We start from the raw sequence: 57671 nt of genomic DNA, 5'->3' as shown, positions 1-57671 counted from the left end.
CCCTACCGAGACCCGCCGGGCGCGGCGAGCGCGCGCGGACAGGCGATCATGGCCGGTCTGTCCGGCCGCTCGGTCGACGCCCTGCTGATAGCGGGCGACCGCGACCTCATCGACCACCTCCCGCTGCTGGTGGACGTGCTTCCCCGTCGTGCTCTGCGCCTGGGAGAACGCGGCCCCGAGCTGTTCCCCGTCGTCACCATCGACTACGAGGGCGCCGGTCACCTCGCGGGACGGCACCCGCGCGGCCTCGGCCACGAGCGGGTCGCCGCCGTCGCCAGCCCCGCGCACACCGTCCGGATCGCGGGCTTCCGCCGCGCCTTCGCCGCCGGCCTCGCCGTACCCGACACCGCCGTCCTCCTCGCCCCGGAACCGACCCCCGAGGGCGGCTTCGCCGCCGCGACCGCCGCCCTCACCGCCGACCCGCGCGTGACCGGCGTCTTCGCCACCCACGACGTTCTCGCACTCGGCGCGCTGGAGGCCGCCGGAGCCCTCGGCCGCTCCGCCCCGGACGACCTCTCGGTCGTCGGCCCCGACGGCAACGCCGAGGTCCGGCTCTCCCGACCGGCCCTCACCACGGTCGCCATCCCCGAACGCCAGATGGCCCGACAGGCCGTCGAACTCCTCCTGCGCGCCATCCCCCCCCCGCACCGGCCCGCGGACCGCCACCCTCCACCTCCTGCGCCCCGACCTGATCGTGCGCCACGGAACCGGACCCGCCCGGAAGCGTTCCGACAGCTGACGCCCGGTCACGACGGGGCCGGGGGAGGCGGGTACGGCGGCGGCAGCGCGAGCCGCCTGACGTACCCGCCGCGCCCACGGCTCAGGAGTCGTCGCCGCCTCGGCCCCGGTGCTGAGCGCCGTCGTCCGCGCCGTGCCCGCTCCCATGACCGTCGCCCGACCGGTCACCGCCGTGGTCGTCACTGCCGTGGTCGTCGGCTCCGGGGGAGCGGGTCGGGCTCGGGGTGCCCGCGCCGTGGTCGTCACCTCCGGGCGAACGGGTCGGGCGGGGAGTCGCCGCGCCCCGGCCGCCGCCACGGTGACCGTCCAGGCTGACGGTGCCGGAGGTCGCGTTCACCCTCAACTCGCGCGGCAGGCCGTCCTTTCCGAGCACCCTGACCTCCCAGAAATCCGCGCCGGAACGCTCGACGGAGACGACCGTCCCCGGATACAGCGTGAGCGCGGCGGTCACGGCCTCGGCCGCCGTGAGGCCGGTGCTGCTGGGAGTCGGGGCGCCGGTGCGCGGGACGCCCGTCGGGGCACCGGTCGACGGCGTACGGCGGTCGCCTCCGTGGTCGTCGCCCGCGTCGTGCGGGGACGTGGCGCTCGGGACTGCCGTCGCACGGCCGCCGTGGTCGTCACCCGCGGCGATGGCGGTGTAGCCGCCACCGGCGAGCAGGGCCGCCGCCGCGGCGACGGCGGCGACGGTGATGTCGCGCTTCATGAGGAGCCTCCCCGGCCGGGCTGTACCCGGCCTGTGTCGTTGCTGTGTCCGTGCCAACACGATGGCCGGAGCAAGCTGAAGGCAGCCTGAAGCGACCTGAAGATCGCTTCAGGTTCGATTTGGGAGGGTGGGCCCATGCGCTTGCTGATCGTGGAGGACGAGAAGAGACTCGCCGTCTCCCTGGCCAAGGGACTGACGGCCGAGGGCTTCGCCGTGGACGTCGTCCACGACGGGCTCTCGGGACTGCACCTGGCCGGAGACCGCGCCTACGACCTCGTCGTCCTCGACATCATGCTGCCCGGCATGAACGGCTACCGCGTGTGCGCCGCGCTGCGCGCCGCGGGCAACGACGTACCGATCCTGATGCTCACGGCCAAGGACGGCGAGTACGACGAGGCCGAGGGCCTGGACACCGGCGCGGACGACTATCTGACCAAGCCGTTCTCCTACGTCGTGCTCGTCGCACGGGTGAAGGCACTGCTGCGCCGCCGGGCCTCTCCCGGTGCCTCGCCGGTCCTGCGGGTCGGCGGCCTCGCCGTCGACACCTCCGCCCGGCGGGTGTTCCGCGGCGAGGACGAAGTGGCGCTCACCGCCAAGGAGTTCGCGGTCCTCGAACAACTCGCCGTCCGGGCGGGCCAGGTGGTCGGCAAGCCGGAGATCCTGGAGCACGTCTGGGACTTCGCCTACGACGGCGACCCCAACATCATCGAGGTCTACATCAGCGCGCTGCGCCGCAAGCTGGGCGCGGCCACCATCCAGACGGTACGCGGCGCGGGTTACCGCCTGGTCACGTCATGAGGCGCCGCCCGCTCGGCTCCGTGCAGGCCAAGACGGTGCTGGGCGCGACCGCCGTCGTGACCGTGGCGATGGTGGCCGCCGGGATCGCGGTCCTCCTCTCGCTCGGCGCCAACCTCACCGAGCAGGCCCAGAGCCAGGCCAACGACACCGCACGCCGCGTCGCCGTGACCGTCGCGACCCGCAAGGCGGACGCCGCGCTCTACTCCGGACTCGCCCTCCCCGATGACGCGCCCGTCCAAGTGACCACCACCGACGGGCGGTTGCTCGCCGCGAGCAGGACCCTGGAGAAGATCAGCGGCACGGGCGTGCCGGACGTCAGGCCGCGTGGGTCTGCGCCCGAGCCGACACCCACCGTCAGTCCGACCTCGGCACCGACGCCGCCACCGACCGTGTCGCCGAGCGGGACCGCCGACGACCACGGCGGCGCAGGCGGCGGCCGTGGCCGGGGCAAGGGCGGGCGCGACGGCGACGCGCAGGAGACGACCCCCAGCGGCCGGGGGAGCGACGACCACGCCACGCCCACCGGCACCGCCGACCCCGTCGTCGGCGAGATCAGCGGCACCGTCCAAGAGGGCTCGGGACACGCCACGTTGGACGGCCGCGGCGCCGCCTACCGCTTCGCGACGGTCAAGGCCACCGACCTCGCGGGGCAGACGGTCCTGGTCCACGCGGGCGCCTCGCTCGCGGCGCGCGAGAGCGCCGTGCGCACCACCACCGTGGTCATGCTGGCGGGACTGCCCGTCCTGCTGGCGGTCGTCGGCGGCGTGACCTGGCTGGTCACCCGCCGCGCACTGGCCCCGGTCGCGGGCATCCGCCGCGAGATGGCCGCCATCACGGCCTCGGAGGACCTCTCCCGGCGCGTGCCGGAGCCCGCGGCGCACGACGAGGTGGCCCGGCTGGCCCGTACCACCAACGAAACGCTCACCGCCCTCGAAGCGTCCGTCGAGCGGCAGCGCCGCTTCGTCGCCGACGCCTCGCACGAACTGCGCAGCCCGATCGCCTCCCTGCGCACGCAGCTCGAAGTGGGCTCCGCGCACCCGCAGTTGCTCGACGTCCCCGGCGCCGTCAAGGACACCGTGCGACTCCAGCAACTCGCGGCCGACCTGCTCCTGCTCGCCCGCCTCGACGCGGGGGAGACCCCGACACAACGGCCGGTCGATCTGGCCGCGTTGGTGCGCGAGGAGGCCGAGGGGCGGGCCGCCGACCGTACGCCGGTCGCCGTCGACATCGGTCAGGACGCCGCCTTGAGAGCGGAAGTCAACGGGTCACGGGGCCAGTTGGCCCGGCTCGTGCGCAATCTGCTCGACAACGCCCAACGGCACGCCCGCACCGAGGTCACCGTGTCCGTACGCCGCGGGGACGGCCGGATCGTGCTCGCGGTCGCCGACGACGGCGCAGGCGTACCGGAGGCCGAGCGCGAGCGGATATTCGAGCGGTTCGTACGGCTCGACGAGGCCCGCAGCCGGGACGACGGCGGGGCCGGACTCGGCCTGGCCATCGCCCGTGACGTGGCGCACCGGCACGGCGGCACGCTCACTGTCGGCGCCGCGCCGAGCGGCGGCGCCCGTTTCGAACTCCGGCTGCCGGCCGCCGATGTGTGACCCCGTCAGTTCCGGGTCAGTTCCACGGCATGCGCGAGCGGTGATCCCAGTACGCGGCCGGTGTCTGCGCCAACTCGGTGACGAGACGGCCGAGTTGCGCGTCGTCGAGACGGACGTCGGTCGCGCGCAGATTCGAGGCCAGTTGGTCCTCGGTCGCCGCTCCCGACAGCACCACGTCGACCCACGGCTGACGCAGCGCGGCGGCCAGCGCCAGAGCGTCGTAGGAGGCTCCCGTCGCCTCGGCGACCGGAGCCAGCACCGCGTCCAGCCGCGGGTCGCGTTCTGCGAGACGCCCGTTGGCGAGACCTTCCTTGATGATGACGGTACGACCCGCCTCGTGCGCCTCCGCCAAGGCGGGGCCCGCCGACGGCTCCAGGACATTCCAGGTGGACTGGACGCTGCCGAACACCGGACGCCCGTCGACGCCGACATCGAGAGCGGCGCGGATCGCGTCACCCTGCCGGGGCCCGCTGGTCGAGATGCCCACGGCCACCCCCTGATCGGCGAGCGCGACCAGCCGCCGGTGCAGGACGGGATCGGTGAGAGCCGGGCTGTCCGGTGTCACCGAATGCACCTGGTAGAGGTCGAGCCGGTCGCCGAACAGGCCGCGCGTCTCGGCGAGTTGACGGTCGTAGACCCCGACGCTGTGGTCCTTGACCTCATGGGTCTCCGCGTCGACCCGCCAGTCCGCCGTATAGGTGTAACCCCACTTGCTGCCGACCATGACCCCAGGCCGGTCACCGCCCGCGTCCAGCCACTCGGCCAGGAACTCCTCGGCCCGGCCGTACGAGCGCGCCGCGTCGAAGTAGCGCACGCCGTGCGCGTACGCGAAGTCCAGCACCTCGTGCGTACGGCGTCGCATCGCCGCCACGTCCCGGCCCGGCGGCAGATCCCGCTCCCGGCCGAGATTGATGTATCCGGGCCGCCCGAGAGCGGCCAGGCCGAGGCCGATCCGGTGGGGTACGTCGGCGAGCGACGGCGGCGGCTGCGTGACCATGCGACGGCTCCTGACCGTGGGGCGACTGCGACTGCGACTGCGACGACGAGGACGGCTGCGGCCGTGCGGCGCGGGCGTACACCCGCGACATCCCGCCCACCCGCATGATCACCGTACGTCGCCCGCCGCCGCGCCCGTCACCCGCCGCACCGACCGGGCCCGTACCGACCGAGCCCGCACCGACCGGGCCCGTACCGGCCCGCACCGTCCTTGACCGGCCCGGACCGTACCGCCCCGGCGTACCGCCCTACGGCTTCGCCCCGTCCGACCAGCGGTAACACAGCTCCGGGCGGCCGACCTGCCCGTACTGCGGGCTGCGGACCGCGAGCCCGGTGTCGACCAGGTGCTCCAGATAGCGGCGGGCCGTGATGCGCGAGACCCCCGCCGCCTGGGCCGCCGAAGCCGCCGACAAGCCGCCGTCCGCCGCCGCCCGCAAGGCCGAGGTCACCGCTTCGAGGGTCGGACCGCTCAGCCCCTTCGGCAGCACGGTGGCCTGCGGACTGCGCAGCGCCCCCAGCACCCGGTCCACCTCGTCCTGCCCGGACGCCTCACCGCCCGCCGCGTCACTGCGGTAGCGCTCCCAGCGCTCCAGCCGGTCCCGCAGCGAGGGGAAGGTGAACGGCTTGAGCAGGTACTGCACGACCCCGAGCGAGACGGCCTGCCGCACGACCGCGAGATCCCGCGCCGAGGTCACCGCCACCACATCGGCGCTCTGCCCCGCGCTGCGCATCCGTCGTACCAGGTCGAGACCGTGGCCGTCGGGCAGATGGAGGTCGAGCAGCACCAGGTCCACCGGCTGCCGGTCCAGCAGGCGCAGCGCGGCGCCGCCGGTGTGGACGACGGCCGCCACCGCGAAGCCGGGCAGCCGCTCGACGTACATCCGGTGCGCGTCGGCCGCCACGGGATCGTCCTCGACGACCAGGACCCTGATCACGCGCGTGCCTCCTGCCCCAGCGGCAGCCGTACGGTGAACTCCGCGCCGCCGCCCTCGGCGCGGTCGAGGCCGACCCTGCCGCCCGCGCGCCGCGCGGCCTGCTCGACCAGGGCGAGGCCGAGACCGTGGCCCTCGCTCTTGGTGGTCCAGCCGCGCCGGAACACCTCGCGGATGGTGGCGGGGTCGACGCCGCGCCCGGAGTCGGTGACCTTCAGCAGCAGCTCGTCCTCCTCCACCTTGGCCCGTACGGTGACCGACGGCCGGCCGCCGCCGCGGGCGGCGCCCTCGATGGCCGCGTCGATCGCGTTGTCTATCAGGTTTCCCAGCACGGTGACCAGGTCGCGGGCGGTGAGCGCGGGCGGCAGGACGCCGTCGTCGATCCGGCTGTCCTCGGTGACGGTCAGCTCCACTCCGCGCTCGTGGCTCTCGGCGGCCTTGCCGAGCAGCAGCGCCGCGAGCACCGGTTCGCCGACCGCCGCCACCACCCGGTCGGTGAGCGCCTGGGCGAGTTCCAGCTCGGAGGTGGCGAAGTCCACCGCCTCCTGCGCGCGGCCCAGTTCGATCAGCGACACGACGGTGTGCAGCCGGTTGGACGACTCGTGGGCCTGGGAGCGCAGCGCCTCGGCGAAGCCGCGCACCGAGTCCAACTCCCCGGTCAGCGCCTGGAGATCGGTGTGGTCGCGCAGGGTGACCACGGTGCCGCGGCGCTCGCCGCCGCGTACCGGCGAGGTGTTCACGACCACGACCCGCTCGGACGTCAGGTGCACCTCGTCGACCCGCGGCTCGGCGGCCAGCAACGCGCCGGTCAGCGACACCGGCAGGCCGAGCGTGTCCACGTACCGGCCGACGACCTCCTGCTCGCCGAGGCTCAGCAGCTCGCGCGCCGCGTCGTTGCACAGCGCGACCCTGCGGTCGGCGTCGAGCAGGACCAGGCCCTCGCGCAGCGCGTGCAGCGTCGCCTGGTGATAGTCGTACATCCGGCTCAGCTCCGTCGCGGCCATCCCGTGGGTGTGCGTGCGCAGCCGTCGGTTGGCCGCATACGTGCCGAGGCCGCCGACGACGAGCGCGGCCAGCGCCACCGCGACCAGGGCGGTGAGCTGCTTGCGGACCTGCTGGCTGATGGTGTCGACCTTGATGCCGACGCTCACCAGCGCGACGATCCGGTCGCCGGAGCGGACCGGCGTCACGACGCGTACCGAGGCGCCGAGCGAACCGGTGTACGTCTCGGTGAACGTCTGCCCGCGCAGGGCGGGGCCGATGTGGCCGAGGAAGTGCTTTCCGATCAGCGACCTGTCGGGATGGGTCCAGCGGATGCCGTGGGTGTCCATGATCGTCACGAAGTCCACGCCCGCGTCCGCGGTGACGCGGTCGGCGTACGGCTGGAGGGCCGCGGTGGGATCGGCGGAGCGCGCCGCCCGCACGACGGTGTCGGAGTCCGCGACGGCGGTGGCCGCGGCGGAGACCCGGTCACGGGCCGCGTCCTCGGCCCGGCTGCCCGCGTTGACGTACGCCAGCACGGCGCAGCCGCCGACCACCAGGGCCACGATCACCACCTGCACGGCGAAGAGCTGACCGGCCAGGCTGCGCGGCCGGGTCCGAGTGCGGCGGAAGCGGCTCAGTCCGGGCACGGTGAACCGCGCGGCCGGGCTCGCCGCGCCGGACTGGTGCGTCGGTCCGGCCGCCGTGCTCGACGTGGGGGGTATGGCGGGCATGCACAACAGTGTGCACGCCAACCCGCGAACTCAATGAACGCAAACGTGACCTGGCTCACGCCCCGAGCGCATAGTCACCGGGACCTGTCCGATCGCGGGCGCTTGGGACGGCGCCCGCGGACCGAGGGAGACGAAGGTGTCAGCCCAGGCCCCCAGCGACGTCACGAGCCGTCGAGACCATACCCACTACCTCTACACCGCCGTCATCCTGGCGACGATCGCGGGCGCCGTGCTGGGCCTCCTCGCGCCCGGTGTGGCCGTCGAGCTGAAGCCGATCGGCACCGGCTTCGTCAATCTCATCAAGATGATGATCTCGCCCATCATCTTCTGCACACTCGTGCTCGGCATCGGATCCGTCCGCAACGCCGCCAAGGTCGGCAAGGTCGGCGGCCTCGCGCTCGGCTACTTCGTCACCATGTCGTTCGCCGCGCTCGCCGTCGGCCTGCTGGTCGGCAACATCCTGCACCCCGGCAGCGGGCTGCACCTGACCGAGGCGCTGAAGAACGCGGGCCAGGCCCAGGCCACCGACGCCCCCACCGAAGGCGTGGACTTCGTCCTCGGCATCATCCCGACCACCCTGGTCTCCGCCTTCACGCAAGGCCAGGTGCTGCAAACGCTGCTGGTGGCGCTGCTCGTCGGCTTCGCCCTCCAGGCCATGGGGCCGGTCGGGGCGCCCGTGCTGCGCGGCGTCGGGCACATCCAGAAACTGGTCTTCCGCGTCCTGTCGATGATCATGTGGGCGGCCCCCGTCGGCGCGTTCGGCGCGATCGCCGCCGTCGTCGGCTCCGCGGGTGTGGACGCGCTCAAGGCGCTGGCCACGATCATGATCGGCTTCTACGTGACCTGCCTGATCTTCGTCGTGGCCGTCCTCGGCGCGGTGCTGTGGCTGTTCGCCAAGGTCAACCTCTTCCACCTGCTGCGCTACCTCGCCAGGGAATTCCTGCTGATCGTCTCCACGTCGTCGTCGGAGTCGGCGCTGCCGCGGCTGATCGCCAAGATGGAACACCTCGGGGTGAGCCGGCCCGTCGTCGGCATCACGGTCCCGACCGGCTACTCCTTCAACCTCGACGGCACGATGATGTATCTGACGATGGCGTCGCTGTTCATCGCCGACGCGATGGACCAGCCGCTCTCCCTCGGCCAGCAGATCTCGCTGCTGCTGTTCATGATGATCGCCTCCAAGGGCGCCGCCGGGGTCTCGGGCTCCGGCATGGCCGTGCTCGCCAGCGGACTCCAGTCACACCGTCCCGCGCTGGTCGACGGCATCGGTCTGATCGTCGGCATCGACCGCTTCATGAGCGAGGCCCGCGCCGTGACCAACTTCGCGGGCAACGCCGTCGCCACCGTCCTGATCGGCACCTGGACGAAGGAGTTCGACCGCGACCGCGCGCGGCGGGTCTTCGCGGGAGAGCTGCCCTTCGACGAGTCGACCCTGTCCGACGAGGACGACGCCTACGCGCCGTCGGCCACGCCCGGCCAGCCCGTTCCCGGCCGGCCCGCGCCTGATCAGTCCGCGCCCGATCGGTCCGCGCCCGAGGGAGCCCTGGTCAAGAAGGAGACCGCCGCCCTCTGACCTCCCGCGCCCTCCCGAACGGCCCCGTCGGAACTCCCCCTTCCGGCGGGGCCCGCGTGTGTGCCCGCCGCCCCGGAACGCCCGCCACCGGATCAACTCCCTGACGCGTGGCCGGAAGTGATCCACCTTCAGTTCGGACCGTCCACTCTTTTTGTCATCCCTATAACAACTTTTAGCAATCTCTGTGAAAGCTCTAGACCGACCCTTGGTGCGGTCCTAACGTTCCGTCACAACTTCTGATGCCGTCAGAGGAAGTGTGGGCCTGTGAGCATCCAGTACCGCGTACTGAGCCGACTGCGTGACCTCGGGCCGCTGTCCCGGGCGCAGCTCTCCGACGAGCTGGAGATGCCGCGCCCACGGCTGGTGGCCGAACTCGACCGGATGATCGCGAGCGGCACGATCCTGGAGGCGGGACCCGCGGCCTCGCGCGGCGGTCGCCGCTCCACCCTCGTCCAACTCGACCCGGAACTGCGCTTCGCCGCGGTCGACCTGGGCGCGAGCTCCATCGACATCGAGATCACCGACGGCCGCCTGGCGGCGGTCGCCTCGTACTCCGAGAGCGCCGACATCCGCCAGGGACCCGGACCCGTGCTCGACCGGGTCAGCGAACTCCTGCGCAAACTGGGCGCGCAGAGCCGCAGCGCCCGGCTCGACACCATCGGCATCGGCCTGCCGGGACCGGTCAGCTTCCGGGACGGCGTCTCCGTCTCCCCGCCGATCATGCCCGGCTGGGACCGCTTCCCGGTGCGTTCCACTCTGACCAGCGAGCACGGCTGCCCGGTCGTCGTCGACAACGACGTGAATCTGATGGCGCTCGGCGAACACCACAGCGGCGTCGCCCGCTCCGTCGACAACCTCCTGTTCGTGAAGATCGGCAGCGGCATCGGCTGCGGTGTCCAGGTGCACGGCCAGATCTACCGGGGCTCGGAAGGCTCGGCGGGCGACATCGGACACATCCAGGTCGAGGCGGCGGGCCTGCCCTGCTCCTGCGGCAACACCGGCTGTCTCGAAGCGCACTTCGGCGGTGTCGCCCTCGCCAGGGACGCCACCGCCGCCGCCCGCGCCGGACGCTCCGAGGCGCTGGCCGAACGGCTCGCCGCCCACGGAGCGGTGACCGCCGCGGACGTCGCCCAGTGCGCGGCGGGCGGCGACCTCGTCTGCCTCAACCTCGTCCGGGACGGCGGCCACCGCGTCGGACAGGTCCTCACCCACCTCGTCAGCCTCATGAACCCGTCGATGATCGTCATCGGCGGCGGCCTGGCCGGACTCGGCCACCTCCTGCTCGCCGAGATCCGCAGCGTGGTCTACAAACGTTCGCCGCCGCTGGCCACCGGCAATCTGGCGATCGTCCTGTCGGAACTCGGCCCGCGGGCCGGGGTCGTCGGCGCCGCGCTGCTGGCCAGCGAACTCCACTACGGGAGACAGCTATGACCGCCAACCCTCCCAGCCCACCCGCCCGTTCCCCCGCGTCCACGGGCCGCCACCTCGTCCGGGAGCCGATCCTCCGCCTGGACCGGGTCGTCAAGACCTTCCCCGGCGTCCGGGCCCTGGACGGCGTCGAGTTGGCGGTCCGGCCGGGGGAGGTGCACTGCCTGCTGGGCCAGAACGGCGCGGGCAAGTCCACCTTGATCAAAGTGCTCTCCGGAGTGCACCGGCCCGACTCCGGCCGTATCGAGTGGCGGGGCAGACCGGTCACCTTCGCCGACCCCCAGGCGGCCATGCGCGCCGGGATCGCCACCATCTACCAGGAACTCGACCTCGTCCCGCACATGACCGTCGCGGAGAACGTGCTGCTCGGCCACGAACCGCGCACCGCGGGATTCGTCCGCAGTCCCGGCATGCGCGAGCAGGCCCGCGCCGTGCTCGGCCGCCTCGGCCACGCCGAGATCCCCGTCAACCGCACCATCGACAAACTGCCCGCCGCCGCACGGCAGATCGTCAGCATGGGCCGCGCCCTGTCCCGCGAGGCCAGGCTGCTGGTCATGGACGAACCGAGCGCGGTCCTCGCCCACGACGAGGTCGCCAACCTCTTCCGGATCATCCGCGAACTGCGCGGCCAGGGCATCGCCGTCATCTACATCTCGCACCGGCTCGACGAGATCCGCGAGATCTGCGACCGCGTCACCGTGCTCAAGGACGGCCGCACCACGGCCGCCGACCTGCCCGCCTCGACCCCCACCAAGGAACTCGTCGGCCTGATGACGGGCCGCTCCCTGGAGTACGTCTTCCCGCGCCGCCCCACCTTCTCCAAGCGGTCGGCCGCCGCAACCGCCGCCCGTCAGGAGCCGGAGACCGAACTGCTGCGGGTGGAACACCTCAGCCGTCAGGGCGAGTTCAGCGACGTCTCGCTCACCGTCGCGCCCGGCGAGATCGTCGGCATCGCGGGACTCGTCGGCTCCGGCCGCTCGGAACTGCTGGAGACGGTCTTCGGCGCGCGCCGCCCGGACCACGGCCATGTCCTCGTACGGGGGCGGCGGTTGCGGCCCGGCAGCGTCCCCGCCGCCGTGCGCGCAGGGCTCGGCCTGGCGCCGGAGGAGCGCAAGAGCCAGGCGCTGCTGCTGGACGAGGCCGTCCAACGCAACATCGGCCTGGCCTCGTTGACCCGGCACACCACCGCGGGGTTCGTACGCGGCGGCGCCGAACGCACCGCCGCGCGCGGCATCGCCGACCGGCTCGACCTGCGCCCGCGCGACGTCGGACGCAAGGCCGGCACCCTGTCCGGCGGCAATCAGCAGAAGGTCGTCGTCGGCCGCTGGCTGCTCGGCGGCACCAGCCTGCTGCTGCTCGACGAACCCACCCGAGGCGTCGACGTCGGAGCCCGCGCCGAGCTGTACCGGGTGATCAGGGACCTGGCCGACGAAGGCGTGGGGGTGCTGCTGGTCTCCAGCGAGGTCCCCGAGGTGCTGGGCCTGGCCGACCGGGTCCTGGTGATGCGCGAGGGCCGGATCGTACGGGAGGCCCCGGCGCGCGAGCTGGACGAACACCTGGTCCTCGACCTGGTCATGGCGGGGGCACTGCTGGAAGGGACGGACCAGTGACGACCGACCTCACCTCGCCGCCGCCGGCGGCGAAGACCGAACCGACGAATTGGTGGAGACGGGACGCGGCCGAGCCCGTACGGCGCAATCTCGGACTCACCGCGGTCCTGGCCGCACTCGTGGTGATCGGCCTGATCAGCGCCAACGACCGCTTCCTGACCAGCGGCAACATCCTCAATGTGCTCACCCAGGCGTCGGCGATCGGCGTGATCGCCATCGGGATGACCTTCGTCATCATCGGCGGCGGCATCGACCTGTCCGTCGGGGCGCTCACCGCGCTGGCCGCCGTGTGGTGCACGACGGTCGCCACCCAGGACTTCGGCGTGCCCGGCATGGTCTTCACCGCCGTGATCGTCGGCGCCGTCGCCGGTACGGTCAACGGCCTGCTGATCGCGTACGGCCGCCTCGTCCCCTTCATCGCCACCCTCGCCATGATGGTCAGCGCCCGCGGTCTGGCCGCCAAGATCTCCGACAAGAAGACCCAGGAGGTCGACGTCGGGGCCGTCAACCGCTTCGCGGAGAACAAGTTTCTCGGCATCCCGCTGCTGGTCTGGCTGTTCGCGGCCGTCGCCGCCGTCGGCTGGGTGCTGCTCAACCGCACCGCCTTCGGTCGCCGCACCGTCGCCGTCGGCGGCAACGCGGAGGCGGCCCGCCTGGCGGGCATCAACGTCCGCCGCCAGACGGTCTACCTGTACGCGCTGTCCGGCGTGTGCTGCGGCATCGCCGCGATCATGGTCGTCGCCCAGGCCAACGCGGGCTCCTCGGGCCAGGGCGACCTGTACGAACTCGACGCCATCGCCGCCGTCATCATCGGCGGGACCGTACTGACCGGCGGCCGGGGCACCGTCGTCGGCTCGCTGCTCGGCGTGGTGGTCTTCACCACCATCACCAATCTGTTCATCCTCAACAATCTGCCGGCCGAAGTGCAGAACATCGTCAAGGGCGCCATCATCGCGGGCGCCGTCCTGGTCCAGCAGTTCCAGCCGAGCAAGCTGCTGCTGCGCCGCCGCCCCTGACCGCCACCGGCGCTCTCCTCCTTCCGGTCTCTCCCAGCCGCCCGCCGTACGCCACGCGCACGGCACCACCCACCCTCGCGGAGGACGAAATGTCCGAACAGTCAAGAAGCTCCTGTGTCTCCCGCAGAAACATCCTCTTCAGCGGCGCGGCCGTCGGTGCCACCGCCCTGGTCGCCTCCTGCACCTCCAACAGTGAGGACAAGCCGTCCGCGCAGACCTCCGCCCCGGCCGCGCCCGTGGACAGCGGCGCGCCCGGCAAGGCCATCACCATCGGCTTCTCCGCCCCCGCCGCCGACCACGGCTGGCTCGCGGCCATCACCACCAACGCGCAGCGCCGCGCCAAGCAGTTCTCCGAGGTCACCTTCAAGGCCGTGGAGGCGGGCGAGGACGCCACCGCCCAGCGCGCCGCGATGGAGACGCTGATCCAGTCCAAGCCCGACGTCATCGTGGTGCTGCCCTTCGACGGCGCCCAGCTCACGGCCACCGGACGCAAGGCCATGCAGGCCGGTATCCCGGTGGTCAACCTCGACCGGCAGTTCTCCGACGAACAGGCGTTCCGGGTCCTGATCAAAGGCGACAACTACGGCATGGGCGTGGCCGCGGGTCACTTCATCGGCAGCCGCCTCAAGGCGGACGGGAAGACCAACGCGACGATCGCCGAGATCGCCGGGATCGACAATCTGCCGCTGACCCAGGACCGCAGCCGCGGCTTCAAGGAGGCCCTGGCCACGTACGGCATGAGCGTCAAGCACCGCGTCTCGGCGCAGTTCACCATCGACTCGGGCCACCAGGTCACCTCCGACCTGCTCCAGGCGGCGCCGAGGCTGGACGCGGTGTGGAACCACGACGACGACCAGGGCGTCGGCGTGCTCGCCGCGGTCAAGCAGGCCGGGCGGGACGAGTTCTTCATGGTCGGCGGGGCGGGCTCGCGCAAGGTCATGGAGCAGATCCGCGACGACAACACGGTGCTCAAGGCCACCGTCACCTACAGCCCGACGATGGCGGGCTCGGCCGTCTCGCTCGCCCGGCTGCTGGCCAACAACCGCGGCATGGCCGACCTGACGGAGCTGGGCGTGCCCAAGGAACTGCGGCTCGCCTCGGAGACCATCACCCAGTCCAACGTGGCGGACTACCTGCCGCTGGGCTTCTGACCCCGGCGGCTCCCCTCTCCTTTCACCGCGCGCTTGCGCGCGCCGAACCCCGATGAGCAGGGAGACCACATGACCACTCAGCGGCTACGCGTCGGCATGGTCGGGCACGCCTTCATGGGCGCCGCGCACTCACAAGCCTGGCGTACCGTCGACCATGTCTTCGACCTGCCCGCCCGCGTCCATATGGCGGCGCTGTGCGGTCGCGACCCCAAGCGGGCCGCGACCGCCGCCGAGCGGCTCGGCTGGGCCGAAAGCACCGCCGACTGGCGGGAGTTGATCGCCCGCGACGACATCGACCTGATCGACATCTGCACACCGGGCGACAGCCACGCCGAGATCGCCGTCGCCGCGCTCGCGGCGGGCAAGCACGTCCTGTGCGAGAAGCCGCTCGCCAACTCGGTGGCCGAGGCCCGCGCGATGTGCCGGGCCGCCGACCGGGCGCGGGAGTCGGGCGTCCGCGCCATGTGCGGCTTCACCTACCGGCGGGTCCCGGCGCTCGCGCTGCTGCGCCGCCTCGTCGCCGACGGACGGCTCGGCCGGATCCGGCACGTACGCGCCGTGTATCTCCAGGACTGGATCGTGGACCCGCGGTTCCCGCTGGTGTGGCGGCTGCGGCGCGAGCACGCCGGATCGGGCGCGCTGGGCGACATCGGCTCGCACATCGTCGACCTCGCCCAGCACCTGACGGGCGACCGGCTGTCGGGCGTCGCCGCGCTCAGCGAGACCTTCGTGCCGACACGACCGCTGCCCGGCGCCGTGCCCGCCGCGCGGGGCGAGGTGACCGTGGACGACGCGACGGTGTTCCTCGGCCGTTTCCACGGCGGCGCGCTGGCCACTTTCGAGGCGACCCGTTTCGCCACCGGCCGCAAGAACGCCCTGCGGATCGAGATCAACGGCTCCCTCGGCTCCGCCGCCTTCGACCTGGAACGCCTCAACGAACTGGAGTTCCTCGACGCCGCCCAGCCACCGGCGGAACAGGGCTTCCGCCGCATCCTGGTCACCGAACCCGACCACCCCTACCTGTCGGCCTGGTGGCCGCCGGGCCACGGACTCGGCTACGAGCACGCCTTCACCCACCAGGCCCGCGACCTGGTCACCGCCATCGCGGAGGGGCGCGACCCCGAGCCGTCCTTCGCGGACGCCCTGGAGGTCCAGGTCGTCCTGGACGCGGTCCAGCGCAGCGCCGAGCACGACGCCGCCTGGACCCCGCTCCCTGCCCGTACCGCCGAGAACACCGACTCCGGACCGGGACCGGAGCCCACCGACCGGGGGCAGTGACCGAAGGAACGGCCCCTCACGGCTACGCGGGCGCGGCGGCGCTCAGCCCGCCGCGCCGAAGCGGTCCGCGCCCTCCACCGTCAGGCTGTCGGGAGCGTCGGCCCCCGCCCGGCCGTCCGCGTCGAGCCGTACGGCCAGCGGCTGTTCGCCGACCCGCAGACCGCTCATGGTCAGCGGGCCGAGACGGCCCGCCGCCAGCGGGGACATCCGCAGCGACCCGCCGGGCACATCGGCCTCGAGCCCGAGCGCGGCCTGGACCAGCAGGACGGCGGAGGCCGCCGACCACGCCTGCGGACGGCAGGCCGCCGGATACGGGGCGGGCGCGCTGTCCAGCTCGGAGCCGTGCCCGGCGAAGAGCTCCGGCAGCCGTCCGTCGAAACCGGCGGACGCGGCGATCAGGCCCTCGGCCAGCTTGGCGGCCTCGCGGGGGAATCCGGCGCGGACCAGGCCGTGCACCGCGATGGCGGTGTCGTGCGGCCAGACCGAGCCGATGTGGTAGCCGAACGGGTTGAAACCGGTGGAGTCCGTGCTCAGCGTGCGCAGCCCGAAACCGCAGTCCAGCTCGGGTCCCGCGATCCGGGCGGCCAGCAGGGCGCTCTCCCGCGGGTCCAGCAGCCCGGTGCCCAGCAGGTGGCCGAAGCCGGAGGTCACGGCGTCCACCGGACGCTTGTCGGCGTCGAGGGCGACGGCCGGGTAGCGGCCCTGCTCGTCCTCGACCCAGAAGCTCTCCCGGAAGCGGCTGCGCAGCCGGTCCGCCCACTGCTCCCAGCGCTCGGCGCCCGGCCGGTCGAAGGCCCGCAGCAGCGCCGCGCCCGCCATCGCCGCCTCGTAGCCGTACGCCTGGACCTCGCACAGCGCGATCGGCGCCTTGGCGAGACGGCCGTCGCGCCAGCGGATCGAGTCGCCGGAGTCCTTCCAGCCCTGGTTGGCGAGCCCGTGGCCGGTGGTGTCGATGTACTCCAGCAGCCCGTCGCCGTCCGCGTCGCCGTACGTGGCCAGCCACTCCAGGGCGGCCTCGGCGTGTGGCAGCAGCTCGCGCACCTGCCGCGGGTCGAGACCCCAGCGCCACGCGTCGTGCAGCAGGATCACCCACAGCGGGGTGGCGTCCACGGTGCCGAAGTACACCGGCGGGAGCTTCGCGCCCTCGGCCAGGTGCAGGGTCTCGCGGCGCACCTCGTGCAGGATCTTGCCGGGCTGCTCCTCGGTACGGGGATCGGTGACGGCGCCCTGGCGGCGGGCCAGCGTGCGCAGCGTCCCCGCGGCCAGGTCCGTGCCCAGCGGCAGCAGCATCCGCGCCGCCCACAGCGAGTCCCGGCCGAACAACGTCAGGAACCACGGCGACCCGGCGGCCAGGAAACGGTCCTCGGGGTGCAGCGGGTCCGACAGAAGCAGCCGCTCCAGGTCGCCCACCGACCGGGCCAGCAGCCGGTCCAGACGGCCGTCGGCGCTGCGCAGCTCGGTGGGCGACCACGGTACGGCGTCCCGCGCGACGGCCGGGAACTGGTCCGGCTCCGCGTCGCTGACACCGCACTCGACCGTCGCCCGCCAGGTGCCGCCCGACGGCAGCTCCACGGTGTAACGCAGCTCACCGCTGTCGGCGTCGACCAGCGGCTCGCGCGGTCCTGAACCGTCGCCGGAGTCCTGTCCCGGCATCGGCGCGCGGCCGGACGCCGGACCCGACACCGTACCGGCACCGGCACCGGGAGCGGTCACGGCCACCGACACCGGCCGCAGCCGTACGGTCAGCTCGTCGTCGCCCCAGGTCAGCCCGGTGTCCTCGGCCCTCGCGGGGAGCGCGGCGACCGTGCGCCCGGACTTGACGTCGGTCATCCGCGCCAGGTCCGTGGCCGCGGCGACCACCACATCGAGACGGATCCGCCGCAGCCCCGCGTTGACGATCTCCAGCTCCTCGCGGAGCGTGCCCGGCGCCACCGAGCGGACCCGGCGCAGCGTGACCGCGGGGTCGGCGGTGTGTTCCCCGACACCGCGCAGGATCGCGCGGAAGGCGGTCCTGTCGGCGGGGCCGAGGGTGTGGCCGACCGGGATCAGGGGGACGCCCTCGACCCGGACCGCCAGGCTCGACAGCACCCGGCGGTCGCCGTGGAAGAAGCCGTCCGCACCGGCGGAGATGTCCCCGCCTGGTCGGGACAGCACCAGGCTGGGCGCGTAGAGCGTGGTGCAGGCGTCGTGCAGGAAGGGCTGCAAGCCCTCGGTGACGACGTCCGTGGGAGACGGGTTCGCGGTGCTGTGCCCTTGGACGGCCGTGTTCACAGGGTGGTGCCTCTCGTCGGTGGACCGAGATGGTGCCTCAGAATTTGGATCGATCAAAATTCACTCTAACCCTTGCCAACCAGCAGTGAAAGGGAGTTTTATCGATCCATCGAAGATGCAGCGCCGCATTTCGAGTAGTGCGGCGCATGGATGACGGAGGCCGTGGTGCCGCGTACGACCAGCTCAGGCGGGCGCAACAACAAGCCGGTGACACTGGCTCTGGTCGCCCAGCGCGCCGGCGTGTCCGTACAGACCGTGTCCAACGCGCTGAACTCGCCCGACCTGCTCGCGCCCCGCACGCTGGAGCGGGTCCGTGAGGCGATCAGCGAGCTGGACTACCGGCCGCATCAGGCCGCCCGCTCGCTGCGCACCCGGTCCAGCCGGCTGATCGGCTATGCCATCCAGCCGACGTTCGCGGGGGAGTCCACCCCCGTGCTCGACGACTTCCTGCACGCGCTGTCGGACTCCGCGGACAAGGCGGGGTACCGTGTGCTGCTGTTCGCGGCGCGGTCCGGCGCGGACGACGAGGTCGACCGCTACGACGCGCTGCTGCGCGACCACTCGGTCGACGCGTTCGTGCTGAGCAACACCCACCGCGGCGACCGGCGCCCGGCCTGGCTGCACAAACGTGGCGTACCCTTCGTGGCGTTCGGCCGGTCCTGGTCGGCCCGTGACACCGGCGACTGGGTCGACGTGGACGGCGCGTACGGTACGTCGGCGGCCGTCGACCAGCTCGTGGCCGCCGGACACACCCGGATCGCCTTCCTCGGCTGGCCGCGTGGCTCGGGCGTCGGCGACGACCGGGCCGCGGGCTGGCGAGAGGCGATGCGGCGCCACGACCTGCCGGTGCGTGACCTGCGGGTCTCCTCGGTGGGTGACGTGAACGCGGCGCGGGACGCGGTGGCGCGGGTCCTGCCCCGCGTGACCGCGGTCGTCACGGCCAGCGACACCCTGGCACTGGGCTGCTACCGGGCGCTGCGGGACAGCGGCCGGACCCCCGGCCGGGACGTGGCGGTGGTCGGCTTCGACGACTCCCCGGCGGCCGGTCTGCTCAGTCCTGGCCTCAGCAGCGTCCGTCAGCCGCTGGAGGAGGTCGGCCGGATCTGCACCCGGCTGCTCATGGCGCGCATCGGCGACCCGCAGGCCGATCCCGAGCATGTGCTGCTGACGCCGGAGCTGATCGTCCGGGAGAGCTCCGCGGCGGGACCGTCCGCCGCGACGTCGCCCGACGACCGGCCGTCGGCCCCCTAGTTCCCGACGGACCGCCTGGTCCGAAGGGTTGAAGGACCGTGGGGTGACATGGACCGCGCCCCACGGTCCTGACCTGGCAGACCGGACACGTCTGTCACGCCATAAAGCTACAAAGCGATAAAGCGGCACGGCCACGCTGGCCCACCGCATCGGGCGCCCTCATCGCCCGGCTCGCGGAGTTCCGTAGGTTCCGGATGATCCGGACAGTCCTGGAGAGAAACGATGACAGTACGCAGAGCCGCGACCGCCACCGCCGTGTGCGGGGTGTTCTTGGTCGCCGGGTGTTCGTCCAACTTCGGCAGCGACAGCAGCGGCAAGCAGGACTCGGGCGGCAAGCAGAGCCTCACGGTGATGATCGGCTCCTCGGGCGACAACGAGACCAACGCCGTGAAGCAGGCCGCGACCGCGTGGGCGAAGAAGACCGGCAACACCGTCTCGGTGATCGCCGCCCAGAACCTCGACCAGCAGCTCGGCCAGGCCCTCGCGGGCGGCAAGCCGCCGGACGTCTTCTACGTCGGCTCCAGCGTCTTCGCCAACTACGCCAAGGGCAACTCGCTGTACGCCTACGGTGACCAGCTCTCCGACAAGGACGACTTCAACAGCGCGCTACGCGCGTCCTTCACCTACGACAACAAGTTCGTCTGCGCGCCCAAGGACAGCTCCACGCTGGCGCTCGCGGTCAACACGGCCATGTGGAAGGAGGCCGGGCTCACCGACGCGGACTACCCCAAGACGTGGGACGACCTGGAGAAGGTCGCCAAGAAGCTCACGACGAAGAAGACCACCGGTCTGGTCGTGAACGCCTCGTACAACCAGCTCGGCCCCTTCATGAAGCAGGCCGGCGGCTGGGTCACCAACGCCGACCAGAGCAAGGTCACCGCGGACAGCCCCGCGAACGTCGAGGCGCTGACGTATGTGAAGAAGCTGCTCAACGAGGGCGTGATGAAGTTCCCCAAGCAGGTCGACACGGGCTGGGGCGGTGAGGCACTGGGCACCCAGAAGGCCGCGATGACCATCGAGGGCAACTGGCTGACCGGCGCGATGACCGCGGACTACCCGAAGGTCGGCTACAAGGTCGTCCCGCTGCCCGAAGGTCCCAAGGGCAAGGGCACGCTGTCCTTCAGCAACTGCTGGGGCGTGGCCAACAAGAGCGCCCACCACGACGCGGCCGTCGACCTGGTGAAGGCGTTCACCACCGTCGACCAGCAGTTGTCCTTCGCCGACGCCATCGGTGTGCTGCCCTCGCGCGACAGCGCGCTGGCGACGTTCAAGGAGAAGCACCCGGCGAGCGTGGCGTTCGCCGACGGCACCGCCTTCGCGCAGGGTCCGGTGACCGTCCCCGGCTTCACCAAGGTCCTGGCCCAGTTCGACACCGACCTGTCCGGGCTGGCCACCGGCGATCCCAAGAAGATCCTGTCCAGCCTCCAGACCAACGGCGACCAGGTACTCAAGAGCGACAACTGACCGTACCGGCCGGGCAGCACCGCGGGGGCAGGAGCAGGAGGAGAAAGAGATGAGCCAGCACGGCAGCGGCGCCGTCGCCGCACCGGCGGGGCCGGGAGCCCCGCCGGGAGGCACGGGCACACGGGGCGCCCGCGGCGGCGGGACGGCGGGCGCCGGTACGCGCCGCGGTCCCCGCTTCGGCGGCGGGCGCCGCGACCGGGCGATCAAGGGGCATCAGGGCCTGTGGGGCTGGCTGTTCGTCAGCCCGATGGTGGTCGTGCTCGGCCTCTTCCTGCTCCTGCCCATCGGCATGGCGCTGTGGGTCAGCCTGCTGCACTGGAACGGGCAGTCGAACCCCTTCAGCGGCGCCGCCGACTTCGTCGGGGTGCGCAACTACTCCGATCTGCTGACCCGGCCGGGTCAGGACCGACAGCTCTTCATGACGTCGATCCGCAACAATCTGTACTACGTCCTGCTGGTCGTCCCCGTCCAGACGGCCCTGGCCCTGGCTCTGGCGGTGGCGGTCAACAGCCGCCGCGTCAAGGGCAAGAGCCTGTTCCGCACGGTCTTCTACTTCCCGTCCGTGACCAGCTCAATCGCCATATCCACGGTGTTCCTGTTCCTCTTCCAGGGCAGCGGCGCGGTCAACGCGCTGCTGAAGTGGGTGGGCATCACCGGACCGAAGTGGTTCACCGACGCGCACGGCCTGGTGTGGACCGTGCTCGGCGGCCTCGGCATCGTCGACCCGGACAAGCCCGTGCCCGCGCTCGCCGCGCACGGCTTCCTCGGACTGTCCTGGTGGGACTGGCTGGCCGGGCCCTCCATCGCGATGTGCACCATCATCATCCTCGCGATCTGGACCAGCTCGGGCACGTACATGCTGATCTTCCTCGCCGCGCTCCAGGACGTACCCGCGGAGCTGGAGGAGGCCGCGCTGCTCGACGGCGCCAACCGCTGGCAGTCGTTCCGCAACGTGACGCTGCCCGCGCTGCGCCCGGTGCTCTTCCTGGTCGTCACCCTCGGACTGATCGGCACCTGGCAGGTCTTCGACGCGGTGTACGTCATGAGCCAGGGCGCACCCGCCAACACGACCCTCACCCCCGCCTACCTGTCGTACACCGCGGGATTCCAGGACGCCGACTACGGGCGCGCGGCGGCCATCGCCTTCCTGCTGCTGGCGATCATCCTGGTGATGACGCTGGTGCAGCGCGTCCTGCTGCGCGACCGCGACGCGGTCACACGATTCAGCCGACTGCGGGCGCGGCTGGTGCGAGGGAGGACGTCATGAGCGCCGGGACGATGGAACGACGCTCCTCCGGCCGGTCGGCGAAAGGCCGTCCCGGCAGCCGGTCGTCCGGCAGCCGGGTGCTGCGGATCGTGGTGTACGGGCTGCTGATCGGCATGGGACTGCTGTACGCCCTGCCGTTCTTCGTCCAGATCGCGACCTCGCTCAAGACGGACCCGGACGCGGCGGCCCATCCCCTGTCGCTGCTGCCGAACCCGTTCTCGCTGGACTCCTACCGGCGCCTGTTCGGCCTCGGCGGCACCGGCGACGCGGTGCCGTTCACCCGCTGGCTGGCCAATTCGATCGTGGTCACGGTCTTCATCACCGCCGGACGCGTCTTCTTCGACTCGCTCGCCGGATACGCCCTGGCCCGGCTGGACTTCCGGGGCCGCAACCTGCTGTTCAACGGGCTGCTGACGATCATGTCCGTGCCCGGCGTGGTCCTGCTCATCCCGAAGTTCCTGGTGCTCAACCAGCTCGGGATGTTCGACAGCTACGCCGGAATGATCGTGCCGCTGCTGGTCGACGCGGCCGGGGTGTTCATCATGCGGCAGTTCTTCGTGTCGGTGCCCAAGGAAGTGGAGGAAGCGGCGCGGATCGACGGCGCGGGCGTCTTCCGCACCTTCTGGTCGGTCGTCCTGCCGATGGCCAAGCCCGCGCTGATCACGCTGACCATCCTGTCGTTCCAGGGCTCCTGGAACGAGTTCACCCACTTCCTCGTGGCCACCCAGTCCCCGCAGTACGAGACCCTCACCACGGGCCTGGCCCACCTCGTCTCCGGCGGCCTCAGCGCGGGTACGCAGTATCCGCTGAAGCTCACCGCGGCCCTGCTGTCGACGATCCCGGTCGCGCTGCTGTTCTTCGTCTTCCAACGGCACTTCGTCCGCAGCGCGAACTCGGGCGCGGTCAAGGAGTAGCTTCCCGACCCGCCCTCCGCACCCCGCCCACGGCCTCCGGGCCCTTCAGTCCCCCCGGCGGGCGCCCACCTGACAGGGCGCCCGCCGGGTGTGGTGTGCCGGCGTCCGCGTCGGGCCGCCGAGGGTGCCGCGGCGCGGCGGGGACGCTTCGGCCGGCGCCGAAACGATCCGGTCGTAGCGTCGGGGCCATGAGGCATCAGACGCATGAGTTCGACCGCTGGGCGGACGTGCGGGCGGCGCTCGCCGATCCGGCGCTCGTACCGGAACCGCCGGCCGGGGACGTCGGGTCCGCCGGGGCGAGCGTGGCGTGGCTGCGGTCCGCCGTCGCCCGCTTCAGCTCCGGGCGGACGCACCGCCGACGGCGCGCTCTGGTCGAGGCGGAACTCGCGCGGCTGGAACCCGTGACGCTACGGGATGCGGCAGCCGCCGAGGGCTCGGAAGGTTCGGAGGACTCGAAAGGTTCGGACAGCGAGACCCGAGTGCGGGTGGTGCGGGAAGCCCCGCCGGTACGGGTCATGCGGCGCGTCGCCGTCGCGGCCACCCGGATCGCGGGCCGCGAGATCGCCGCGGGCGACACCGTGCTCCTCGACCTCGCGACCGCCAACCGCACCCACCCGGTACCCCTCACCTTCGGCGCCCCGCCCCGCGTCTGCCCCGGCCGCGCCCACGCGCTCGCCCTGGCAGAAGGACTGCTCCGCCGCCCGCTCACCCCCTTCGCCCGCCTGCACCACCAGGCCGCCCCGCTGCTGCTGCCCAACGCCTGGGACTACGCCAGCGCCGCCGCCCTGGCGGCGGGCGGCTTTCCCGCTATCGGCACCACCAGCCTGGGCGTGGCCGCGGCCCTCGGCCTGCCGGACGGCGCCGCCGCCACCGCGGACGCGACCGTGGCCCTGGCCCGCCGACTCGGCCGCGGCTCCTTCCTGTTCACCGTCGACGCCGAGGGCGGCTTCAGCGACGACGTGGCCGAAGTCGTCGCACTGGCCGAGCGGTTGTACGCGGCGGGCGCGGCCGGGATCAATCTCGAGGACGGCCGCGCAGACGGCACGCTCGCCCCCGTCGCCCTGCACTCCGCGAAGATCGCCGCCGTCAAATCCGCCGTACCGGCGCTGTTCGTGAACGCACGCACCGACACCCACTGGCTCGGCCGCGAGCAGGACACGACCTCGTCCCGCCTCGCGGTCTACGAACAGGCCGGTGCGGACGGGGTGTTCGTCCCCGGACTGTCGGACCCGGACGAGATCACCGCCCTGGCGTCGTCCCTCGTCGTACCGCTGAACATCCTGTACGCGCCGAGCGGACCGCCCCTCGCCGAACTGGCCGCGATGGGCGTACGCAGGGTCAGCCTCGGCTCCCTCCTCTACCGAGGAGCCCTGGCCTCGGCGGTCTCCACCGCGACGGCTGTCCGGGACGGGCGGCCGACGGATCTCACCGCCCCCTCGTACGCCGAGGTCCAGCGGCTAGGGAACCCGGGCGAGTAGCGCGTAGAGGTTGACCTGCTCGGCCGGTACGGGGGCGTCGCCGGGGCCGGGGCGCCAGTCGGCAGGATTGACGACACCGGGGGAGACGACGTCGAGTCCGCCGACGAGCGCTTCGATCTCGGCGCGCGAGCGGGCGCCGCCGTCCGTGACGTCCTCGCGGTACAGCCGGACGAGGGCGTCCATGACCTCCGGCGCCCAGTCGCGCGTGATGTGCGTGAGGGTGAGATGCGAGCCCGCCGCCAACGGCCCGGTGAAGGCTTCGACCAGCCCGCGCGCCTGGGCGTCGTCCGCGAAGAAGTGCAGCAGCGCGTTCATGCCGAGCGCGACGGGCCGAGTGAGATCGAGGACGCCGGTGATCTCCGGACGCTCGTACAGCGCCGCGCCGTCGGTGACATCGGCTTCCACGTACACGGCCCGGCCCCGCGGTGTGCTGGTCAGCAGCTCGGCCGCGTACGCGCGGACGGCCGGGTCGTTGTCGACGTACACGACACGGCAGGCGGGGTCGACGGCCTGCGCGCTCTCGTGCAGATTCGGGTATTCGGGCGTACGGGTCGGGATGCCCGACCCCAGGTCGAGGAACTGCGTGATCCCGCGGGAGCCGACCAGATACCGCACCGACCGGTCGATGAACCGCCGGTTCACGCGCGCGCTGGTGATCAGATGCGGATTGACCTCCAGCATCCGCCGCGCGGCGGCGCGGTCGGCGGCGGTGTGCAGGGTGCCGCCGAGGTAGAAGTCGAGCATGCGTCCCGCGTGCGGCCTCGCGCTGTCGGCGTCCATGGACGGCGATTATCCCGGAGTCCTCAACTCGCGCCGCCGGGCGCCCAGCCCTGGCGGCGCAGCACCGCTGACACGTCCGGGGCTTCGTAGTGCTCCCCTTTGAGTACCTTGCCGTCTGCCCGGCGCGAGACCTGTCCGTCGGGGCCCAGCTTGGTCATGTTGGACCGGTGGATCTCGGCGATGACCGCGTCGAGGTCGATCCCGTGCACCAGGGCCGTGCCGTACGCGATGTAGACGACGTCGGCCAGTTCGTGCGCCAGACGGTCCAGCGGACCGGTCACCGAGACCTCGGCGACCTCCGTCGCCTCCTCGGCGAGCAACTCCCCGCGATGCGCGGCGAGAGCGGGCGACACCTCCGTCGGCGTATCGCGGACGTCGAGTCCGAAGGCGCGGTGGAACGCGCGGACCAGGTCGGCGGGTGAGGAAGCGCTCATGCGCCGACTCTAGCCAACCGCGTTGCCGCCACGGGCTGTTGGGTATTCGCCACCGCCACCGCCACCGCCACCGCCACCGCCGGCCGCCCGCCCGGTGCCGGTCCTCGCGCCCCAGGGCACGCGGACGGTCCGCCGGTCGGCGCCCGCGACGCGCTACGTGACCTCGCCCGACTGTCCGGTGGCGTGCGCGCGTCGATGGGCCGCGACGCGTTCGCGGGTCGCGCATCGGCGGGAGCAGTAGCGGCGTTCGGGACCGCTGCCCTGCGCGAGGAAGACGTTCCGGCAACTGGGGGAGGAGCAGATCCCACCGGGCGGGCGCTGGCGGTCCCAGACGAGAACGGTCAGGGCCATGCACGACGACGCGAGGAGCCATTCGTCCCAGGGGGCTTCGTCGTCGTGGTCGAGGTGCGGATGCCACGGCGTGCCGCCGCCGTGCGAGGACAGGCGCAGCGGTCCGGTGTGGTCCTTGAGCAGGCGGTTGAGGACGGCCGCGGCGGCGTCGGCGTCCTCGGCGGCGAAGGCGGGTCGCAGCAGGGCGGCGGCCGCGCGCATGGCCGCGACGTCACCGGTGGTCAGGTCGATCGGCTCCGCCTCGCCGTACGCGCGGAGCGTGTCGGCGACCCCGGCCGGGTCGGGGCGCTCGTCGGCGAGGACGTTGAGCAGGGCGGCCGTCCGCCGCGCGGTGGCCAGCACCGAGTGCCGGGTGGACCAGTCGTCGCTGTGGGAGGACATCTGTCGAATGTAACGCATCTTGCCGACATTTGAGTTACGTGCGTAACGTCCTGGAGATGAGTAACCGTTACACGCTCCGTCGCTATCTCACCGGAGCGGTCGCCGCCCGTACCGGCGACGAGATGTCGGGACCGGCCCTGATGCTGGCGGGCTTCGCCCTCGCCGGTTCGACCACCGCCGCGTCCTCGCTGCTCGCGGGCATCACGGTCTCCGCCGCGGTCGGCGGGCCGCTGCTCGGCGCATTCCTCGACCGAGCCGTACGACCGGGGCGCCTGCTCGCCTGGGCCCTCGCCCTCTACGCGACCGGGCTCGGCGTGATCCTCGCGGGGCTCGCCCGCCTGCCGTTCCCCGTCACCATCGTGATCGCCGTGGCGACCGGACTGCTGGGACCTGCCCTGTCCGGCGGATGGACGGCCCAACTCCCGCGCGTGGCAACGGGCGACCGCCTGCCCCGCGCGAACGCCCTCGACGCGATGACCTTCAGCGCCGCGAGCCTGGCCGGTCCGGCTCTCGCGGGCGGTGTGGCGGTGGCGCTCGGCGCCTCGACAGCCGTGGTCGTCTCCCTCACGCTCATCGCCCTGGCGCTGCCCGCCGCGTGGACGCTGCCCGGCCGCCCAGGTCCGGCGCGTGGTGTCCGGGCCACGTCGGTGCTCCACGACCTCGCCGCCGGAACCCGGGTCATCCTCGGCCGACCCACGCTGGCCCGGGCGACCCTCACCTCGGTGATCTCCTGCGTCGCCCAAGGCATGGTGACCGCGTGCCTCCCGCTCCTGGGCGAGCGGGTCCTGGGCGGCGCCGGCCGCGGCGCCCTCCTGCTGTCCTGCGCGGCGGTCTCCGCCCTGCTGGCCACGACCGCGCTCGCGCGCTTTCCCCGTGCGGCGGCCCCCGACGCGATCATCTGGGCCGGGGCCCTCGTCCAGTCCGCCGCCTGGGCCCTGGCCGTAGGGGGCCACCCGGCCGCGCTCGTCGCGGCCTTCCTCCTGGCGGGAATCGGCGAAGGCCCCCAACTCGCCGCCCTGTTCGCCGTCCGCCACCGCGAGGCCCCCGCGCACCTGCGAGGCCAGATCTTCACCACGGGCGCCAGTCTGAAGATCACCGCCTTCGCCCTGGGGGCGGCCACCGCCGGACCACTGGCGAGCCGGTCCCTCTCCTGCTCGCTGACTCTCGCCGCGATCACGGCGCTGCTGGCCGCCCTGGCGTTCTCCGTCATCCCCGCGTCGGGCCGCGCGTCCGGTGGCCTGCGCGTATCGCCCTGAGCCACGTCTATCAATGACGCGTGACATGTGACATGCTACTGAAATGCGGAGTGCGGACGTCGTCATCGTGGGGGCCGGGATCATCGGGGCCGCCGTGGCCAGGAAGTTGGCCATGGGCGGATTCCGGGTGACCGTCCTGGACCGCGGCGCGTCCGCCGGAGGGACGTCGTCCAGCGGGGAGGGCAACATCCTGGTCTCCGACAAGGGCCCCGGCGCCGAACTCGACCTCGCGGTGCTGTCCGGCCGCCTGTGGACCGAATTCGCCGCCGAACTGGGGGAGGAGCTGGGGCCCGGCTTCCCCGGCCTCGAGTTCGAGGCGAAGGGCGGCCTGGTGGTCGCGACGACGGGGGAGGGGGCGGACGCGCTCCTGGCATTCGCGTCCACCCAGCGGAAGGCGGGCGTGGACGCCCGTGCGGTGACGGCGGCTGAGGCCGCCGAGCTGGAACCCGACCTGACGCCGCGCGTCGAAGCGGCCGTCTTCTATCCCGGCGACGCCCAGGTCCAACCGGCCGTCGCGACGGAGGCGCTGCTCGCCTCTGCCCGTCGGCACGGCGCACGGGTACGACAGGGCGTCACCGTTCTCGGCGGCGTCGTGGACCGCGGACGGCTCGTCGGTGTGGAGACCACGGCCGGGCGCTTCGCCGCCGAGCACACGGTCGTGGCCGCCGGACCCTGGTCCGCCGAGGTCGCGGCCGGCCTCGGCGTCCGCCTCCCGGTGCTGCCCCGACGCGGGACCGTCCTGGTCACCGCGCGCATGCCGCACCGCGTCCGGCACAAGGTGTACGACGCGGATTATGTCGGAGCCGTCGAGTCGGGGGACGCGGCCCTCCAGACGTCCAGCGTCGTCGAGTCGACGGCGGCCGGGACCGTACTCATCGGCTCCTCGCGCGAGCGCCGGGGATTCGACGAGCGGATCGAGGCCGCGGTGGTCGGCGAACTCGCCGCCAAAGCCATGCTGCTCTTCCCCTTTCTGGCCGACGTTCCGGTCATGCGCGCGTACGGCGGCTTCCGGCCGTTCGTACCCGACCACCTCCCGGTCATCGGGCCCGACCCCCGGCTGCCCGGCCTGTGGCACGCGACCGGACACGAGGGCGCGGGCATCGGACTCGCGCCCGGCACAGCGGAACTGATCGGCGCGCTGATGACCGGCGCGGAGCCCGAGATCCCGGCCGCCCCGTACGCCGTGACCCGACCGTCGCTGGGACTGAAGGAGGAGACCATCGGATGAAGATCTCCGTGACGCTGGACGGCGAACGGCTGTCCGCCCCGCAGGGACAGACCGTCGCGGGACTGCTGATGACGCGGGGCCGGGTCTCCTGGCGCACCACCGCCGGCACCGGTCGGCCCCGCGGCCTGTTCTGCGGCATCGGCGTCTGCTTCGACTGCCTGGTGACGGTGAACGGCCTCGGTGACGTGCGGGCCTGCCAACGGCTGGTGGCCGACGGCGACATCGTCGAGACGGGGGCGACCGATGTCGAGCGTTGACGTGCTGGTGATCGGAGCGGGACCGGCAGGGCTCGCCGCGGCTCGGGCGGCCCGGCTCAGCGGGGCGCGGGTCGTCCTGCTCGACGCGTCGGCCGTCCTGGGCGGCCAGTTCTGGCGACACGCGGCGGCCGGGACTTCCGCCCCGGAAGGCCACGCGGCTGCCGGGACTTCCGCCCCGGACAGCCACGCGCCGCAGCACAAGTGGTCCCGCTTCACCGCGCTGCGCGCCGCGCTGACGCGGGACCCCGACTGCGAGATCGTCACCGGCGCCCAGGTCTGGGCGGTGGACCGCCGAGACGCGGGGCCGCCGGTCGTCCACACGCTGGTCGGCCCGGCCGACGGAGCTGACCGGCGCCGCCGGGTCTTCGAACCCCGCGCCCTGGTGATCGCCACCGGAGCGCACGAGCGCACGCTGCCGTTCCCGGGCTGGGACCTGCCGGGCGTCTACACGGCGGGCGCCGCGCAGGCGATGGCCAAGGGCGACGGCGTCGCCGTGGGCAGGCGGGTCCTGGTCGCGGGCACCGGCCCGTTCCTGCTTCCCGTGGCCACCGGCCTCCTCCACGTGGGCGCGAGCGTGGTCGGCGTCGTCGAGGCGAGCAGCTGGCGGCGGATCGCCCGCGGCTGGCTGCCCCGCCCGTACGAGATGCGGCCGAAGGACGTGCTGTCCAAGTCCGCCGAACTCGGCGGATACGTCCGCGCGTTGGCCGTACGGCGCGTCCCGTACCGCACCGGCGCGGCCGTCGTGGCCGCGCACGGCGACGACCGGGTGACAGCCGTCACCGTCGCCCGGATCACCGACGATTGGACACCGCGCGAGGGCACCGGGCGGCGTATCGAGGTCGACGCGGTGTGCGTCGGCCACGGGTTCGTCCCGCGCACCGAGATCGCCATCTCGGCGGGCTGCGCGCTCACCGCCGACGGAAGCGTGCGCGTGGACGACGAACAGCGCACCTCCGTACCCGGTGTCTACGCGGCCGGTGAGATCACCGGTATCGGCGGCGCGGACCTGGCCCTCGCCGAGGGCGAGGCGGCCGGTCGGGCTGCGGCCGGTCGGCGCGCTGCGGGCCGGGCCGGTGGCACCGCTGAGGTGACCCGCCACCGCGCCTTCGCCGACCGCATGCACCGCGCACACGGCATCCGGCCCGGCTGGCGGTCATGGGTCGACGACAGCACCGTCGTGTGCCGCTGCGAGGACGTGACCGCGGAGCGGTTGCGCGCCGCGGCCACCGCCACCGGGAGCTGCGGGCTGCGTTCCCTCAAGCTCAGCTCCCGCGCGGGTCTTGGCATGTGCCAGGGCCGCACCTGCGGCCGGAACGTCGAGGACCTCCTGCCGACCGCGCCGCTGGACCAGGGACGTATGGCCCAGCGCCCGATCGTCGTACCGGTCCGGCTCGGCGACATCGCCACGGTCCAGCCGGCGGCGGCCCCATCGAACACCACCCCCCTCCCGCCGACCCCCCTCAGAACACCCCACCGATGAAAGGCAGACCATGACCAGTGAGCACTTCGACCTCGGCGGCGTCATCGTCGCGACCGCGCTGCCCTACAAGCCGGACAGCTCCGCCCCCGCAGGACTCGCCGTCGACTACGAGCGATACGCGGAGCACTGCGACTGGCTGATCAGCAACGGCTGCCGCGGCGTCGGGCCGAACGGCTCGCTCGGCGAGTACTCGTCGCTCACCGACGAGGAGCGCCGCCGCGTGGTGCAGGTGGCCGTCGAGGCCGTCGGCGGGCGCGGACTGGTACTGGCCGGTGTGCACGGCGCGGGCTGGCACCAGGCCGAGCACTGGGCCGAACTGGCCAAGGCAGACGGCGCGGACGCCGTACTCGCCCTGCCGCCCACCCTCTACCGGGCCAGCGACGAGCAGGTGGTCGAGCACTACCGGCACATCGCCGGGGTCGGCCTGCCGACGATGATCTACAACAACCCGGTCGACACCAAGGTCGACCTCCTGCCGCCCCTGATCGCGGAACTCGCCGAGATCGACGGGGTGGTCGCGGTCAAGGAGTTCAGCGGCGACGTCCGGCGGGCCTTCGAGATCAGCGAACTCTGCGACATCGACATCATCGCGGGCGCCGACGACGTCCTCCTGGAGCTGATGCTCGACGGCGCCGTCGGCTGGTTCGCGGGCTTCCCCAACACCTTCCCCGCCGAGTCCGTCGCGATCTACGAGCACATGGTCGCCGGGCGGTACGACCAGGCCCGGGAGCTCTACAAGCAACTGGTCACCGTCTTCCGCTGGGACTCGCGGACGGAATTCGTGCAGGCCATCAAGGTGGGAATGGACATGGTCGGCCGATACGGCGGCCCGTGCCGCCCGCCGCGCGGACCGCTCACCCCTGACCACGAGAAGCAGGTGCGCGCCGCGATGGACCGCGCGATCTCCGGCATCGAAGCGCTGTCCGCGGAAGCGGCCTGACATGCGGGCGCGACGACGGCTGCGCCCGGCAGCCGGCCCGTGCCCGGCGGCTCTCACGCCGTCCGAGGAGGCGACATGGATCTGACCGAGACCTCCCCGGCCGAGCGCGCGGCGCTGCTCAACGCGATCGCGGACGCGCTGTCGTCCGCGGCCGACGACCTGATCCCGCTCGCCATGGCGGAGACCGGACTGGCCGAGGCACGCCTGACCGGAGAGCTGAAGCGCACGGTCGTACAACTGCGGATGTTCGCCGACGTGTGCGCCGAGGGGGAGTTCCTCGACGTGCGGCTCGACGCGGCCGACCCGGACTTCGTCCTGGGCCCCCGTCCCGACCTGCGGCGGTTCAATCTGCCGGTGGGGCCGGTGCTGGTGTTCGCCGCGAGCAACTTCCCCTTCGCGTTCTCCGTCGCCGGAGGCGACACGGCTTCCGCGCTGGCGGCCGGCTGTCCGGTGATCCTGAAGGCGCACCCCGGCCACCCGCGGCTGTCGGCGCTGACCGCCGAGAAGGTGCGGGCCGCGGTGGCCACGGCCGGCCTGCCCGCGGAGACCTTCGACGTGGTCCACGACCAGGACGCCGCCGTACGGCTGCTGCGCGACGACGACCGGATCGCCGCGGCGGCGTTCACCGGCTCCTACAAGGTCGGCCGACTGCTCGCCGCGATCGCCGCCGGACGTGAGCGCCCGATCCCCTTCTACGGCGAACTGGGCAGCGTGAACCCGGTCGTCGTGACACCGGGCGCGCTGGCCGAGCGGGCCGACACCCTCGCGACCGCCTTCGTGGCCAGCGTGTCCGGCTCGGCGGGACAGCTCTGCACCAAACCCGGCTTCCTCTTCCTTCCGGACGGCCACGGCCTCGCCGACACGCTCGGCTCGGCGGCGGGCGCGGTGCCCGGCCACCCGCTGCTGCACGAGGGCATAGCCGCCGCCTACGCCGCGCGCCGCGCCGCCGTGCTCGCGACCCCGGGCGTGTCCGTACTGGCCGAGGGATCGGTGGAGGTCGGGCCATCCGGCCGGAGCCTGGCCGCACCGACCCTGGTCGAGGTCGGACTCGGCGATCTGCTGAAGCACCGCGCCACACTGCTCGACGAGGCGTTCGGTCCCCTGTCGGTCGTCGTGCGCTACGACCCCGACCGCCCCGACCTCCTGGTGGCGGCGGTCGGGGAGTTGTTCCCCGGCGCGCTCACCGCCACGGTGCATCGCGCCGCGGGGGAGAGCGACGCGTGGCTGCGCGGCCTTGTCGCGGTGCTGAGGGAACGGGTGGGCCGCCTGCTGTTCGACGGCTGGCCGACCGGCGTCGCGGTGACCCCCGCGATGCAGCATGGGGGGCCATTTCCCGCCACCACCGCCCCGGCGACGACGTCCGTCGGCACGGCCGCGATCCAGCGCTTCCTGCGTCCAGTGGTCTTCCAGGACTGCCCGCCGGAGCTGCTGCCCGCGCCGTTGCGCGACGACAACCCCTGGCGGGTTCCCCAGCGGCGCGCGGCGGCGGGTGCGTCGCAGAACTGGGGACACCGCTCCGCCTGACAGCGGCTGGCGGCGGTCACCGGGCGGCACCGGAATCCGGACACGTCGATCGCCGCCATGGCGCCGGGCAAGCAGATCCGGCGCACCGCCCAGGTGGCGTTCGACGCGACCCGTCCGTTCCACGACCGGGACACCTACCGCCGAGGACGCGGCAGCGGCCGGATTGGACGGACTCACCGTGCGCGCGCCACGCCCCGACGGCCGCCGCATTCGACACGGTCGTCCCGACACACGCCGCGTGCGGGACCTGGCCGATCGGTAAGATGTGCCATTGCACTGACAGGGAATGGCTGTCGACAGGTGATGGGGACGATCATGGCGATTGAGGACAGCACATCTCTGGGGCTGCTCACCCCCTCGACCAGCCTGCGCGAGCGGGTCGAGGAGGCGATCGCCGCGGCCATCGTCTCCGGTCAGATGCCCGCGGGCGAGGTGTTCTCCGCGCCGACCCTCGCCGCTCGCTTCGGCGTCTCGGCCACCCCGGTCCGCGAGGCCATGCTCAACCTCGCCAAGCGCGGCATGGTCGAGATCCTGCGCAACAAGGGCTTCCGCGTCACCGCCGTGAGCGAGGACGATCTGCGCGCGATCGTCGACGTCCGCCAACTGCTCGAAGCCCCGGCGGTCCGCCGCCTGTCGGGCCGGCTCACCCCCACCGACCTGGCCCATCTGCGCGGCCTCGCCGAGGAGATCGTGCGCGGCGCCCGTGACGGCGACCTCGCCCGCTACCTCCAGGCCGACACGACCTTCCACCTCACCCTGCTCAAGCTCGTCGGCAATACGCGCCTGCACGACATCGTCGCCGACCTCCGCGCCCAGACCCGCCTCACCGGCCTCGCCGACCTGGTCGCCACCGAAGAACTCCAGGCATCCGCCCGCGAGCACCTGGAGATGCTCGACCTCCTCGAAGCGGGCTCCGCCGACGCGTGCGAAGACCTCATGGTCCGCCACATCGGCCACGTCCTCGGCTGGTGGTCCGGCCACACCGAAGCCTGACTTCTTCCCCCTTAGCCGAGCAGGGCGGCGAGGGTCGCCGACAGCGAAGCCGCGCTCAGGGGCTCGTCGCGGGTGAGGGCGTGGAGGAGAGCGCCGTCGAGGTAGGTGACGGCCGCTCGCGCGGCTCGCGGGCTGGCGTACGCGGTGAGGATGTCGGTGAGGCCGTCGGCCCAGACGCGGGCGGCGGGGCGGAGTTCGGGGCGGTAGGCGGCGGCGAGATAGAGCTGCATCTCGGTCAGGGCGCGGGGACGGTCGGCGAGATACGCGGCGGTCAGCTCGGCCAGCGCGGCCGGAACGTCGGCGCTGTCGTGGAGAGCCGTCTCCCAGGCGCGCAGTTCCTGCGCCGAGAGGTCGGCGGCGTAGCGGAGCGCGGCGGCGGTGAGGTCGTCCAGGCTCGCGAAGTAGTACGTGGTCGCGCCGAGCGGCACCCCGGCGCGCGCGGCGACGAGGCGGTGCGTGACGGCGTCCACCCCGGACTCGGCGATGACCTGGCACGCGGCCTCGGTGATCCGCCGCCGACGCCCCTCGGGATCGCGCCGCCCGGTCAATGCGCACCGCTGAGGTTCAGCACCGCGACCCCGGCGACCACCAGGGCCACCCCGAGCACCTTCACCGCCGTGACCGGCTCGCCCAGGAAGAGTGCCCCGATGATGACGATCAGCGTCGTCCCCAGCCCCGACCACACGGCGTACCCCACACTGACCTGCAACCCCTTCTGCACGGCCACCGCCAGGGCGACGAACGCGCCCGCGTACGCGACCAGGCACACCACCGTCGGCCACAGCCGGGTGAACCCCTCGGTGCTCTTGAGCAGGCTGGTGCCCAGAACCTCCGCCACGATGGCCAGACCGAGCAATACGTACGGCACGCCGGACGCCTCCCGAGTAGTACGGATGTACAAGTACAAACGTACTACTCAGTGGTCTCACGTCGTGGCCCGGGCGCCGACGAGAAGACGCGCGAACGGCGGGACAGAGGTCGGCGAGCGCCCTCCTGAGAGCCGCTCACGGCGAGGACCGCTCCGGGTCCGGACGGGCGGTGACGGGAGGTCAGGGCCGGGGAGCGCGGTCCAGGCGTACGCGGAGGGTCGCGGCGAAGTCCTCGGCGCGCGCCAACTGGACGCGCAGATCGTGGATCTTCTGGACGGCGGCCTGCTCATAGGCCCTGACGCGCTCCAGGAGCGCGTCGCGCTCGGCGCCCGGAGCGAGGTCCGCCGCGTCGAGCCGGTCGGTGGCGTCGAGGAGGTCGCGCATCTCCTCCAGGGTGAAGCCGAGCGGCTTCATCCGGCGGATGACCATGAGGCGGGCGACGTCGGTCTCGGTGTAGAGCCGGAAACCGCCCTGGGACCGGGCGGAGGGGGTGACCAGTCCGGCCTCCTCGTAGTGCCGGATCGTCCGCAGGGACAGCTCGGTTCGTTCGGCGACCTCGCCGATCTGCATGTGTGTGCTGCCCACGACCGTCTTCTCGGCCCCTTCTCGTCGCGGGACGCCGCCCCGGTGGTGAACCGCCGCGTCCCGTGCGGCCCTGAACCCATCTCTACCCTAACGTTAGGGTAGAGTCGCTGCTGTTGAGGACGACGTGCGTCGTTCCCCAACGGTGCGCGGCTCCGTCGTGTCCGCCCACCGCCGTGTCGGGGCCGACGACGCCCCCGCTCATTTCGCGAGCAGGAGAGACGAAGCGTGCGCATGCCACAGCCGTACGCCGCCTGCTGCCCGCCGTGACATCACCAGCGTACTGAGTCGCCTCCGCCAACTGCCGTGCGGCTCGGCCGCGCTCCCGGACGTCCGCCCGCGCCGACGGGCGATCCGCGCACCGCCGTCCCGGCCCTGCGCCCCACGACCGCGCTGCCCCGACCGGCCGCGCCCGAGCACGACAGGTCACCCCGGTGTTGCCGACCTCCTTCCCGTTCCCGTCCGCGCGCCTGCGCGCTCTGCCCCCGCCCCCGTGGCTGTCCCCGAAGGTCTTCCGCGTCGAGGTCCTGGCCGGTCTGGTCGTCGGACTCGCGCTGATCCCGGAGGCGATCTCGTTCTCCGTCATCGCGGGCGTCGACCCCAAGGTCGGCCTGTTCGCCGCCTGCACCATGGCGATGGTCATCGCGTTCGCCGGCGGCCGGCCCGCGATGATCTCCGCCTCCACCGGCGCGGTCGCGCTCGTCGTCGCTCCCGTGGCCCGCCAGCACGGCCTCGGCTACCTCATCGCCACGGTGATCCTCGCCGGGATCATCCAGATCGCGCTGGGTGCGCTCGGCGTGGCCACGCTCATGCGGTTCGTGCCGCGCGCGGTGATGGTCGGCTTCGTCAACGCGCTCGGCATCCTGCTGTTCGCCGCGCAGATCCCCAACCTCCACGACGTGCCCTGGCAGGTCTATCCGCTGGTCGCGGCCGGTCTGGCGATGATGGTCTTCTTCCCCCGGCTGACCAGGGCGGTGCCCGCGCCGCTGGTCTCGATCGTGATCCTCACCGTGGTCACCGTCGCCGCCGGTATCGCGGTGCCCACCGTCGGGGACAAGGGCAAACTGCCCTCCTCGCTGCCGGTGCCAGGACTGCCGGACGTGCCCTTCACCGTCCACACCCTGACCGTCATCGCCCCCTACGCGCTGGCGATGGCGCTGGTGGGGCTGATGGAGTCGCTGATGACCGCCAAGCTCGTGGACGAGATGACCGACACCCACTCCAACAAGACCCGTGAGTCCATCGGGCAGGGCGTCGCCAACATCGTCACCGGCTTCTTCGGCGGCATGGGCGGCTGCGCGATGATCGGCCAGACGATGATCAACGTCAAGAACGGCGCGCGGACCCGCCTGTCCACCTTCCTGGCCGGGTTCTTCCTGCTCATCTTGTGCATCGTGCTCGGCCCGGTCGTCTCCCACATCCCCATGGCCGCCCTCGTGGCCGTCATGGTCCTGGTCTCGGTCGGCACGTTCGACTGGCACTCGATCAAGCCCGCCACCCTCAAACGGATGCCGGCCGGGGAGACCGTGGTGATGGCCGTGACCGTCGCGGTCGTCGTCGCGACCAGCAATCTGTCCATCGGCGTCGTCGTCGGCACGATCACCGCCATGGTGATCTTCGCCCGCCGCGTCGCGCGCTTCACCGAGGTCACCGCCGTCACCGACCCGGACGGCGACAGCGTCGTCTACGCCGTGACCGGCGAGCTCTTCTTCGCCTCCTCCAATGACCTGGTGACCCGCTTCGACTACGCCGCCGACCCCCGCACCGTCGTCATCGACCTGACCGACGCGCACATCTGGGACGCCTCCTCCGTCGCGGCCCTGGACACGGTCACCGCCAAGTACGCCGCCCGCGGCAAGAGCGTGGAGATCGTCGGCCTCAACCGGGCCAGCGCCCAGATGCACGGCAATCTCACCGGTGAACTCACCAGCACGTGACGCGCGTGTCCGGGGCGGCCGACCTCAGCGGCGGTCGCCCCGGACGGGTCACCACCCGCCGGCGAAGAAGTCGGCCAGCGCCTGCGGTGAGTGCGCCGCGCTGCTGGCGTTCGCGAAGGCGATGACGAGCACGATGAGCGTCATCGCCGCGCCGGCGGCGACGCCGAACGTCATCGTGCGCTTCGACCGGGCGTCGGCCGCCGCCCTGGACCGCCTCCACAGCAGGACGCATCCGACCGCCGCCGCGAGCGCGACGAGCGCGGCCATGGCGGCCAGGACGGCGTGGTAGACGGCGAAGTCGTTGACCATGACGGTGAGCGCGGGGGAGTGCTGACCGGCGGGATAGTCGGCGAGCTGCCTGCGTACGTCGGTCAGGGTTCCGTCGAGTGCGCGGTCCGTGCCGCCCCCGGTCAGCATGGGAAGCAGCGAGGCGAACGGCGCCGCCGCGCCCTGCACGTTGGCCACCAGCGCCACCAGGGCGAAGAGCCCGAGGAGCGTGACGACGGCCCCGGGCGCCACGACGGACAGGCGTCCCACACGCCCGCCGGTCCGCTGCCTGGCCTGGCGCCACAGGACGACGCCCAGCGCCACGACGGTGGCGAGGAGCAGTGCCGAGACACCGGCTTTCACCACGTGAAAGCGGAACCAGAAGCTCACCGTCGCGTCCAGTTGGCCCGGAAAGCCCTCCCTGCCCGAGCCCCAGTAGGCGACCATCCCGCGACGGAACGTGTCGCTGACGTTCCCCGTGTTGACCGAACTGCGGGCGAGCGCGTTCGGCGCGATGAAGAAGGCGACCAGAAGCACCCCGGTCAAGGCGGTCAGCGCCCCGGCCTGCCGTCGCGGCGTGGCGGTCAAGCGGGGCAGAAGTCCCAAGCTGTTCATGTAGATCTTCCCGAGTAGGAGCGAGCGCCGTTCCGCGCGAGGTCCGGGAGCCGCGTCTCCTCCGCGATCCCCGCAACCGGAAGCTATCGAGACCGCGCCCCGCCGGTCTGTGGGGCCAGCCTCCAACTCGGGGTGGGGTTAACCCCCTTCCCCGGGCGGCGCGGACGTCTCCCCGGTGCGCGTGCGTACATGGCGACGCCGAACTGCGGTGCGCCAGGCCCGCGTTGGCTCCACGCGTCAGACGCCCCGCGCCCCCCGACCCGCTCCCGCCCGGCCGCGGACTCCCCCCGCACAGCGGCGCGCCCCGGCCCCGGGCCCATCACACACCCCGCACGCCTCCGCGGCACCGGCGGCTCCGCCGCATCTCGGAGCCGTCACCATCCGTGACCACTCGTGCTTTACCGGAATGTGATCCGCATGTCTGGATCTGTTCGCCGATTGGTCGCTACAGTAAGCGCATCGAATTAATCTCAGCCTGAGAGGAATTGTGGCAACTACCTCGCTACCCCGAGCGTCCAACCGCAGCGCGGTCCTGGCGGCGCTGCTCTCGGGTGCCCAGATGGACCGTCAGCAGTTGATCGCGACCACCGGCCTGAGCCGGGCGACCGTGTTCCGGATCGTCGACGACCTGATGGAGGACCGGCTCGTCCACGAGGGCGAAAGACTGGTGCGCGAAGGCCCCGGCAGACAGTCCACCGCGGTCGGTTTCAACGCCGACTCGGCTCTGGTCTGCGGAATCGACCTCGGCGGCACCAACTGCCGGGTCGTGGTCGCCGACGCGCTGGGCCGCGCGGTGATCAGGAGCCGGGACGCGACTCCGCGCGGCGCGACCGACGAGGAGCTGGCCCGGTGGGTGGCCGACCGGGTCACCGGCCTGGTCGCCCGGTACCGGGAGGACGCGCCTTTGCGGGCGGTCACGATCGGCCTGCCCGGTGTGGTCAGCGGCGACGGCACGACCGTCCTCGCGTCGCACAATCTCGGCCAGATCAAGGGCACCGCTTTCATCGACGCGGTCTCCGACTTCGTCGGAGTTCCGCTTACTGTCGGTAACGACTCCAACGTCGCCATGCTCGGTGAGCTCCAGTACGGATCGCTCCCCGACCGGGAGACCGCGGTCCTGCTGGCGATGGGCACCGGCCTCGGCTCCGCGGTCTCGATCGACGGGCGCGTCCTGCTCGGCGAGCAGGGGCTGCTGGGCGAGTTCGGACGGCTCCCGCTGCCCGGCCGCGCCGAGCGGCTGCGCGATCTGCTGTCCGGCGCGGACCTGGTCGCGTACGCCGCCACCCGCGGCGTACAGGTCCGCGGCGCCCAGGAACTGTTCGCCGACCCGGTGACGTACGCCGATCTCCTCGCCGAGGTGCACGCCTCGCTCGCCCACCTCGTGTCGATCGTCGCGCTCGCCTACGAGCCGAAGACCGTGGTGCTGACCGGCGGATTCTCCGAGTCGTTCGGCGCCGACGCGCTCACGGCCATCAGCGACCAGGTCGCGGAGACCGTCGGGGTGCGCAGCGCGGTCAGGCACTCCGACCTAGGCGACTCCGCGGGGCTCCTCGGCGCCATGGCGTCCTCCCTCGACCGGCACTACACGTCGCTCGGCATCAGCGCCGAGCACATCGCGGGCATCGACGTCGACCGGCACCTGGTGCTCGAACGGCTCGGCGCGTGCCCCACAACCAGCACCACGCAGGGCGACCAGCCCACCCCAGCAGCAGAAAGGTGAGAAGGATGAACCGTGCACGGTGGCGGTACGCGGTCACGTCGGTCCCGGTCATGGCGCTCGCGCTGACGGCCTGTGGCGGCAGCGGCGGCGCGGACGCCGCTTCCGACGGCAAGCTGACGGTCTGGATGATGACCGGCGGCCCCGGTGACAACGCGCTCATCAAGGACGTCAACGCCGCGTTCGCCAAGCAGCACCCCGACATGAAGGTCGACGTCCAGATCCAGCAGTGGGACGGCATCGCCACGAAGATCACCACGGCGCTGGCCAGCGGGAATCCGCCGGACATCGTGGAGATGGGCAATACGCAGACCCCGCTTCAGACGTACTCCGGCGGCCTCGCCGACCTCACCGCCGAGAAGGCCGGCTTCGAGAACTCGGCAAAGTGGCTGGCGGGGCTGTCCGGCCCGTCCCAGTACGACGGCAAGCTCTACGCCACACCGCTCTACGGCGGCACGAAGGTCGTCATGTACAACAAGAAGCTCTTCGCCGACGCGGGCATCCAGCAGCCGCCCACGACGGTCGCCGAGCTCCAGGAGAACTGCGGGAAGCTGGCGGCGGCCAACAAGAAGACGGCGAATTTCTCCGGCTTCTACCTGCCCGGCCAGTACTGGTTCAACGGCATGCCGTTCCTGTTCGGCAAGGGCGGCACCATCGCCACGCAGAAGGACGGCACCTGGAAGGCCGAGATGTCCTCACCGGCCAACCAGGCGGGCCTCGCCGCGTGGCGCACCTTCCAGAACACCTGCTCCACCAAGTCCTCGGTCGGCGTCAACACCGACAGCCCCGACCAGGACCAGCTCTTCGCCGACGGCAAGGCCGCGATGGTCTACGTCAAGGCGTGGGAGCCCGCGGCGGTCCTGGAGAAGAACCCCGCGCTCAAGGACGACATCGGCTTCTTCGCGATGCCGGGCTACACCGCGGACAAGACCATGCCGGTGATCGTGTCCGGCTCGACCATCGGCATCGCGGCCAACAGCCCCGACAAGAAGGCCGCGCAGGACTGGCTGCGGATCATCACCGGCAAGCAGTTCCAGCAGAAGATGGCGCTCACCCTCAATCTGCTGCCGATCTCGCCGGACTTCACCCCGACCGGTGTTCCCGAGCAGTTGACCGTCGCGTCGAAGGCGGCGGAGATCAGCCAGCCGCTGCCGGGCAGTCCGGGCGAGGCGACGCTGGAGACCGAGCGGTACAACGAGCAGTTCTTCTCGAAGATCGCGGGCGGCGCCGATATCGCCAAGGCGTCCGCCGACTACGACAAGCACGCCACCGACGCATTCAACTCGCTCCACTAGGACCTCGGGGAACCCGATGGCAATGACCGAAAAGCGGAGCGCCCGGCGCGCTCCGACCGGTGTCCGCCCCCGGCCACAGGCCCGGGGCGGCGCCGCCCGGCGGCGTCTGCTGCCGTGGGCGATGATCGCCCCCGCGGCTGTCGCGCTGCTGTTGATCCAGGGGTATCCCCTGCTCCGCCTGCTGGTGCTGTCCACGCAGGATTTCGGCCCCCGGTCGCTGTTCACCGGGCACGCCGATTTCGTGGGCGTCGACAATTTCACCCACCTGTTCTCTGACGCGGACTTCCGCTCGGTCCTGCTGCGCACGGTGGTCTTCACCGTGGTGTGCGTGGCACTGCTGATGGTGCTCGGATTCCTGATCGCGCATCTGCTGACCGGCGTCTCGGCGTGGGCCCGCGTGGTCACGACCGTGTCGCTGGTCCTGGTGTGGGCGATGCCGATGGTCGCGGCGACGCTGGTGTGGCAGTGGATGTACCAGCCGCAGTACGGGGTCGCTAACTGGCTGCTCACCAAGGTGCGGGTCTTCGGAGACCTCACCGCGTACGACTGGTTCTCCCACCCCCACCAGGCGCTCGGGCTCGTCATCCTGCTCACGGTCTGGAAGGGCCTGCCGTTCGTCGCGCTGACGCTCTTCGCGGCGCGCGGCCAGATATCCGAGTCGCTGTACGAGGCGGCGCGCCTGGACGGTGCGGGGACGCTACAGACATTCCGGCACATCACGATTCCGGTGCTGCGGCCGGTGCTGGCGATCCTGACCCTGCTGGAGGTCATCTGGTCGGTGAATTCGTTCACCCCGATCTGGGTGCTGACGCAGGGCGGGCCCGACGGGCAGACCACGACGCTCGGGGTGTACGCGTACATCACCGCCTTCAGCCGCAACGACTACGGCAGCGGCGCGACGATCGCGGTGGTGACCGTACTGATCCTCGCCGTGTTCTCCGTCGCCTACGTCCGCAGGACGGCGAAGCAGGGAGACGACCAGGGAGAGACGGCATGAGTATGCGCATGACCCCCGCGCGGCGCCGCCGCAGCGTCAACAACACGATCGCCGTGGTGATCTCCGCGGTGATGCTCTTCCCCGTCTACTGGATGGTGGCCACCGCGCTGAAGCCGCGCGGGAAGATCCTCAGCGCGGTGCCGCAGTTCATTCCCTGGCCGATCAGCCTGGGCAACTTCCAACGCGCCCTGGCCAAACCGCACTTCTGGGTGTTCGTGCGCAATTCGCTGACGGTGACCCTGTCGTCGGTGGTGCTGTCGCTGGTCATCGCGCTGTTCGCGGCGATCGCCATCGCCCGTTTCCGGTTCGCGGGGCGGAAGGTGCTGCTGGCGATCCTCGTTCTGGTGCAGATGATTCCGGCGGCGGCCATGGTCATCCCGGTGTATCTGATGCTGCGCTCGATCAACGCGCTGGATTACGTACCCGGCCTGGTGCTGACGTACATGACGTTCGTGCTGCCGTTCACGATCTGGACGCTGCGCGGCTTCGTGGACGGGGTCCCGGTGGAACTGGAGGAGGCGGCGCTGGTCGACGGGTGCGGCCGGTTCCAGATGTACGTACGGGTGCTGCTGCCGCTGCTGATGCCGGGCATCGTCGCCACTTCCATCTTCGCGTTCGTCAACGCGTGGGACGACTATCTGTTCGCCTACGTGATCATGAAATCGCAGGGCAATTACACGCTCCCGGTGTGGCTGGTGTCGTTCAAGACGTCGGAGAGCGTCGATTACGGCGCGATGATCGCCGCCTCCACCATTTTCTCGCTGCCGGTCCTGGTCTTCTTCCTGCTGGTGCAGCGCCGTCTTGTCGGCGGGATGACCAGCGGCGCGGTCAAGGGATGACCCGCGTGCCGCGTACCGGACCGGCTTTCGCTGTAGGGCTTACCGATCAAAGGAGTGAGGATTCCATGACCGAGCTGTCACGCCTTGCCCATGGCGTGCTGTTCCCCGCGCTGGGGCGCAAGACCGTGCCCCGGTGGGCCCGCGCCCGTGTCGAGGAGGGACTCGGCGGCTTCGTCCTGTTCGGCAAGGACATCGCCTCCGCCGAGCAGATCCGGCAGTTGACGTCCGACCTGCACGGCCTGCGTGAGCATGTGCTGCTGTCCGTCGACGAGGAGGGCGGTGACGTCAACCGGCTGGAGTCGTACGGGGGTACGTCGGTGCCCGGCAATCACGCGCTGGGGCGGCTGGACGATCCGGAGTCGACGCGTGAGGCGGCGTACCAGATCGGGCTGTCGCTGGTGGCGGCCGGCATCGACTGGGACCTGGCGCCCGCCGTCGACACGGCGGTCAATCCCCTGAGCCCGAACGGCATCCGCTGTTTCGGCGCGGACCGGACTCTGGTGGCCCGGCACGCCGCCGCGTGGGTGGAGGGTCTCCAGGCGGCGGGGGTGAGCGCGTGCGCCAAGCACTTCCCCGGCCACGGGCTGAGCTCCACCGACGCCCACCTGGGCACGCCCACCGTCGACCTCTCCCGCCAGGAGCTGGTCGACCACTATCTGGACCCGTTCCGAGCGGCGATCGCGGCGGGCGTCGACAGCATCATGGTCTCCCACGTGCTGCTGACGCAGCTCGACACGGTGCCCGCCACGATCAGCCCGGCGGTTCTGACGGGTCTGCTGCGCGGTGAGCTCGGGTACGACGGGGTCGTGATCACCGACGCGCTGGAGATGCGCGGCATCAGCGATGTGGCGGGGCTGCCGGAGGCGTCGGTCCGGGCGATCGCGGCGGGCGCGGACGCGCTGTGCCTGGGCGCGTGGGCGTTCGGCGACGACGTGGACGCGGCAGCCGCGGCCCTGGTCGCGGCGGTCGAGGACGGCAGGCTCCCGGAGGAGCGGCTGCGCGAGGCCAACGCCCGTATCGCCAAGCTCGGCACGCGCCCCAGGGCGACCGGCGCCGTGCACGACGACGCGGTGGGCGCGCGGCTGGCGCGCGAGGTGGTCGAGGTCCACGGCGACCCGGTGCTGCGCGGCCGGAAGGTGATGGTGGTCCGGCTGGACCCGACGCATTCGCCCGCTCAGGGCGGTGCGTCGTGGGGGATCGCGGAGCCGTTGCGGGCGGCGGGTCTTGAGGTGGAGTCGGTGGCGGTGGCCGGTGACACGTACAACGCGGAGGGAGTGATCAGGGCCGAGATCGGCCTGTACCTGGACGAGTTCGGGCCGGACGCCGACGTCGTGCTGCTGGTCCGCAGCCCGCACCGCTTCCCCTGGCAGCGGCCGGTCCTGGACGAGGTCCTGGCCCGGTGGCCGGAGTGCGTCGTGGTCGACATGGGCGTGCCGGGCGACGACTTCGGCGGATTCCGCGGCTGGGTGCGGACGTTCGGCGCCTCCGGGGTGTGTGCGCGGGCTGCGGTGGACGTGCTGCTGGCGGCCGGGTGACCGGCGGCGGGCAGGTGCTGACCGGCGGGCGCTTCGTGCGGGTTGACGGCGGTGTGACACCGGGGTGGCTGCTGGTCCGCGACGGTCTGATCCATGCCATGGGCGAGGGCGGTCCGCCCCCGGTGCCGGAGCCGGTGGTGGATCTGCGGGGGCGGCTGGTCGTGCCGGGGTTCGTCGATCCGCACTGTCACGGCGGGGCGGGCCGTTCGGTCTACACCGGCAACGCCGACGACGTGCGGATCGCCGCGGCCGGGCACCTCGCCCGCGGCACCACGTCGATGCTCGCGTCGGTGGCCAGCCTCGCCCTGCCCGCGATGGAGGCGGCGGCGCGCGCGGTCGCCTCGGTCATCGACGACGGATCCGCGCCCAACGTGGTGGGCATCCATTTCGAGGGGCCGTTCCTGTCGCCGGGCCGCCGCGGCGCGCAGAGCCCGGACGCGCTGCGGGCGCCGGACCGTGCGGTGGTCGAGCGGCTGCTGACCGCGGCCGGGGGCCATGCGGTGTCGATGACGGTGGCTCCGGAACTGCCCGGTGCGCTGGAGCTGATCAGGGAGTACGCCGATCGTCTCGTGATCAGCCTCGGCCACACCGAAGCGTCCGCGGCGGTCTTCGCGCGGGCGGCCGGTGCGGGCGCCCGCTCGGTGACCCACCTGTTCAACGCGATGCCCCCGCTGGACCACCGGGAACCGGGCCCCGTCGCGGCGGCGCTCCTGGACCCCCGGCTGTCCTGCGAGCTGATCGTCGACGGCCACCACCTGGCCGACGACACGGTGCGCCTGGCCCACCGCACGGCAGGCGCCGACCGCCTGCTCCTGGTCAGCGACGCGATGCCGGCGGCGGGCATGGGCGACGGGACGTACCGTTTCGCGGACCGTGAGGTGACGGTGTCGGGAGGCGCGGCCCGGCTGTGCGGCACGGACACTCTCGCGGGTTCGACGCTCTTCGTGTCCCGCGCGTTCTGCCGCTCGGTCACTACGGTGGGTCTGCCGCTCGCGGACGCGGTCCGCATGTCGTCCACCACCCCGGCCCGGCTGCTGGGCCTGTCCGACCGCGGTGCCCTGCGCCCGGGCCTGCGGGCGGACTTGGTCGAGCTGGACGCGTCCCTGTCCCCGTCCCGTGTCTGGCTGGGGGGCCGCCCGGTCCTGCCCGGCGGCGGCGCGGGCCGGTAGGGGAGTCCGGTGGGCGGGCGCCCGGTGCCGGTCCGGGTGCCCGCGTGCTGGGTCCGATGAGTTCGCCGTCGTCGAACGGTCTACCCAGCGACACGACCGTTCTCGACAGGAGTGCCATGTCCACCATCCAGCCCGTGATCGTGACCGCGAACCAGGACGTTCTGCTCGGCTTCTATACGCAGTTGTTCGGCGCTGAGGAGATCTTCCGGGAGCCGGCGGAAGGCCCGGCCTTCTACCTCGGCTTGCGCATTGGCGACACCGACCTCGGGCTGGTGGCCAAGGCGGACCCGGGTACGCCTGCGGCGCCGCGGATCCTGCTCAGCATCGGTGTCGCCGACGTCGATGAGACGCTCGGGCGGGTGGAGGCGCTGGGCGGCTCGGTCCGCGGCGGCCCCACCGACATGCCGTGGGGACAACGTGTGGCCCACATCTTGGATCCTGACGGTAATCCGGTGAATCTCACCCAGCCGGTCCCGGCGTGCTGAGGCCGCTGTGGGGTGTGTCCTTGAGGTGGTGGTTGTCGTATTTGATTCGCGGTGGCTGGTGCTCTGTGCGGCGTCCCGTGGCTTCGTGATGCGGGGCGGTATCTGTGCGGGTCAGGGGGTGGGGCGGCCGGTGAGTGAGTCAGAAAGCCGGGCGGTGCGGTCCGCCCTGCGGCACCGTCCAGGGACAGCATTCTCCTGATGGAGAAAAGGGGCATGACAGCACTGAATGTACGAGGCCGCGTCGGCGGCGATCGGCACGCTCGCTCCGGTGTGCGGGGCGTTCATCGTGGGTCCCGCACAGAGCGCTTCCGCCGCGGGCTGCGGGAGTTGGGGCAGCACCGGCACGGCCGGGGACATCGCGGGGGCCTCCACGCACGGGGAGGGACGCTTCCCGGGGCAGCGGCAGGGTCCAGATCGGCGTCACCGTCGCGGACGCCGAGGGCGAGGGCAAGGGGGCCTGCGTGCAGTTCCGCGCCACGTATGCCGACGGTGGGACCCGGGATGAGTGGGTGTACGTCGTGGGGGCCGGCCACACCCTGGACAAGTCCTTCAGCTATGCCTTCAGCGTCCACGACATCTGGGTCCGGGAGGGCCTGGGCAACAACGGTAAGTGCAGCCCGGGTGGCCGGGGGCGTACACACGGTCCGGCCCACGTAACAGGGCCCCGTTTCCCCGGTGGGCGCGGCAGCGCTACACCCGCCCGGATCTCGCCGAGTGTCAGGGGCCGGGCTCCGGGGCCTGGTCCCTGCCGCCGTCTCCCCGTACGCCGACCGTGGCGTTCGTTGCCCGGCAGGTCGCCCGTGAGGAGGAGAGGCTCGGCCGCGACGGGTCGGGCCAGCGTCCCGGTCCGGCACCAGCGCTCCCAGGGCACCGCCTGCTTCGTGGCTTTCCGGCTCCGGCAGGATGGGGGCATGCTCATTGTGATCGGCGGACTCCCCGGCACCGGCAAGACCACCCTGGCCCGGCTGGCTGCGGCGCGCATCGGCGCGGTCCACCTGCGTATCGACACCATCGAACAGGCCATCGTCCGCTCGGGCCTGGCACAGCACCCCGTCGGACCGGCCGGCTACGTCATCGGATACGCCCTGGCCGAGGAACATCTCCGGCAAGGACTGACCGTGATCGCGGAATCCGTGAACCCCATGGCGGTCACCCGCGACAGCTGGCAGAGCGCGGGGACCCGGGCGGCCGTCCCCGTCGTCGAAGTGGAAGTCATCTGCTCGGACCCTGCCGAGCACCGCGAGCGCGTGACCACACGATCGATCGACATCCCCGACCTGCCCCTGCCCGACTGGCAGCAGGTCCTCAACCGCGACTACGAGCCGTGGAACCGGGAACACCTCGTCATCGACACCGCCGGACAGGACCCGCAGCAGTCACTCGCCCTGCTCCTTCACCATCTTGATCGCTCCGGCGGGATGTCAACCGAGGCCACCGAAGGCTGACGCACCGCGCTATGTCATGACCGGCTCAGCAACAGGCTCTTACCTTGTTATTTTTACCAGTTCGCCGGGGTTTGGTGCCGACCTTGTGGTGGGCCGGTCGTTGGTATGCCTCGCTGCCGGTGAGGACTCGTCCCACGTCGTGGCGCGGCGAGGGCCGGCGGTTTTTCGGGCCGGGCGGCCGTCCGGAGCCGGGGCTGACGGGTTTCGGTGCGCTGGCCGGCGAGCCGGTTCTCGTGCGGAGGTTTTGGAACCCTCGCCTGGACGCGGGCCGGGGCGAGCCTGTGCGGTGGTGCTGGCTTCTCCCACGGCCTGCGCAGGTCGGTGGCGAGCGGTCGGGCGAGGCGGAGTTGGGTGTGGGCGGCGATGATCAGCCAGGTCCAGCGGTCGGCGGCGGCCGAGTCGCGCAGTCGGGGCCAGATCCAGCCGAGGGTCTGCTTGAGCACGCGGAAGGGGTGCTCGACGTCGAATCTGCGGAGGAACGCCTGCCAGTAGCGGTCGACGTCGCCCGCGGTGGCGCCGGTGCGTGACCACCACAGCCAGACCGGCTTGTTCACCCCGCCGGACGGCAACTGCTCGACCGTCAGGCGGATGACGGTGCCCTCGATGATCGGCAGTGGTCCGTTGTGGTCGAGCCGTGCGGCCCACTGGGTCAGCCTGGGGTGCAGCCGGTCCCACGCCTGGGCGGCTGCCGTGCCGTGGAGCTGGGTGTCGGTGACGGCCTATTTCTGGCCCCAGGTGGCGGGGTCGCCGAAGATGAACTCCCCGCCGTGCTTGGGCAGCCGGTCGCCCTTCGGGTGTGCCCGGTGGAACTCCTCCCACGAGGGTGCCGGCCGACGCATCACCCGGTCCGAACGGGGTCGGCCCAGGATCTCGACCGGCAGGCCGGACAGCAGGTAGGCGATACGCGGCGCGTCTAGCCGACGTCCGGAACGATCAGGATGTCCGTATCCCCTTCACCCCACTGACCTGCGGCGATGAGGCGCTCGATGACCTCACGGACCTGGGCGGCGGTAGTGGCGGCAAGGTCGACGCCGGGGGGTGGGACGGACCGCGTCCAGGAGGGCGGACCAGGAGGTGCGGCCGGTCTCCAGCGCGACGATGACCGAGTACGGCCAACCGGGCATCATCTGATGCTTCGCGCCGCCGCGGCCGTAGGTGTGGCGGAACGAGCGGTCCGGCACGGTGCCGGCGTCCGGCCGCAGCCACGGTCAAACGTCGACGGCCAGGACCAGCCGCCCGCCGGTCGCTCGCGGCAACGGCACCCCGGCCAGAGCCCGCAGCCGGGCGACATCGAGCCCGCCGCGGTTCAGTCCGGCGTAGAGGGAAGCGTGACCCCGGCGATGCTCCGGCGCCAGGGCGAGATCGATCAGCGACCGCACCGGCCCGTCGGTATTTGGAGCCATAACGGCGCGCCGAAGTATGGATCCGTCGCTGGCGCGGCGGTGCCCCGGGAGAGGGCGACAGCACGGCCGCTCCACAGCCGTGACAAGCCGCAGCTACGGCAGACCAGACGCCTCGGCCTGAACAGGGTCCGACCTCCGCAGCCAGAGCTGTCGGCCGCTGGAATGACAAGGGCGGCTTTCGCGCAGCCAGGGCATCGCACCATGATCGAGCTAAGGAAGTCGTACTTGGTGCTGCGCGGATCTCGGAACCGACCGGAGGACGAGGCCATGCGGTGAGTATGCAACTGCCCACGGAGCTAGCGCACCCCGATTCGACGCCTCGTGTGCGACCCCCTGCCATCCCCGCCGAGAGCCACGCGAAGGTTGAACAACAAGCGTACGGCGAGTGCGGGCCGCCGCAGGTCGGGTTTCCTGGCTGTGGATTGACCGGGATCAAGCCACGGCGAGCCCGGAAGCGACAGTTCACGACACGCTAATTTTGGGGCACCCCAACAGCAGAGGAGAGCCCCGTGGGCAAGGTGGTCATGTACAGCTCGGTGTCAGTGGACGGCTTCGTAGCCGACGACAAAGACCAGCCCGGACCGCTGTTCGACTGGCTGTCCAGCGGTGACGTCCCGCTGGACGAGAGCGGCGTGCTGACGGTGTCGCAGGCGTCCTACGACTACATCCGGCCGTACTGGGACCAGATCGGAGTCACCGTCGTCGGCCGCCACGTCTTCGACCTGACGGACGGCTGGGACGGGAAGCCGCCGAGCGGGATCGACCACGTGGTCGTCGTGACCCACCGGCCGATGCCCGAGGGCTGGGACCCCGAGGCGCCCTTCCACTTCGTCGGCGGCGTCGAGGCAGCCGTGGCCAAGGCACAGGAGCTCGCGGGTGACCGCCTGGTCGAGGTCGCCGCCGGCGACGTCGGTGGCCAGGTGCTCGCCGCCGGCCTGGTCGACGAGGTCCGCATGGACGTCGTACCCGTCGTGTTCGGCTCCGGCAAGCGCTACTTCGGTTCGGCCCCCGCGCAGCACCTGTTGGAAGACCCTGACGTGGTAATCCAGGGCAACCGCGTCCTTCACCTGCGCTATCAGGTGCGCCGCTGACCGACCTAACCGGACTCCGCGAAGAAGTCCACCGCGATCGAACACACACAGGGCGCCCCCCTCGTGGCCAGACACAATGCGGTCCCCAATGCCGGGAGTTGACCTGCGGCGGTTCGAACCCCGCTGACGCGAACGACTCCCGGTCCGACTGTGTTGGCACGCGCCCAAGCTTCGGTGTCACAGGACAGCGGGGGCTACCAGCCTGGCCCGGCCCGCTCGGCGCCTCCAGGCACAGGCTCGTCTGGCCGGGCGCGGAGCTGGGCTTCCCGGGCGCCGGATTTGGGCTTCCCGGGCCCGAGCTCGGGCCGGGGTGGTGGGGACTGGAGGCCTTACTGGTTGGCGGTAGCGTGCGGTCGTTGCGCTGGGGGGATGGTGTGGGGATTGGGCTGGGCGCCGTTTTTTTGTGGCGGTTGCCGGGGTTGGCGGGGCTGTGGGCGGGGCAGCGCTTGCTTAACGGGCACGGCGGATGGGGGTCGGCTCGCGGCGCTCGGGCGGCTGCTGGACCGGGAGGGCCAGGCCGTTCAGAGCAACCGAGAACTTTATGCCGGGCTCAGTGCGGCTGTCCGGGCGTGTCGCGCTGCGGGCAGGGACGTGGTGTTTGCCGTCAGGGGTGAGGAGTCCGTGGTCGCGGACGCCACCGCGCCGCGCGGCAGGTGTGTTACGACCGGTACATCCGGGCCCGGATGGTCCTCGGCGCAGCGGCTTTTGAGATAGGCAATGAGGTCTGCCGGTGCGTGGGTGCCAGCTGTCACCTCGACCGGCGCCTGCGGCTGATTCCCTCGGGAGGAGGGCCTGTCTGCCGTGCGGACGCGCGGCTTGTTCGGGCGAAGCGGTGGTTCGCGGGGTCCTCGTCCGGTGCGGTGTATCTGCTCCGGGATGCGTTGCGTGCCGAACTGGGTGTGCACGGTGCGCTGTCCGTCGAACGACTCGGGGGCAAGGCGGCGGTGCTGTCCGGTGCCCGCGTGGCCCTCCGGCAGGAACGACGGCGCCTCCAGGCCCGACAGCCCGAACTGGTGGGCCGGGGCTGGTATGCGCGCCCGGCCACTGTCCGCTGTGTGGCCGTTGTGCGTTCCTTGTCGGGTTCCGCAGTACGGGGCGGGTGCCCTTTGCTGGCGGATCGTCTGCGGCTGTGCGCGGGTTGTTGGCCGGCGGGCTTGGGTGCCAGGGCCGGGTGTAGGTGCAGGTGTCGGACCACCCCCAGGGCCTCGTCGCGGGTCCTGAGGGTGTGGACGTCCTGCGCGGTGGCGTCGGCCGCGCTGGCGATTTCCCCGCGGGGCGCGGGGGGCAGCGTGGTGGGTAGACCGTTTCGATGGTGCCGGAACGGATCTTGCCGTCCACCGGGTTGACGCCGCCGCCGTGCAGGGGGACGGAGTCCTGCAGCGCGTCCTTCCCCGTGGTTTCCCGGGGGTTCGCCAGCGGTTTGGGGGTCAGGCGCGGGGGCATCCGGCCGCTATGGCCGATGAGACGACTGGAACACCCGCCGAAGACCACCTCCTCCTCAGCGTCGACACCAACGGTGACGGAAAACCCGACGTATGGATGACCGACACCACCGGTGACGGCAAGCCCGACCTCTACCAGTTCGACACGACCGGTGACGGCGCGGTGGACGTGACCATCGTTGAAGAGCCCGGTGCGGGGGAAGCGGGACGCACCGTCATCGAGGGCGACGGAGGCCACCCCGTCTCTTCCTGACTGTCGTGCCTGCCCCGCCCCCTGTGTTCCCGGGGGCGGGGCAGGCTGGTGTGATGCGGGGTGCGGGGTCTGCCTCGTGCTGCGCGTGGTCGCTCTGGCCGCCCGGAGGCGGCAGGCCGGTCACCCGTGCGGTCGGCCTGATGGGCCGCGACCCCAGCGGTCTGCGCCGCGCCCTTGCCGACCGCTGTCGAGTTTCTGCTGCCGCGCCGCCGTCACCGACGCGCGGGGGTGCGGGCGCGGACGGCCTGCCGTGCCCTGCTTGTTCGGGCCGTGTCCGGTACGCGGCTCGCGGTGGGCTGCTGTCCTGCTCCGGGCTGTGTCCGGTATGCGGCTGCCCCGGTGTCGTGGGCGCCCCGGCAAGGGGATGTCGCCGTGCGCCGGGCGTGCGAGGTGTGCCGGGACAGGGCGGCGTCGTGTCCCGGTAGCGCGGGGTGAAGATGGCCGCGTTGTCGGGCGGCGTCGTGACCGAGGTCCGCCCCCGCCGCCCGCCCGGGCGGGCGCGGATCCGCCGGATCGCCCGGCGCCTGCCCCCCGCGCCTGCACTCCGGGCCTGGGCCGCCCGGCGACGCGCGGGCCGGTGACGTGCGGGCCGCGCGCGGGCGTGCGGGGTGCCGCGGGGCGGCGGCTCCGGCGCATCGCCTCCGGGGGCTTCCGGGAGGTCTGCTTCAGGGGTCCGCGGTCCGCCGCGCGGCGGACCTTGAGGCGCAGTCGACGGGCATCGGTTCCGTCGGGTTCGGCTTCCAGCAGCCGGCCCGTGTGGGCTATCGGCTGCCGGGCCCGCACGGGCGCGGCGTGTTGTCTCCGGGGCGGGCGGGGTGGGACGTACCTGTCGGGGTATGACACGACGCACACGAACAGTCACAACGGTGGGCCTGGCGGCGGCCGTCTGCGCGATGACGGCCGGGGCCGGCCTCGCACCGGCGTACGCCGGGACAGTGCCGGGGACCGGGGTCTCGTGGTCTCGATGGGTGACAGCTTCATCTCGGGTGAAGCGGGGCGCTGGCAGGGCAACAGCACCGCGGTGACCGGCAGCCGGAACGGCAACGACCGGGCCTACCGGAACGGGGCCTACCTGCCCGCGCTGGTGTACGGGGCAAGCTACGCCGACCACTGCAACCGTTCCGACTCGGCGGAGATCGACAATGCGCCGTTCACCGAGGGCGCCCCCGAACGCGTCAACCTCGCCTGCTCCGGCGCCCTGGCCAGGGCCGTGTACGCGAAGGCGGACGGCGGAGAGCGGTTCAAGGGCGAGGAGCCGCAGGCGGACCAGTTGCACGCGGTGGCCGCCGGGCACCGGGTGAGGCTGATCGCGTTGTCCGTCGGCGGCAACGACATCGGCTTCTCGGACGTCATCCTCGCGTGCGCCAAGGAGTTCCTGAAGCCGGGCAGCAGCCACACCTGCGCCGCCGCCCAGCAGAAGGCGGTGGAAGGCCGCTTCGCCCGGATGCGCGAGGAGGCTGGCAGAGCCGTGGACAGCATCCGTGCGGTGATGCGCCAGGCGGGACAGCAGGACGGCTCCTACCGGCTCGTCCTGCAGTCCTACCCCTCCCCGCTGCCCGACGCCGCCCGGAACCGGTACCGGGCCAGGGGCTACAAGCGCTTCACCACGGGCGGCTGCCCGTTCTCCGACACCGACCTCGACTGGGCGCACGACACCCTGGTGCCCGAGATGACCGCGGAACTCGCACAGGTGGCCACCGCGCGACACACCGAATTCCTCGACCTGTCAGCAGCCTTCCAGGGCAGGGAGGTCTGTGCCGACCAGGCCCGCCAGGCGACCGCGGGCGAACCGCCCGCCCCCGCCGCCAGTGAGTGGGTCCGCTTCCTGGTCACCGGGCTCGCACAGGGCGAGCGCCAGGAGAGCCTGCACCCGGACTTCTACGGCCAGCTCGCCCTGGGCCGCTGCCTGGCCCTGGCCGCCGGCGAACAGCAGAGCGAAGGACACTTCCGCTTCGCCGACACCGCCGGCAAGGGCCCCGAAACGATGACGCTCGCACACGAGTAGCACACCGCCCGGGCGGCAGCTGCCAGCCGGCCGGTGACGAGCGGGGGCCGCACAGCCGGCAGGACCCCGCCGCCGACGCCGCCGGCCTCCTGGACGCCGGCCTCCTGCCGGACGTCAAGAGCGCACAACGCCCGCACGAACCGCCCGAGAAGACCGTCCGGCAGCTGCTCGGCCGCCTGATGCCCGACACCGCCGGTCTCCACCGCGTCGGCGCCGTCGGCCTGCACCGCGGCCGACGGCGCGGGACCGGGCGGACGCGCTTGCGGGTGCCGGTGCGCTGAAGGCGGCCACCGCCGCCCGGATCATGTTCCTGGTGCGCGCCCGCACCTGACGGGACGGCAAGACGCTGCGCAACGCGCTGCTGGACCTGGAGGCGGCGGGCGGGGCCGTCTCGGAGGGGCAGAGGGCGGCCCCGTCCTGGCGGCTCCGGCGGGGAGCCGTCGCGGAGGCTGTGGGGCCTGACCGTCCCGGAGCCGGCCGCTGCCGGGGGGCGCCCCGAAGGAGAGGGCGTGGGGCCGGTACGGGAAGGAGAGCGGGCTCCGGGGTTCGCGCGGCAGGCCGGAGGCCATGCGGCTGCCCTTGTCCGGCACGAGGTATCGGGCGAACGCGGTCACCGCGCGCTGGAGCCGCTCGGGCCGGGAGCGGGCCGCTCCCGGCGGCCGGGCCCGGGCGCTCTTCGGCCGTCTCGGTTGCTCACCTGCCTGCCCCCGGACTCTCCTGCACCGGCGGAGAAACGTGTTAAAAGTCTTAGAACGGTGCAATCGCGGTGTTGTGGATTCCGGGCGGTGCTGGCTGCCGGGGGCCGTTCGGCCGTCGGCAGCCATGGCAGCGCGCCCTGGACGCAGCCGCCCCTGTCGGCTTTCCCGGACGGCGTCCCGGGCGTGGAACTGCCGGGCGGCCCGGATGCCGGCACCCCGCACGCAGACCGGCAAGTGAGCAGCCGGGGGCCGCTCCTCGGGCCTTCGCCGGCGGAGCGTGTTTCCCAGGCGTCCATGGCATGGCAGTGCGGGCAGCAGCGCAGCGGATGCCTGCCCGGCCCGGGGCCGGCGAGGGGGCCGGGCGTCGGGTTCCGCACTGCTCCCGACGGTGTCCGGAGCGCTTCATGACCGGTACCAACCCCGGCCGGCCCGGCACCAGGACGAATCTAGGACGGGCCAAGGACTCGTGATCGTAGCGTGTCAGGCAGAAGGGGGACCGGGGCAACAGCTTGGGGCTGAGGCCGACAGGGGCGGCCTCGAGTTCGGAAGTCCCCACCGCCCGGCCCCAGCGGGAGGCGACAGCCAGCTGTCCCGGTACGGGGCATCAACGACGGGGAGGAACCCATGCTGAAACGTGGGAAGAACAAGCGGGCTATCGTCATGGCAGCCGCGGCACTGGCTCTCGCCGGCGGTGCCACCGTCGGCCTCGGCGGGACCGCCGGCGCCGCGGCCTATGGCCCGCCTCCGGCGAGCACCGACTGGTTCTCGCTCTACGTCACCAATAACGCGGGCGGCCGGTATTACCTGGTCTGCAACGAGCAGTCCGCCGCGAACACGGTCTACGTGGGCGCCGAGGAGGGCCGCGACGGGAACGCCGTGGAACTCAAGGACGTCAACACGGGCTGGACGACTTACGGTGCGAACATCAGGTTCAACGCCGGCGCGTGCGAGGAGTTCACCTTCGTCGGCTACGACGGCCGCGGGCTCGCCGGATACATCAAAACGCCCGCCTTCTACACCACGGGCTGGGTGGACTACAACTGACCTCACGGCAGCCACCCAGGCGCATCGTGGCGGGCAGAGCATCATGGGCCGGGCCCGGACTCCTCCATGAGTCCGGGCCCGGCCCTTCGCCGCGCGGCTCCACCCGCGCAACCCCGGTGCATCGGGTTCCGCTCGCCGTCCGGGACTGAACTTGCCGGCCCGCCGGCGGCTTGGCGACGAACAGCCCGATCCTGTATCAGATCCCGCCCACGGCTTCCATGGCCCTTTTCCGTCTCCGGACCTTCATGCTGCCGTTTACCAGCGCATCCCTAGCGCGTCGAATTGCCCGCGCCGCTCCGCGCTCAGCTTGCCGGCCCGCCAGCGGGCGCTGTCCACGAACATGCCGAGCCTGTGCCCGACACCGTCGACTTCTCCGACGTGCTTCCTGGGCACCCGGAAGCGCCCCTCACACGTGTGCAACTGCCGGGCGGACGGGCCATGTTCGCCGCCCATTTGCCGGCCTACGTACGGGGCGCCCGCGGCCGTTCCTCCGGCGCGGCGGAGGAGAGGCGGAGCATGTGCTCGAGCATCCACTGCTGCGCGGGCAGCAGTTGCTCTCAGTCCAGGCGCTGCGCCAGCGCCCACACCCCGAGGTCTTCGCCCTGCACCATGGCCTCGCCCGGCCCCGGAAGCGGGGCACCGGCCTCGATGACACCCCGGCACAGCGTGTAGCAGCGCTGCCAGGCCACCGCCCAGGCCGGACACCATGACGGGCCGATCGCCTCGAACGCGCCCCTGCATTCCTCGGTCAGCGCCCCGGCGGTGGAGCCGACCGGCAACCCCTGAAGTGCCCGTGTTCGGCCGCCCGTCCCCGCGCTGCTGACAGCCCCTCGGTGGAAGTGGGCGCCATGGCGTCAGCGGTTGTGCGCCAGCGGTGTTCAGCTGCTGATTGCCTGGTCATTTTCTGTGGAAGCGATTTAGTCCCCTGTCACGGGGTGACCGATTGGCTCCTGCTTTCCGACTGGCGTCAGATCGGCCGGCCGTCACGGAAGTGGCTGCTCACACAGTGTGGTCGGCCGGCAGGAGACGCATCGGCAAGAGCCGGCCACGCATCGTCAAAGCAGCAGCGCGTGCAGGACATAGCATCACCGAGGCGCGCGCTTTGCTGCGGGGCGCACTCGGAGTTGTTGACTGAGAGGAGACTCGTGGATCCGCCCTCCGCGGTGCAGTAAGCAAATCCCGGGTCCGAGAAAAAACGACGTGCAATCCAAAAGGGGAGAAATGAAGAAGTTGAGCCTGGCAGCTCTCGGGATGGCACTGGTCGGCTTCATGGCCGTTACGCCTTCTGCCTCCGCCTATGACACGGCCACGCTTGAGCGGCAGCAGACCATAGCCGTCAACCCGGCGCCCTCGGCGCAATCGTGCCAGACCAGGAACATCACCCTGGCTTCATACTGGTACGAGTGGTCAAACTTCATGGACAACACCTTCAGCATCGGAGGCCAGACACCGCGTCCCGTTTATCTCGTCAGCGGCACATATAAATGGAAAGTGTGCCTGTATTTCGCTGGCACTAGAACATACGAGGAGCAGTCCTACTTGGATCCGGTTGATCCCTCGTACGACACGGTGTGGCTGACGGATCCTCAGGTCTCCTTCCTGGGATCGGCGGGCAGAACCTCCTTCACCGTCTACTGGGGCAGCCAACTCGTTCCCCTTCACGCGTAGTTACCGAGCCTTTTTAGCATGGCCACCGATCCGGTGACGGCCTCGGCGTCCGCAACGGACAGGGCTCCCCTTTGCGTTGGGCGAGGTGGCAGACGTCTTGACCTGCCGGTCCAGGAGCCCTGTGGGTTTCCCGTCCTGCCACACTCCCGTGTGCCGCTCTGGTGCCGGCAGCCGGGGATTGTGGCCACCTCGTGTCAGCGGGGCAGCTACGGCCGCGCACAAGGGCCGGCCCGGACCTCTCGGGGGAGTCCGGGCCCGGTTCTTCGCCGCGCGGCTCTACCAGCGCATCCCGAGCGCGTCGAGTCCCGCGCGCCGTTCCGCCGAAAGCCTGTCGGCCCGGCGCCGGGCGTTGTCGAGGAACAGACCGAGCTTGTGTTCGACCCCGTCCACGATTTCGACGTGCTTGCGCGGGTGTCGATCTTCTGTCTAGTTACGACATGCCTGGCGCTCTGACCTCGTCTGTTTGGAGTTCAGGTATTAAAACTGGCATGCCGTCTACCTCGAATG

47 protein-coding genes and 2 pseudogenes are annotated in these 57671 nt (G+C 71.9%); 35 read left to right on the top strand and 14 right to left on the bottom strand.

Annotated elements, in window-relative coordinates; translation table 11 throughout:
• Positions 1-48: 48 nt before the first annotated feature.
• Positions 49-618 (top strand): annotated as a pseudogene (locus ACFY9V_RS34840) (substrate-binding domain-containing protein); the annotation flags it as partial.
• A 202-nt stretch (positions 619-820) separates the two neighbouring features.
• Here ACFY9V_RS34840 and ACFY9V_RS34835 read toward each other — a convergent pair.
• Positions 821-1441, bottom strand: coding sequence for a PepSY domain-containing protein (locus ACFY9V_RS34835; RefSeq protein ID WP_391164347.1), 621 nt, complete (start codon positions 1439-1441; stop codon positions 821-823).
• Positions 1442-1576: 135 nt separating this feature from the next.
• Between ACFY9V_RS34835 and ACFY9V_RS34830 the strand changes: the two genes are divergently transcribed.
• Positions 1577-2239: a response regulator transcription factor gene (locus ACFY9V_RS34830; protein ID WP_355343575.1), complete on the top strand. Its 663-nt coding sequence runs from the start codon at positions 1577-1579 to the stop codon at positions 2237-2239.
• Positions 2236-3840, top strand: coding sequence for an ATP-binding protein (locus tag ACFY9V_RS34825; protein WP_391164320.1), 1605 nt, complete (start codon positions 2236-2238; stop codon positions 3838-3840). Before ACFY9V_RS34830 ends, ACFY9V_RS34825 begins: the two co-directional genes overlap by 4 nt.
• A gap of 16 nt (positions 3841-3856) precedes the next feature.
• On the opposite strand, the gene ACFY9V_RS34820 is transcribed toward ACFY9V_RS34825, so the two are convergent.
• The 3 genes from ACFY9V_RS34820 to ACFY9V_RS34810 all read right to left on the bottom strand — a co-directional run bounded on the left by ACFY9V_RS34820 (position 3857) and on the right by ACFY9V_RS34810 (position 7483).
• Entirely contained in the window at positions 3857-4837 is a 981-nt protein-coding gene (locus ACFY9V_RS34820; RefSeq protein WP_391164319.1) for an aldo/keto reductase, read from the bottom strand.
• Positions 4838-5084: 247 nt separating this feature from the next.
• Positions 5085-5771 (bottom strand): response regulator, encoded by a 687-nt coding sequence (locus ACFY9V_RS34815; protein WP_391164318.1) that lies wholly within the window; start codon positions 5769-5771, stop codon positions 5085-5087.
• Positions 5768-7483: an ATP-binding protein gene (locus ACFY9V_RS34810; protein WP_391164317.1), complete on the bottom strand. Its 1716-nt coding sequence runs from the start codon at positions 7481-7483 to the stop codon at positions 5768-5770. Before ACFY9V_RS34810 ends, ACFY9V_RS34815 begins: the two co-directional genes overlap by 4 nt.
• Positions 7484-7619: 136 nt before the next feature.
• On the opposite strand from ACFY9V_RS34810, the gene ACFY9V_RS34805 reads away from it, so the two are divergent.
• The 6 genes from ACFY9V_RS34805 to ACFY9V_RS34780 all read left to right on the top strand — a co-directional run bounded on the left by ACFY9V_RS34805 (position 7620) and on the right by ACFY9V_RS34780 (position 15539).
• Entirely contained in the window at positions 7620-9056 is a 1437-nt protein-coding gene (locus tag ACFY9V_RS34805) for a cation:dicarboxylate symporter family transporter (protein ID WP_391164316.1), read from the top strand.
• A gap of 264 nt (positions 9057-9320) precedes the next feature.
• Complete coding sequence (locus ACFY9V_RS34800) at positions 9321-10487, top strand: ROK family transcriptional regulator (RefSeq protein ID WP_355343557.1); 1167 nt, start codon at positions 9321-9323, stop codon at positions 10485-10487.
• Positions 10484-12094: an ATP-binding cassette domain-containing protein gene (locus ACFY9V_RS34795; protein ID WP_391164315.1), complete on the top strand. Its 1611-nt coding sequence runs from the start codon at positions 10484-10486 to the stop codon at positions 12092-12094. Before ACFY9V_RS34800 ends, ACFY9V_RS34795 begins: the two co-directional genes overlap by 4 nt.
• On the top strand, positions 12091-13110 hold the full coding sequence (locus tag ACFY9V_RS34790; protein ID WP_391051797.1) for an ABC transporter permease: 1020 nt from the start codon (positions 12091-12093) through the stop codon (positions 13108-13110). The genes ACFY9V_RS34795 and ACFY9V_RS34790 overlap by 4 nt, the downstream gene beginning before the upstream one ends.
• A gap of 89 nt (positions 13111-13199) precedes the next feature.
• Positions 13200-14261 carry a substrate-binding domain-containing protein gene (locus ACFY9V_RS34785; RefSeq protein WP_391164314.1) on the top strand — a complete coding sequence of 354 codons (1062 nt, stop codon included), beginning with the start codon at positions 13200-13202 and terminating at the stop codon, positions 14259-14261.
• 69 nt (positions 14262-14330) lie between these two features.
• On the top strand, positions 14331-15539 hold the full coding sequence (locus tag ACFY9V_RS34780; RefSeq protein WP_391164313.1) for a Gfo/Idh/MocA family oxidoreductase: 1209 nt from the start codon (positions 14331-14333) through the stop codon (positions 15537-15539).
• A 42-nt stretch (positions 15540-15581) separates the two neighbouring features.
• Here ACFY9V_RS34780 and ACFY9V_RS34775 read toward each other — a convergent pair whose 3' ends face one another.
• Positions 15582-17810 carry a glycogen debranching N-terminal domain-containing protein gene (locus ACFY9V_RS34775; RefSeq protein ID WP_391164312.1) on the bottom strand — a complete coding sequence of 743 codons (2229 nt, stop codon included), beginning with the start codon at positions 17808-17810 and terminating at the stop codon, positions 15582-15584.
• A gap of 150 nt (positions 17811-17960) precedes the next feature.
• On the opposite strand from ACFY9V_RS34775, the gene ACFY9V_RS34770 reads away from it, so the two are divergent.
• The 5 genes from ACFY9V_RS34770 to ACFY9V_RS34750 all read left to right on the top strand — a co-directional run bounded on the left by ACFY9V_RS34770 (position 17961) and on the right by ACFY9V_RS34750 (position 24184).
• Positions 17961-19061, top strand: a complete 1101-nt coding sequence (locus ACFY9V_RS34770) for a substrate-binding domain-containing protein (RefSeq protein WP_391164311.1) — start codon at positions 17961-17963, stop codon at positions 19059-19061.
• A 222-nt stretch (positions 19062-19283) separates the two neighbouring features.
• On the top strand, positions 19284-20525 hold the full coding sequence (locus tag ACFY9V_RS34765; protein WP_355343536.1) for an extracellular solute-binding protein: 1242 nt from the start codon (positions 19284-19286) through the stop codon (positions 20523-20525).
• A 49-nt stretch (positions 20526-20574) separates the two neighbouring features.
• The gene (locus ACFY9V_RS34760; protein ID WP_391164310.1) at positions 20575-21792 is read left to right on the top strand and encodes an ABC transporter permease subunit; all 1218 of its coding nucleotides are present in this window, start codon (positions 20575-20577) and stop codon (positions 21790-21792) included.
• A complete protein-coding gene (locus ACFY9V_RS34755) occupies positions 21789-22706 on the top strand; it encodes an ABC transporter permease subunit (RefSeq protein ID WP_391164309.1) in 918 nt (305 codons plus the stop codon). Before ACFY9V_RS34760 ends, ACFY9V_RS34755 begins: the two co-directional genes overlap by 4 nt.
• Before the next feature lie 188 nt (positions 22707-22894).
• Positions 22895-24184, top strand: coding sequence for an isocitrate lyase/phosphoenolpyruvate mutase family protein (locus ACFY9V_RS34750; RefSeq protein WP_391164308.1), 1290 nt, complete (start codon positions 22895-22897; stop codon positions 24182-24184).
• Here the strand turns inward: ACFY9V_RS34750 and ACFY9V_RS34745 are convergent.
• From ACFY9V_RS34745 to ACFY9V_RS34735, 3 genes are all read right to left on the bottom strand, one after another.
• Positions 24164-24964, bottom strand: coding sequence for an SAM-dependent methyltransferase (locus tag ACFY9V_RS34745; protein ID WP_391164307.1), 801 nt, complete (start codon positions 24962-24964; stop codon positions 24164-24166). The genes ACFY9V_RS34750 and ACFY9V_RS34745 overlap by 21 nt on opposite strands.
• Before the next feature lie 23 nt (positions 24965-24987).
• Entirely contained in the window at positions 24988-25398 is a 411-nt protein-coding gene (locus ACFY9V_RS34740) for a MazG nucleotide pyrophosphohydrolase domain-containing protein (RefSeq protein ID WP_355343521.1), read from the bottom strand.
• Positions 25399-25551: 153 nt separating this feature from the next.
• The gene (locus ACFY9V_RS34735) at positions 25552-26130 is read right to left on the bottom strand and encodes a CGNR zinc finger domain-containing protein (protein ID WP_391051769.1); all 579 of its coding nucleotides are present in this window, start codon (positions 26128-26130) and stop codon (positions 25552-25554) included.
• Positions 26131-26186: 56 nt separating this feature from the next.
• Between ACFY9V_RS34735 and ACFY9V_RS34730 the strand changes: the two genes are divergently transcribed.
• From ACFY9V_RS34730 to ACFY9V_RS34700, 7 genes are all read left to right on the top strand, one after another.
• Positions 26187-27386, top strand: a complete 1200-nt coding sequence (locus ACFY9V_RS34730) for an MFS transporter (protein WP_391164306.1) — start codon at positions 26187-26189, stop codon at positions 27384-27386.
• A 43-nt stretch (positions 27387-27429) separates the two neighbouring features.
• The gene (locus tag ACFY9V_RS34725) at positions 27430-28614 is read left to right on the top strand and encodes an FAD-dependent oxidoreductase (protein WP_391164305.1); all 1185 of its coding nucleotides are present in this window, start codon (positions 27430-27432) and stop codon (positions 28612-28614) included.
• The gene (locus ACFY9V_RS34720; protein WP_391164304.1) at positions 28611-28871 is read left to right on the top strand and encodes a 2Fe-2S iron-sulfur cluster-binding protein; all 261 of its coding nucleotides are present in this window, start codon (positions 28611-28613) and stop codon (positions 28869-28871) included. The genes ACFY9V_RS34725 and ACFY9V_RS34720 overlap by 4 nt, the downstream gene beginning before the upstream one ends.
• Positions 28858-30351: an FAD-dependent oxidoreductase gene (locus ACFY9V_RS34715; protein WP_391164303.1), complete on the top strand. Its 1494-nt coding sequence runs from the start codon at positions 28858-28860 to the stop codon at positions 30349-30351. Before ACFY9V_RS34720 ends, ACFY9V_RS34715 begins: the two co-directional genes overlap by 14 nt.
• Positions 30352-30361: 10 nt before the next feature.
• The gene (locus tag ACFY9V_RS34710) at positions 30362-31291 is read left to right on the top strand and encodes a dihydrodipicolinate synthase family protein (RefSeq protein ID WP_355343503.1); all 930 of its coding nucleotides are present in this window, start codon (positions 30362-30364) and stop codon (positions 31289-31291) included.
• A 75-nt stretch (positions 31292-31366) separates the two neighbouring features.
• Complete coding sequence (locus ACFY9V_RS34705) at positions 31367-32815, top strand: aldehyde dehydrogenase family protein (RefSeq protein ID WP_391164302.1); 1449 nt, start codon at positions 31367-31369, stop codon at positions 32813-32815.
• A 315-nt stretch (positions 32816-33130) separates the two neighbouring features.
• On the top strand, positions 33131-33808 hold the full coding sequence (locus ACFY9V_RS34700) for a GntR family transcriptional regulator (protein WP_355343494.1): 678 nt from the start codon (positions 33131-33133) through the stop codon (positions 33806-33808).
• Positions 33809-33819: 11 nt separating this feature from the next.
• Here ACFY9V_RS34700 and ACFY9V_RS34695 read toward each other — a convergent pair whose 3' ends face one another.
• The 3 genes from ACFY9V_RS34695 to ACFY9V_RS34685 all read right to left on the bottom strand — a co-directional run bounded on the left by ACFY9V_RS34695 (position 33820) and on the right by ACFY9V_RS34685 (position 35262).
• Complete coding sequence (locus tag ACFY9V_RS34695; RefSeq protein WP_391164301.1) at positions 33820-34356, bottom strand: TetR family transcriptional regulator; 537 nt, start codon at positions 34354-34356, stop codon at positions 33820-33822.
• On the bottom strand, positions 34353-34676 hold the full coding sequence (locus tag ACFY9V_RS34690; protein ID WP_188282846.1) for a multidrug efflux SMR transporter: 324 nt from the start codon (positions 34674-34676) through the stop codon (positions 34353-34355). The genes ACFY9V_RS34695 and ACFY9V_RS34690 overlap by 4 nt, the downstream gene beginning before the upstream one ends.
• Before the next feature lie 181 nt (positions 34677-34857).
• Positions 34858-35262, bottom strand: coding sequence for a MerR family transcriptional regulator (locus ACFY9V_RS34685; protein ID WP_355343487.1), 405 nt, complete (start codon positions 35260-35262; stop codon positions 34858-34860).
• Between the two features lie 431 nt (positions 35263-35693).
• On the opposite strand from ACFY9V_RS34685, the gene ACFY9V_RS34680 reads away from it, so the two are divergent.
• Positions 35694-37196 (top strand): SulP family inorganic anion transporter, encoded by a 1503-nt coding sequence (locus ACFY9V_RS34680; RefSeq protein ID WP_391164300.1) that lies wholly within the window; start codon positions 35694-35696, stop codon positions 37194-37196.
• A gap of 48 nt (positions 37197-37244) precedes the next feature.
• Here ACFY9V_RS34680 and ACFY9V_RS34675 read toward each other — a convergent pair whose 3' ends face one another.
• Complete coding sequence (locus ACFY9V_RS34675; protein ID WP_391164299.1) at positions 37245-38078, bottom strand: tat (twin-arginine translocation) pathway signal sequence; 834 nt, start codon at positions 38076-38078, stop codon at positions 37245-37247.
• A 487-nt stretch (positions 38079-38565) separates the two neighbouring features.
• On the opposite strand from ACFY9V_RS34675, the gene ACFY9V_RS34670 reads away from it, so the two are divergent.
• The 8 genes from ACFY9V_RS34670 (at position 38566) to ACFY9V_RS34635 (ending at position 47560) form a co-directional block, all read left to right on the top strand.
• On the top strand, positions 38566-39798 hold the full coding sequence (locus ACFY9V_RS34670) for an ROK family protein (protein ID WP_391164298.1): 1233 nt from the start codon (positions 38566-38568) through the stop codon (positions 39796-39798).
• Between the two features lie 5 nt (positions 39799-39803).
• Positions 39804-41090 (top strand): extracellular solute-binding protein, encoded by a 1287-nt coding sequence (locus ACFY9V_RS34665; protein WP_391051737.1) that lies wholly within the window; start codon positions 39804-39806, stop codon positions 41088-41090.
• A 16-nt stretch (positions 41091-41106) separates the two neighbouring features.
• A complete protein-coding gene (locus tag ACFY9V_RS34660; RefSeq protein WP_355343472.1) occupies positions 41107-42087 on the top strand; it encodes a sugar ABC transporter permease in 981 nt (326 codons plus the stop codon).
• Positions 42084-42926 (top strand): carbohydrate ABC transporter permease, encoded by an 843-nt coding sequence (locus tag ACFY9V_RS34655; protein WP_355343469.1) that lies wholly within the window; start codon positions 42084-42086, stop codon positions 42924-42926. Before ACFY9V_RS34660 ends, ACFY9V_RS34655 begins: the two co-directional genes overlap by 4 nt.
• A 65-nt stretch (positions 42927-42991) precedes the next feature.
• A complete protein-coding gene (locus ACFY9V_RS34650) occupies positions 42992-44461 on the top strand; it encodes a glycoside hydrolase family 3 N-terminal domain-containing protein (protein ID WP_355343465.1) in 1470 nt (489 codons plus the stop codon).
• Positions 44458-45630, top strand: a complete 1173-nt coding sequence (gene nagA, locus ACFY9V_RS34645) for an N-acetylglucosamine-6-phosphate deacetylase (protein WP_391164297.1) — start codon at positions 44458-44460, stop codon at positions 45628-45630. Before ACFY9V_RS34650 ends, nagA begins: the two co-directional genes overlap by 4 nt.
• 116 nt (positions 45631-45746) lie before the next feature.
• On the top strand, positions 45747-46115 hold the full coding sequence (locus ACFY9V_RS34640; protein ID WP_391051727.1) for a VOC family protein: 369 nt from the start codon (positions 45747-45749) through the stop codon (positions 46113-46115).
• Between the two features lie 911 nt (positions 46116-47026).
• Entirely contained in the window at positions 47027-47560 is a 534-nt protein-coding gene (locus ACFY9V_RS34635) for an AAA family ATPase (protein WP_391164296.1), read from the top strand.
• 25 nt (positions 47561-47585) lie between these two features.
• Here ACFY9V_RS34635 and ACFY9V_RS34630 read toward each other — a convergent pair.
• Positions 47586-48948 (bottom strand): annotated as a pseudogene (locus ACFY9V_RS34630) (NF041680 family putative transposase); the annotation flags it as partial.
• A gap of 524 nt (positions 48949-49472) precedes the next feature.
• Here ACFY9V_RS34630 and ACFY9V_RS34625 point away from each other — a divergent pair.
• The 4 genes from ACFY9V_RS34625 to ACFY9V_RS34610 all read left to right on the top strand — a co-directional run bounded on the left by ACFY9V_RS34625 (position 49473) and on the right by ACFY9V_RS34610 (position 55496).
• Positions 49473-50054 (top strand): dihydrofolate reductase family protein, encoded by a 582-nt coding sequence (locus tag ACFY9V_RS34625; RefSeq protein ID WP_391164295.1) that lies wholly within the window; start codon positions 49473-49475, stop codon positions 50052-50054.
• 1452 nt (positions 50055-51506) lie between these two features.
• Positions 51507-51749: a hypothetical protein gene (locus tag ACFY9V_RS34620; protein WP_355343450.1), complete on the top strand. Its 243-nt coding sequence runs from the start codon at positions 51507-51509 to the stop codon at positions 51747-51749.
• A 964-nt stretch (positions 51750-52713) separates the two neighbouring features.
• The gene (locus ACFY9V_RS34615) at positions 52714-53754 is read left to right on the top strand and encodes a hypothetical protein (protein WP_391164294.1); all 1041 of its coding nucleotides are present in this window, start codon (positions 52714-52716) and stop codon (positions 53752-53754) included.
• A 1322-nt stretch (positions 53755-55076) separates the two neighbouring features.
• A complete protein-coding gene (locus ACFY9V_RS34610; protein ID WP_391118444.1) occupies positions 55077-55496 on the top strand; it encodes a hypothetical protein in 420 nt (139 codons plus the stop codon).
• A gap of 557 nt (positions 55497-56053) precedes the next feature.
• Here ACFY9V_RS34610 and ACFY9V_RS34605 read toward each other — a convergent pair.
• Positions 56054-56275: a hypothetical protein gene (locus ACFY9V_RS34605; protein ID WP_391164293.1), complete on the bottom strand. Its 222-nt coding sequence runs from the start codon at positions 56273-56275 to the stop codon at positions 56054-56056.
• A 442-nt stretch (positions 56276-56717) separates the two neighbouring features.
• On the opposite strand from ACFY9V_RS34605, the gene ACFY9V_RS34600 reads away from it, so the two are divergent.
• Positions 56718-57164 (top strand): hypothetical protein, encoded by a 447-nt coding sequence (locus ACFY9V_RS34600; RefSeq protein WP_391164292.1) that lies wholly within the window; start codon positions 56718-56720, stop codon positions 57162-57164.
• The last annotated feature ends 507 nt before the right edge of the window (positions 57165-57671 follow it).

Source organism: Streptomyces sp. NPDC008317 (assembly GCF_042955955.1).
Taxonomy (GTDB): Bacteria; Actinomycetota; Actinomycetes; order Streptomycetales; family Streptomycetaceae; genus Actinacidiphila.
This window is presented reverse-complemented; position numbering and strand designations above follow the sequence as displayed.

Bases quoted from the DNA above. Each gene is read 5' to 3' on its own strand.
- ACFY9V_RS34835 (WP_391164347.1), bottom strand. From the start codon at position 1,441: ATGAAGCGCGACATCACCGTCGCCGCCGTCGCCGCGGCGGCGGCCCTG.
- ACFY9V_RS34830 (WP_355343575.1), top strand. From the start codon at position 1,577: ATGCGCTTGCTGATCGTGGAGGACGAGAAGAGACTCGCCGTCTCCCTG.
- ACFY9V_RS34825 (WP_391164320.1), top strand. From the start codon at position 2,236: ATGAGGCGCCGCCCGCTCGGCTCCGTGCAGGCCAAGACGGTGCTGGGC.
- ACFY9V_RS34820 (WP_391164319.1), bottom strand. From the start codon at position 4,837: ATGGTCACGCAGCCGCCGCCGTCGCTCGCCGACGTACCCCACCGGATC.
- ACFY9V_RS34810 (WP_391164317.1), bottom strand. From the start codon at position 7,483: ATGCCCGCCATACCCCCCACGTCGAGCACGGCGGCCGGACCGACGCAC.
- ACFY9V_RS34795 (WP_391164315.1), top strand. From the start codon at position 10,484: ATGACCGCCAACCCTCCCAGCCCACCCGCCCGTTCCCCCGCGTCCACG.
- ACFY9V_RS34785 (WP_391164314.1), top strand. From the start codon at position 13,200: ATGTCCGAACAGTCAAGAAGCTCCTGTGTCTCCCGCAGAAACATCCTC.
- ACFY9V_RS34780 (WP_391164313.1), top strand. From the start codon at position 14,331: ATGACCACTCAGCGGCTACGCGTCGGCATGGTCGGGCACGCCTTCATG.
- ACFY9V_RS34770 (WP_391164311.1), top strand. From the start codon at position 17,961: ATGACGGAGGCCGTGGTGCCGCGTACGACCAGCTCAGGCGGGCGCAAC.
- ACFY9V_RS34765 (WP_355343536.1), top strand. From the start codon at position 19,284: ATGACAGTACGCAGAGCCGCGACCGCCACCGCCGTGTGCGGGGTGTTC.
- ACFY9V_RS34760 (WP_391164310.1), top strand. From the start codon at position 20,575: ATGAGCCAGCACGGCAGCGGCGCCGTCGCCGCACCGGCGGGGCCGGGA.
- ACFY9V_RS34755 (WP_391164309.1), top strand. From the start codon at position 21,789: ATGAGCGCCGGGACGATGGAACGACGCTCCTCCGGCCGGTCGGCGAAA.
- ACFY9V_RS34750 (WP_391164308.1), top strand. From the start codon at position 22,895: ATGAGGCATCAGACGCATGAGTTCGACCGCTGGGCGGACGTGCGGGCG.
- ACFY9V_RS34745 (WP_391164307.1), bottom strand. From the start codon at position 24,964: ATGGACGCCGACAGCGCGAGGCCGCACGCGGGACGCATGCTCGACTTC.
- ACFY9V_RS34740 (WP_355343521.1), bottom strand. From the start codon at position 25,398: ATGAGCGCTTCCTCACCCGCCGACCTGGTCCGCGCGTTCCACCGCGCC.
- ACFY9V_RS34735 (WP_391051769.1), bottom strand. From the start codon at position 26,130: ATGTCCTCCCACAGCGACGACTGGTCCACCCGGCACTCGGTGCTGGCC.
- ACFY9V_RS34730 (WP_391164306.1), top strand. From the start codon at position 26,187: ATGAGTAACCGTTACACGCTCCGTCGCTATCTCACCGGAGCGGTCGCC.
- ACFY9V_RS34725 (WP_391164305.1), top strand. From the start codon at position 27,430: ATGCGGAGTGCGGACGTCGTCATCGTGGGGGCCGGGATCATCGGGGCC.
- ACFY9V_RS34720 (WP_391164304.1), top strand. From the start codon at position 28,611: ATGAAGATCTCCGTGACGCTGGACGGCGAACGGCTGTCCGCCCCGCAG.
- ACFY9V_RS34715 (WP_391164303.1), top strand. From the start codon at position 28,858: ATGTCGAGCGTTGACGTGCTGGTGATCGGAGCGGGACCGGCAGGGCTC.
- ACFY9V_RS34710 (WP_355343503.1), top strand. From the start codon at position 30,362: ATGACCAGTGAGCACTTCGACCTCGGCGGCGTCATCGTCGCGACCGCG.
- ACFY9V_RS34705 (WP_391164302.1), top strand. From the start codon at position 31,367: ATGGATCTGACCGAGACCTCCCCGGCCGAGCGCGCGGCGCTGCTCAAC.
- ACFY9V_RS34700 (WP_355343494.1), top strand. From the start codon at position 33,131: ATGGCGATTGAGGACAGCACATCTCTGGGGCTGCTCACCCCCTCGACC.
- ACFY9V_RS34675 (WP_391164299.1), bottom strand. From the start codon at position 38,078: ATGAACAGCTTGGGACTTCTGCCCCGCTTGACCGCCACGCCGCGACGG.
- ACFY9V_RS34665 (WP_391051737.1), top strand. From the start codon at position 39,804: ATGAACCGTGCACGGTGGCGGTACGCGGTCACGTCGGTCCCGGTCATG.
- ACFY9V_RS34660 (WP_355343472.1), top strand. From the start codon at position 41,107: ATGGCAATGACCGAAAAGCGGAGCGCCCGGCGCGCTCCGACCGGTGTC.
- ACFY9V_RS34655 (WP_355343469.1), top strand. From the start codon at position 42,084: ATGAGTATGCGCATGACCCCCGCGCGGCGCCGCCGCAGCGTCAACAAC.
- ACFY9V_RS34650 (WP_355343465.1), top strand. From the start codon at position 42,992: ATGACCGAGCTGTCACGCCTTGCCCATGGCGTGCTGTTCCCCGCGCTG.
- ACFY9V_RS34640 (WP_391051727.1), top strand. From the start codon at position 45,747: ATGTCCACCATCCAGCCCGTGATCGTGACCGCGAACCAGGACGTTCTG.
- ACFY9V_RS34635 (WP_391164296.1), top strand. From the start codon at position 47,027: ATGCTCATTGTGATCGGCGGACTCCCCGGCACCGGCAAGACCACCCTG.
- ACFY9V_RS34620 (WP_355343450.1), top strand. From the start codon at position 51,507: ATGGCCGATGAGACGACTGGAACACCCGCCGAAGACCACCTCCTCCTC.
- ACFY9V_RS34615 (WP_391164294.1), top strand. From the start codon at position 52,714: ATGGGTGACAGCTTCATCTCGGGTGAAGCGGGGCGCTGGCAGGGCAAC.
- ACFY9V_RS34610 (WP_391118444.1), top strand. From the start codon at position 55,077: ATGCTGAAACGTGGGAAGAACAAGCGGGCTATCGTCATGGCAGCCGCG.
- ACFY9V_RS34600 (WP_391164292.1), top strand. From the start codon at position 56,718: ATGAAGAAGTTGAGCCTGGCAGCTCTCGGGATGGCACTGGTCGGCTTC.